Origin of the sequence: Campylobacter sp. 107, from assembly GCF_002383835.1 — a bacterium.
GTDB classification, from domain to species: domain Bacteria; phylum Campylobacterota; class Campylobacteria; order Campylobacterales; family Campylobacteraceae; genus Campylobacter_D; species Campylobacter_D jejuni.
The window spans coordinates 115344-173014 of sequence record NZ_NXBA01000020.1 but is presented as its reverse complement, the minus strand read 5'-3'; the positions used below and the strand labels follow the sequence as shown (position 1 = coordinate 173014).

57 protein-coding genes, 2 tRNA genes and 4 pseudogenes (2 of these 63 cut by a window edge) are annotated in these 57671 nt (G+C 29.8%); 44 read left to right on the top strand and 19 right to left on the bottom strand.

The genetic code is table 11. From position 1 onward, the window contains the following. Window positions 1-679: the 5' portion of a DUF2860 family protein gene (locus BGS40_RS03300; RefSeq protein WP_052797794.1), read on the bottom strand. The gene continues 251 nt to the left of window position 1, outside the view; 679 of the gene's 930 nt are visible here — the first part of the coding sequence; the start codon lies at window positions 677-679; its stop codon lies beyond the left edge, outside the window. Window positions 680-832: 153 nt separating this feature from the next. Between BGS40_RS03300 and BGS40_RS03295 the strand changes: the two genes are divergently transcribed. The 11 genes and pseudogenes from BGS40_RS03295 (at window position 833) to BGS40_RS03245 (ending at window position 8779) form a co-directional block, all read left to right on the top strand. Then, window positions 833-2209, top strand: a complete 1377-nt coding sequence (locus tag BGS40_RS03295; RefSeq protein ID WP_087691800.1) for a replicative DNA helicase — start codon at window positions 833-835, stop codon at window positions 2207-2209. A 62-nt stretch (window positions 2210-2271) separates the two neighbouring features. After that, window positions 2272-2928 (top strand): annotated as a pseudogene (locus BGS40_RS03290) (hypothetical protein). Further along, window positions 2873-3066 (top strand): annotated as a pseudogene (locus BGS40_RS03285) (hypothetical protein). The pseudogenes BGS40_RS03290 and BGS40_RS03285 overlap by 56 nt, the downstream one beginning before the upstream one ends. A gap of 78 nt (window positions 3067-3144) precedes the next feature. Next, window positions 3145-3435, top strand: coding sequence for a DUF3944 domain-containing protein (locus BGS40_RS09975; RefSeq protein WP_096738362.1), 291 nt, complete (start codon window positions 3145-3147; stop codon window positions 3433-3435). Between the two features lie 265 nt (window positions 3436-3700). Beyond that, a complete protein-coding gene (locus BGS40_RS09970; RefSeq protein WP_374220164.1) occupies window positions 3701-3871 on the top strand; it encodes a hypothetical protein in 171 nt (56 codons plus the stop codon). Window positions 3872-3889: 18 nt separating this feature from the next. Continuing rightward, entirely contained in the window at window positions 3890-5356 is a 1467-nt protein-coding gene (locus BGS40_RS09555; protein WP_096738361.1) for a hypothetical protein, read from the top strand. A 10-nt stretch (window positions 5357-5366) separates the two neighbouring features. Beyond that, window positions 5367-5654, top strand: coding sequence for a hypothetical protein (locus tag BGS40_RS09360; protein WP_180753099.1), 288 nt, complete (start codon window positions 5367-5369; stop codon window positions 5652-5654). A 26-nt stretch (window positions 5655-5680) separates the two neighbouring features. Continuing rightward, entirely contained in the window at window positions 5681-6037 is a 357-nt protein-coding gene (locus BGS40_RS09700; protein ID WP_257841695.1) for a hypothetical protein, read from the top strand. Window positions 6038-6048: 11 nt separating this feature from the next. Next, a complete protein-coding gene (locus BGS40_RS09230) occupies window positions 6049-6834 on the top strand; it encodes a hypothetical protein (RefSeq protein ID WP_257841694.1) in 786 nt (261 codons plus the stop codon). An 8-nt stretch (window positions 6835-6842) separates the two neighbouring features. Further along, a pseudogene (locus BGS40_RS09695) lies at window positions 6843-7910 on the top strand (HP0729 family protein). Next, complete coding sequence (locus BGS40_RS03245) at window positions 7907-8779, top strand: helix-turn-helix transcriptional regulator (protein ID WP_096738360.1); 873 nt, start codon at window positions 7907-7909, stop codon at window positions 8777-8779. The pseudogene BGS40_RS09695 and the gene BGS40_RS03245 overlap by 4 nt, the downstream one beginning before the upstream one ends. Window positions 8780-8800: 21 nt before the next feature. Here BGS40_RS03245 and BGS40_RS03240 read toward each other — a convergent pair. Together BGS40_RS03240 and BGS40_RS03235 are read right to left on the bottom strand one after the other, a co-directional pair. Continuing rightward, a tRNA-Met gene (locus BGS40_RS03240) sits at window positions 8801-8876 on the bottom strand. 31 nt (window positions 8877-8907) lie between these two features. Then, window positions 8908-8982 (bottom strand) — tRNA-Gln (locus BGS40_RS03235). Window positions 8983-9074: 92 nt separating this feature from the next. On the opposite strand from BGS40_RS03235, the gene BGS40_RS03230 reads away from it, so the two are divergent. From BGS40_RS03230 to lpxD, 5 genes are read left to right on the top strand one after another with little or no spacing between them, the layout of a single operon-like run. Further along, window positions 9075-10094: a bifunctional 3,4-dihydroxy-2-butanone 4-phosphate synthase/GTP cyclohydrolase II gene (locus BGS40_RS03230; RefSeq protein WP_087691796.1), complete on the top strand. Its 1020-nt coding sequence runs from the start codon at window positions 9075-9077 to the stop codon at window positions 10092-10094. 11 nt (window positions 10095-10105) lie between these two features. After that, window positions 10106-10549, top strand: coding sequence for a GatB/YqeY domain-containing protein (locus BGS40_RS03225; RefSeq protein ID WP_087704382.1), 444 nt, complete (start codon window positions 10106-10108; stop codon window positions 10547-10549). A 17-nt stretch (window positions 10550-10566) separates the two neighbouring features. Next, the gene (locus BGS40_RS03220) at window positions 10567-12267 is read left to right on the top strand and encodes an acetolactate synthase large subunit (protein WP_087704383.1); all 1701 of its coding nucleotides are present in this window, start codon (window positions 10567-10569) and stop codon (window positions 12265-12267) included. Continuing rightward, the gene (ilvN, locus tag BGS40_RS03215) at window positions 12264-12728 is read left to right on the top strand and encodes an acetolactate synthase small subunit (protein WP_002852211.1); all 465 of its coding nucleotides are present in this window, start codon (window positions 12264-12266) and stop codon (window positions 12726-12728) included. The genes BGS40_RS03220 and ilvN overlap by 4 nt, the downstream gene beginning before the upstream one ends. Next, a complete protein-coding gene (lpxD, locus tag BGS40_RS03210; RefSeq protein ID WP_002855215.1) occupies window positions 12725-13690 on the top strand; it encodes a UDP-3-O-(3-hydroxymyristoyl)glucosamine N-acyltransferase in 966 nt (321 codons plus the stop codon). Before ilvN ends, lpxD begins: the two co-directional genes overlap by 4 nt. On the opposite strand, the gene queA is transcribed toward lpxD, so the two are convergent. From queA to hemW, 4 genes are read right to left on the bottom strand one after another with little or no spacing between them, the layout of a single operon-like run. Then, a complete protein-coding gene (queA, locus tag BGS40_RS03205; protein ID WP_052781964.1) occupies window positions 13679-14707 on the bottom strand; it encodes a tRNA preQ1(34) S-adenosylmethionine ribosyltransferase-isomerase QueA in 1029 nt (342 codons plus the stop codon). The genes lpxD and queA overlap by 12 nt on opposite strands. Beyond that, window positions 14700-15437: a twin-arginine translocase subunit TatC gene (gene tatC, locus BGS40_RS03200; protein ID WP_002928491.1), complete on the bottom strand. Its 738-nt coding sequence runs from the start codon at window positions 15435-15437 to the stop codon at window positions 14700-14702. The genes queA and tatC overlap by 8 nt, the downstream gene beginning before the upstream one ends. After that, window positions 15430-15846, bottom strand: a complete 417-nt coding sequence (tatB, locus tag BGS40_RS03195) for a Sec-independent protein translocase protein TatB (protein WP_002852097.1) — start codon at window positions 15844-15846, stop codon at window positions 15430-15432. The genes tatC and tatB overlap by 8 nt, the downstream gene beginning before the upstream one ends. 58 nt (window positions 15847-15904) lie before the next feature. After that, window positions 15905-16972: a radical SAM family heme chaperone HemW gene (gene hemW / locus BGS40_RS03190; RefSeq protein WP_087691794.1), complete on the bottom strand. Its 1068-nt coding sequence runs from the start codon at window positions 16970-16972 to the stop codon at window positions 15905-15907. A 100-nt stretch (window positions 16973-17072) separates the two neighbouring features. On the opposite strand from hemW, the gene BGS40_RS03185 reads away from it, so the two are divergent. From BGS40_RS03185 to cmoA, 10 genes are read left to right on the top strand one after another with little or no spacing between them, the layout of a single operon-like run. Beyond that, complete coding sequence (locus tag BGS40_RS03185; RefSeq protein WP_087691793.1) at window positions 17073-17543, top strand: RNA pyrophosphohydrolase; 471 nt, start codon at window positions 17073-17075, stop codon at window positions 17541-17543. 1 nt (window position 17544) lies between these two features. Next, window positions 17545-18747, top strand: a complete 1203-nt coding sequence (locus tag BGS40_RS03180; RefSeq protein ID WP_002852266.1) for an aspartate kinase — start codon at window positions 17545-17547, stop codon at window positions 18745-18747. Then, window positions 18748-19284, top strand: coding sequence for a HobA family DNA replication regulator (locus BGS40_RS03175; protein WP_002852154.1), 537 nt, complete (start codon window positions 18748-18750; stop codon window positions 19282-19284). Between the two features lie 5 nt (window positions 19285-19289). Next, on the top strand, window positions 19290-19889 hold the full coding sequence (locus BGS40_RS03170) for a DNA polymerase III subunit delta' (RefSeq protein ID WP_044261261.1): 600 nt from the start codon (window positions 19290-19292) through the stop codon (window positions 19887-19889). A 1-nt stretch (window position 19890) separates the two neighbouring features. Further along, entirely contained in the window at window positions 19891-21033 is a 1143-nt protein-coding gene (gene folP, locus BGS40_RS03165; RefSeq protein WP_052823843.1) for a dihydropteroate synthase, read from the top strand. After that, window positions 21034-22977: an NAD-dependent DNA ligase LigA gene (gene ligA / locus BGS40_RS03160; protein WP_096738359.1), complete on the top strand. Its 1944-nt coding sequence runs from the start codon at window positions 21034-21036 to the stop codon at window positions 22975-22977. Further along, window positions 22958-23962, top strand: coding sequence for a hypothetical protein (locus tag BGS40_RS03155; RefSeq protein ID WP_079263945.1), 1005 nt, complete (start codon window positions 22958-22960; stop codon window positions 23960-23962). Before ligA ends, BGS40_RS03155 begins: the two co-directional genes overlap by 20 nt. Then, window positions 23959-24720 carry a 23S rRNA (cytidine-2'-O)-methyltransferase TlyA gene (gene tlyA, locus BGS40_RS03150; protein WP_002872582.1) on the top strand — a complete coding sequence of 254 codons (762 nt, stop codon included), beginning with the start codon at window positions 23959-23961 and terminating at the stop codon, window positions 24718-24720. The genes BGS40_RS03155 and tlyA overlap by 4 nt, the downstream gene beginning before the upstream one ends. Beyond that, on the top strand, window positions 24686-25540 hold the full coding sequence (locus tag BGS40_RS03145) for a bifunctional riboflavin kinase/FAD synthetase (protein ID WP_096738358.1): 855 nt from the start codon (window positions 24686-24688) through the stop codon (window positions 25538-25540). Before tlyA ends, BGS40_RS03145 begins: the two co-directional genes overlap by 35 nt. Further along, complete coding sequence (gene cmoA, locus BGS40_RS03140) at window positions 25527-26237, top strand: carboxy-S-adenosyl-L-methionine synthase CmoA (protein ID WP_079460098.1); 711 nt, start codon at window positions 25527-25529, stop codon at window positions 26235-26237. The genes BGS40_RS03145 and cmoA overlap by 14 nt, the downstream gene beginning before the upstream one ends. On the opposite strand, the gene BGS40_RS03135 is transcribed toward cmoA, so the two are convergent. From BGS40_RS03135 to nth, 5 genes are read right to left on the bottom strand one after another with little or no spacing between them, the layout of a single operon-like run. Next, the gene (locus tag BGS40_RS03135; RefSeq protein ID WP_002859102.1) at window positions 26227-26448 is read right to left on the bottom strand and encodes an EexN family lipoprotein; all 222 of its coding nucleotides are present in this window, start codon (window positions 26446-26448) and stop codon (window positions 26227-26229) included. The genes cmoA and BGS40_RS03135 overlap by 11 nt on opposite strands. Beyond that, a complete protein-coding gene (locus BGS40_RS03130) occupies window positions 26445-26879 on the bottom strand; it encodes an EexN family lipoprotein (RefSeq protein ID WP_052781974.1) in 435 nt (144 codons plus the stop codon). The genes BGS40_RS03135 and BGS40_RS03130 overlap by 4 nt, the downstream gene beginning before the upstream one ends. A 57-nt stretch (window positions 26880-26936) precedes the next feature. Then, window positions 26937-27569 (bottom strand): trimeric intracellular cation channel family protein, encoded by a 633-nt coding sequence (locus tag BGS40_RS03125; RefSeq protein ID WP_002852232.1) that lies wholly within the window; start codon window positions 27567-27569, stop codon window positions 26937-26939. Between the two features lie 10 nt (window positions 27570-27579). Continuing rightward, window positions 27580-28230 (bottom strand): DNA/RNA non-specific endonuclease, encoded by a 651-nt coding sequence (locus BGS40_RS03120; protein WP_052794084.1) that lies wholly within the window; start codon window positions 28228-28230, stop codon window positions 27580-27582. Continuing rightward, window positions 28227-28853: an endonuclease III gene (nth, locus tag BGS40_RS03115; protein WP_002852225.1), complete on the bottom strand. Its 627-nt coding sequence runs from the start codon at window positions 28851-28853 to the stop codon at window positions 28227-28229. The genes BGS40_RS03120 and nth overlap by 4 nt, the downstream gene beginning before the upstream one ends. 80 nt (window positions 28854-28933) lie before the next feature. Between nth and peb4 the strand changes: the two genes are divergently transcribed. The 5 genes from peb4 (at window position 28934) to BGS40_RS03090 (ending at window position 34168) form a co-directional block, all read left to right on the top strand. Beyond that, on the top strand, window positions 28934-29755 hold the full coding sequence (gene peb4 / locus BGS40_RS03110) for a peptidylprolyl isomerase PEB4 (protein WP_002852119.1): 822 nt from the start codon (window positions 28934-28936) through the stop codon (window positions 29753-29755). After that, entirely contained in the window at window positions 29755-30819 is a 1065-nt protein-coding gene (gene fbaA / locus BGS40_RS03105; protein ID WP_096738357.1) for a class II fructose-bisphosphate aldolase, read from the top strand. Before peb4 ends, fbaA begins: the two co-directional genes overlap by 1 nt. A 94-nt stretch (window positions 30820-30913) precedes the next feature. Continuing rightward, complete coding sequence (locus BGS40_RS03100) at window positions 30914-32356, top strand: MotA/TolQ/ExbB proton channel family protein (RefSeq protein ID WP_096738356.1); 1443 nt, start codon at window positions 30914-30916, stop codon at window positions 32354-32356. Continuing rightward, on the top strand, window positions 32353-33306 hold the full coding sequence (locus BGS40_RS03095) for an OmpA family protein (RefSeq protein WP_002852313.1): 954 nt from the start codon (window positions 32353-32355) through the stop codon (window positions 33304-33306). The genes BGS40_RS03100 and BGS40_RS03095 overlap by 4 nt, the downstream gene beginning before the upstream one ends. Then, complete coding sequence (locus tag BGS40_RS03090; protein WP_052794080.1) at window positions 33293-34168, top strand: 1-aminocyclopropane-1-carboxylate deaminase/D-cysteine desulfhydrase; 876 nt, start codon at window positions 33293-33295, stop codon at window positions 34166-34168. The genes BGS40_RS03095 and BGS40_RS03090 overlap by 14 nt, the downstream gene beginning before the upstream one ends. Here BGS40_RS03090 and BGS40_RS03085 read toward each other — a convergent pair. From BGS40_RS03085 to dsbD, 3 genes are read right to left on the bottom strand one after another with little or no spacing between them, the layout of a single operon-like run. Continuing rightward, complete coding sequence (locus BGS40_RS03085) at window positions 34160-35503, bottom strand: sodium-dependent transporter (RefSeq protein WP_052801759.1); 1344 nt, start codon at window positions 35501-35503, stop codon at window positions 34160-34162. The two genes, BGS40_RS03090 and BGS40_RS03085, sit on opposite strands and share 9 nt — an antisense overlap. A 50-nt stretch (window positions 35504-35553) precedes the next feature. Further along, window positions 35554-36222 (bottom strand): MOSC domain-containing protein, encoded by a 669-nt coding sequence (locus BGS40_RS03080; RefSeq protein ID WP_002856871.1) that lies wholly within the window; start codon window positions 36220-36222, stop codon window positions 35554-35556. Further along, on the bottom strand, window positions 36219-37922 hold the full coding sequence (gene dsbD / locus BGS40_RS03075) for a protein-disulfide reductase DsbD (RefSeq protein ID WP_058000791.1): 1704 nt from the start codon (window positions 37920-37922) through the stop codon (window positions 36219-36221). The genes BGS40_RS03080 and dsbD overlap by 4 nt, the downstream gene beginning before the upstream one ends. Before the next feature lie 94 nt (window positions 37923-38016). Here dsbD and ppk2 point away from each other — a divergent pair. The 5 genes and pseudogenes from ppk2 (at window position 38017) to BGS40_RS03050 (ending at window position 44645) form a co-directional block, all read left to right on the top strand. Beyond that, window positions 38017-38898 (top strand): annotated as a pseudogene (ppk2, locus tag BGS40_RS03070) (polyphosphate kinase 2). 8 nt (window positions 38899-38906) lie between these two features. After that, window positions 38907-40097: a M20 metallopeptidase family protein gene (locus BGS40_RS03065; RefSeq protein ID WP_096738355.1), complete on the top strand. Its 1191-nt coding sequence runs from the start codon at window positions 38907-38909 to the stop codon at window positions 40095-40097. 78 nt (window positions 40098-40175) lie between these two features. Further along, window positions 40176-41348: an efflux RND transporter periplasmic adaptor subunit gene (locus BGS40_RS03060; protein WP_002921179.1), complete on the top strand. Its 1173-nt coding sequence runs from the start codon at window positions 40176-40178 to the stop codon at window positions 41346-41348. After that, window positions 41348-43273: an ABC transporter permease gene (locus BGS40_RS03055; RefSeq protein ID WP_002852201.1), complete on the top strand. Its 1926-nt coding sequence runs from the start codon at window positions 41348-41350 to the stop codon at window positions 43271-43273. The genes BGS40_RS03060 and BGS40_RS03055 overlap by 1 nt, the downstream gene beginning before the upstream one ends. A gap of 1 nt (window position 43274) precedes the next feature. Beyond that, a complete protein-coding gene (locus BGS40_RS03050) occupies window positions 43275-44645 on the top strand; it encodes a TolC family protein (RefSeq protein ID WP_087691785.1) in 1371 nt (456 codons plus the stop codon). 2 nt (window positions 44646-44647) lie between these two features. Here the strand turns inward: BGS40_RS03050 and BGS40_RS03045 are convergent, their stop codons facing one another. Genes BGS40_RS03045 through ctf form a run of 4 tightly spaced genes read right to left on the bottom strand, consistent with a single transcriptional unit; the run spans window position 44648 to window position 48746 of the window. Then, window positions 44648-45826 carry an SGNH/GDSL hydrolase family protein gene (locus BGS40_RS03045; protein WP_087704391.1) on the bottom strand — a complete coding sequence of 393 codons (1179 nt, stop codon included), beginning with the start codon at window positions 45824-45826 and terminating at the stop codon, window positions 44648-44650. Beyond that, on the bottom strand, window positions 45813-46823 hold the full coding sequence (locus tag BGS40_RS03040) for an SGNH/GDSL hydrolase family protein (protein WP_002908275.1): 1011 nt from the start codon (window positions 46821-46823) through the stop codon (window positions 45813-45815). The genes BGS40_RS03045 and BGS40_RS03040 overlap by 14 nt, the downstream gene beginning before the upstream one ends. Then, entirely contained in the window at window positions 46824-48200 is a 1377-nt protein-coding gene (locus BGS40_RS03035) for an MBOAT family O-acyltransferase (protein ID WP_004308322.1), read from the bottom strand. A 42-nt stretch (window positions 48201-48242) separates the two neighbouring features. Next, window positions 48243-48746: a non-heme ferritin gene (ctf, locus tag BGS40_RS03030; RefSeq protein ID WP_002825034.1), complete on the bottom strand. Its 504-nt coding sequence runs from the start codon at window positions 48744-48746 to the stop codon at window positions 48243-48245. A gap of 181 nt (window positions 48747-48927) precedes the next feature. On the opposite strand from ctf, the gene BGS40_RS03025 reads away from it, so the two are divergent. The 8 genes from BGS40_RS03025 to BGS40_RS02990 all read left to right on the top strand — a co-directional run. Next, a complete protein-coding gene (locus BGS40_RS03025) occupies window positions 48928-49923 on the top strand; it encodes a substrate-binding domain-containing protein (RefSeq protein ID WP_004308324.1) in 996 nt (331 codons plus the stop codon). A 9-nt stretch (window positions 49924-49932) separates the two neighbouring features. Beyond that, the gene (gene pstC, locus BGS40_RS03020) at window positions 49933-50847 is read left to right on the top strand and encodes a phosphate ABC transporter permease subunit PstC (RefSeq protein ID WP_002776292.1); all 915 of its coding nucleotides are present in this window, start codon (window positions 49933-49935) and stop codon (window positions 50845-50847) included. Continuing rightward, on the top strand, window positions 50844-51932 hold the full coding sequence (pstA, locus tag BGS40_RS03015; RefSeq protein ID WP_087691782.1) for a phosphate ABC transporter permease PstA: 1089 nt from the start codon (window positions 50844-50846) through the stop codon (window positions 51930-51932). The genes pstC and pstA overlap by 4 nt, the downstream gene beginning before the upstream one ends. Then, window positions 51929-52669 carry a phosphate ABC transporter ATP-binding protein PstB gene (gene pstB / locus BGS40_RS03010; RefSeq protein WP_002776307.1) on the top strand — a complete coding sequence of 247 codons (741 nt, stop codon included), beginning with the start codon at window positions 51929-51931 and terminating at the stop codon, window positions 52667-52669. The genes pstA and pstB overlap by 4 nt, the downstream gene beginning before the upstream one ends. Before the next feature lie 71 nt (window positions 52670-52740). Next, a complete protein-coding gene (locus BGS40_RS03005; protein ID WP_096738354.1) occupies window positions 52741-55182 on the top strand; it encodes a hypothetical protein in 2442 nt (813 codons plus the stop codon). Window positions 55183-55184: 2 nt separating this feature from the next. Further along, the gene (locus tag BGS40_RS03000; protein WP_087691780.1) at window positions 55185-56501 is read left to right on the top strand and encodes an MATE family efflux transporter; all 1317 of its coding nucleotides are present in this window, start codon (window positions 55185-55187) and stop codon (window positions 56499-56501) included. After that, entirely contained in the window at window positions 56477-57124 is a 648-nt protein-coding gene (locus tag BGS40_RS02995; RefSeq protein ID WP_052861534.1) for a M48 family metallopeptidase, read from the top strand. Before BGS40_RS03000 ends, BGS40_RS02995 begins: the two co-directional genes overlap by 25 nt. Before the next feature lie 41 nt (window positions 57125-57165). Next, window positions 57166-57671, top strand: partial view of a hypothetical protein gene (locus BGS40_RS02990; RefSeq protein WP_096738353.1) — the start only. 1015 nt of this gene lie beyond the right edge of the window; the window shows 506 of its 1521 coding nt (coding positions 1-506); the start codon lies at window positions 57166-57168; the stop codon falls past the right edge of the window.

The following is a 57671-nucleotide window of genomic DNA, read 5'->3' as shown; positions in this document are numbered from 1 at the left end:
CAAAAGCCAAATTTGTTCCTATACTAAAACCATATCTTGAATAGCTTTGAGCTTTTCCGTCTGCATCATTGTAATCATAATTTAGTCCTAGGTTTAATAAGCTATAATTATAGTTTAATTCAATTTCGTGATAATATCCCTCCCTTTTTAAAGAGCTTTGTGCGATAGTGTCTTTATCATATTTGTTTTTGCTAAATAAATATGAAGTGGTAAATTTCCCAAAATCACTTTCATAAAGTTGAGAGATTTTAAAACCATATCTATCAACATCAGTTTCTTCTCTATTTCCTATTGCATAAGGATTTGCATAAGCTTTTTCTCTTAAAGAGGAAATCACAGAAAAAGAAGTGCTAAAACGCTCTAAATAAGCTCTTTCGTAGCCTAAAGCTATACCGCTGATATCTCTTCCATTGTAGTTTTTAATAAAAATTCTATCATTATCTATAAGATTACCATAGTAAAGTTCTACACCGATAAAAGGAATGAAAGAGGAGTTTGAATTATCAGCATTGTAACTGCTTAGATAATCGCTGTTTGCCAAGGTTGAAATATTACTTTTAATATCCCTTGCACCCACACCTATGCTTAAATTTCCACTAAAACCTTCTTGAAATTCTACAGCCGTAGCTGATTGGGTTAAAATGGAGGCTAAAACACAGGAAAATAAATATTTTTTCAAATGTTCTCCTTGAAATGTTTGTTGTTTGTAATTAAATTACATTTATAATTGTAACTAATATTACTTTAAATATTTATAAAAAAATTAAGTTTTATAATTTAAGTTTTTTTAGATAGAATTTTTAGAATTAATTTATACTTATAAGGAAATTTAGTGCAGCAAGAGTATTATGACTTGGATTTAGAACGAGCTATTTTAAGCAGTTGTATCATGAGTGAAGAAGCTTATGCTAGTATAGCAGGTGATATTAGCCCAAAAGATTTTAGTCTTAAAGCTCACCAAGATATTTTTAAAGCGGTTGTAGCTTGTAGTAATAACAAAGAGCCCATTTCTGTAAGTTTTTTAAGAAAACATAAAAAAATAGATGAGCAAATTTTAGCAGAAATTCTTGCCACTCCTTCTATGATAGATTTGCCTGCTTATGTAAATGAACTTCACGAAAAGTCCGTAAAAAGACAACTCTTGAGTTTTGCACATCTTTTGCCAACTCGTATCAATGAAGATCGTGCTGTAAGTGAAATCGCAGATGAAATTGGTAAAGAAATTTTTAGCATTACAAATCGTGTGAATTCTAGAGATATTAAAGATGTTGATATAGTAATATCAGAACTTTTTGAAGAATTTAAAAAGCAAAAAACTTTAGAAAATAAAGGTATTATAGGGCTTGATACAGGTTTTGAAGGTCTAAATAAAATGACAAAAGGTTTTAAAGGGGGTGAACTTATAATAATCGCCGCGCGTCCAGGTATGGGAAAGACAACTCTTTGTTTAAATTTCATTGATAAGGTTTTAAGACAAAAAAAAGGCGTGGCTTTATTTTCTCTTGAAATGCCTGCAACTCAAATCATGCAAAGAATGCTATCTTCCAAAACTTCTATTCCTTTGCAAAAAATTTTAACTGCAGATTTAAACGATGATGAATGGGAGCGTTTAGGAGATGCTTGCAATGATTATAGTCAAAAGAAATTATATATTTACGATAGTGGTTATGCAACTATTGCTGATGTAAGGGCTATTTTAAGGCGTTTAAAATCCCAAGATGAAAGTATAGGACTTTGTGTGATTGACTATATAGGGCTTATGATGAGTAATTCAAATTTTAATGATAGACATTTGCAAGTTAGTGAAATTTCAAGAGGACTTAAGCTTTTGGCTAGGGAGCTTGATATGCCTATTATCGCACTTTCACAACTTAATCGTGGCTTAGAGCAAAGGGCAAATAAGCGTCCTTTGATGAGTGATTTGCGAGAAAGTGGAGCTATAGAGCAAGATGCGGATGCTATTTTGTTTGTATATCGCGATGAGGTTTATAGAGAACAAGAAGAAAAAGAAAGAGAGAATAAAGCTAAAGCTGAAGGCAAAGCTTATCAAAGGCTTTTTATACCAAATCCTATGCAAGAAAATGCTGAAATTATTGTTGGAAAAAATAGAAATGGGCCTGTTGGAACTATAGAAGTTGTATTTTTAAAAGAAAAATCTTGTTTTGTAGATAAACCTATAGGCTATGAAACTACTGAATTTACAGGCTAGCTTTAATAAAATAAGTTTTTAATATTTTAAAGTTATTTTTTACAACACAACCTGTCGCAAGGGTGTTTTATACTTTCTTTGTTATTTTAAAACAAGGAGAGAAAATGTTAAAACAAATCGCATTTGGTAGTATAGCTCTTACAGCTACAGGATATGGCATAAAAAAATTATATGAAAAATTATCTAAGCCAGAAATAAAATTTGATACACATACTATTGTTCCAAGCTGTAAGGATGTAATCAACACCGAAGAATATAAACTCAAAAGAGAGCTTGAAGTCGAACAAAAGAAAAATCAAATTCAAGAATTTCTTTGTGAATGCATGGAGTGTTATAGCGGCTTTTCAAAATATTTTAATTCTAAGGAATTTTTAGAATTTGAGCAAAATTTTACCTCTAAAAATAATCATAAAACAGAATTTCTTTTGTCGTCTTATAAAGATCAAATGATAAAAGTGATCGACCATGCTAAAAAATTTGAATGCTTAAGTGCTTTTTTGGAAACACAAAGCGAAAAAAATGACTTAGCGGTTGTAAAAATGATAAGCGAAAGCATGGAGAGAAAAACACAGAGATTTTATCTGCAAACAAAATTTTAAACTTTTCCTCGGTATATTTTTCCTTCTGTGTGGAGTTCTCCTATGTGGAATAAACAATGGAATAATGCTTGGAATTTTAAGCCTTATAGCTGGCTTTGTTGCTATAGTGTTGATGTGTAGTTTGTATTTTATAGCGTTTATGGTTTTTGTTGGCATAGCGATACTTATTTTTCTTTCTATGCAACCTTATCCTTATAATATAATTTTGCTATATATTTAATCACAATTTTAGCGCTAGTGTTATGGCGTAAAACTTAAAAATTTCACTTCTCCCTTGACTGGGGCGGGGGATTTGATAAAATACAAAGTTAAAAATTTTAAAAACAAGGAGAAAATATGGCCTACAGATATGATAAAGATTTAGAATTCTTAAAAGAATTAAGCAGTCCAGAACTCGATGAGCTTGTAAAAATTTTAACCCATGATAAAGACGGAAAAGTTCGTTTTACTGAAGAGTTAACCAATAATGATCTTTATAAAAAACATTATTCAGATCATAAAGAATATATTGAACTCATTTTAGAAGAATTTCAAAAATTTGGAGGAAATAGTATTCTTAATATATTTCGAGGTGGTGGAGTTTTATATAATGAAATTCTACGCGATGTTGCAAAAAAATTGATGTAAAATTTGATGAAAATGAAACACAAACTCCATAGAAACATCACTTTTATGCAAATTAATAGAAGAAGAGTTAAAAAATTCTCAAGATCAAAATACATTAAGAGAACTTGTAAATATTTTCGAACTTGGCATTTCTAATATTAATAAACAAACAGTTGTAATGGGATTGTAATCTCTTATTAAAATAGGTGGATTTAAAAGCTATCAAATTGCAGTAATAGTTGCAAATCAAGTTATGAAAGTTTTACTAGGAAGAGGTTTATCTCTTGTGGGAAATGCAACACTTACAAGAGCTTTAAGTCTTTTTTCTGGTCCGGTAGGTTGGATAATTATGACCACATGGACTGCATTGGATTTAGCTAGCCCAGCCTATAGGGTTACTATACCAGCAGTACTTCAAATTATAATTTTAAGACTAAAACACAATACAAAAAACTAAACACAAGGAAATGCATTAATGGAAAATATTTGCCAATTTATCATAGAAAATATTGATAAAAATTCATTAAATACAAAAAAAATAAAACTTGTTTTCAATATGCAAGAGCAAGAAATTACAACAATTTCGAAGATATTTAAGGTATCTTCGGAACACATTATTGCTTTTTATGATACCTCAACATCCTTTAATTATTTTAGCAAAACTACCGGAATATGTTTTACTGGCAAAGAAGTTATCTTTAAAAGAAAAGAAGATGAAGTTTTAATGAAAATCAACTATGAAGATTTCAAAGAGGCAAATAAATCCTTATCTGAAAAAACAACAACTCTTCAAGACATTAAATTTCCCATATCTTTTCATAATCTTGGAACATCTTATCTTTCATTTGATGATTTCAAAAAGAAAAACTACATAGAAGAAAATGATGAGCTTATAATAAATTTTTTACACATCTTAACTTCAAAAAATAACATAGAAAGTTTTAAAAATGAAAGTATGTTTCCACAAGCCTTAGAAAAAACAAACGAAAGTATTAAAGAAAACTATATAAAAGTTATCATTAAAATAATATTAGATCAATACGGTTTTTTAGATGAAAAAAGATCAATCAAAATTTTTGCTCTAATGAATAAAATTAATGTTGCTTCAGAAACAAGGTATAAAATACAAGATTTTTTACATAATAAACATTCTAGTTTTGAAGATTTGCTAAACATCATAAAACAAGAATCTAGATTTATGCAATTCAAATATATTTTAATTTCACTAATAAAAGACTTAATTGATATAGATTTTGAAGATAATAAAATTTATAATTTTTTGTATGAAAACAAAGACATTTTTAAAATCAAAGACCTTAAAGAAATCTATTGGATAAAAGAAATCATTAAAAAAGAATATCAAATAATATTAGACGATAATAAAGAAATTCAGCAAATTTTTAACTTTATATCCGAAACAGCTACAAAAAATAATATATCATTAAACGGTTTGTATCTTTCAGGAATGACAATTGGCATGTCTGTATCAATTATGGAGTTACTAGGATTTGGGGAATTAATAAAATTACCACTAATTGATTCTTCAAAAAAATATCACAATAAAAACAAACAACAATTACGTCTTTTTATTATTCAAGAAATTCTCAAAGAAAATCAAAAAACAATTACCCAAATTATTGATATCATCAATAATTTAATTGAGCAATGTAATACAAATACACAAAATTTACAAGAATTAATAAAATTATTAAAATTGGCTTCAAAAAATAATGAAACTTTTAAAGAAAGGGAAAAACTTTTATATTGCCCAGAAACGCTTTCATTGATAACAATAAATAATCATCTAAAAGAAGATGATATTCAATTTATAGAACAATACCATACCTATAATCAAAATACTCATGAGTATGAGCGCAATGACAATCTTTCTTCGTCAGATTTAGAAAAACTTTCAAATTTTTTTAAATTAAAAAATCTATAAGGATAATTTTATGGATAAAATACAAGAAAACACCAAAATAGAAAAGGCTATATTGGCCGAAAAACAACAAATCTTTTTAATACAAAATAAATTATCCGAAATTGAAAAAAATATCAAAGAACAATATTTAACCGTAGAACAGATTCAAAATAGCATCACAGAAAAAAATCAAAATTTGAGCAATATAGAATATAAGGAAAATCAATCAATCGATTCATTGGAAAATTTTTTTAACACTTATAGTAATTGGGAAACATATTGTCAAGAAATTGAAAAATATTTAAACTTAAAAAAATAAACTCAAATGAAGATTCTTTAAAATTTTTGATCACTTATTCAAATTTATCAGATGTTAAAAAAAGAATTGAAGATGAATTTACCCATAGAAATGCAGAGTGTGATAAGTATGATTATTTAATAGCAATAACATGTGGAGCAATAGCTGGCATTATGGACATTTTTTTAGTTGGAAATCCTAAAGATAGCTATCTAGGAAAAAAGGTAGATAAGACGGTAGAAAAAATGACTCAAAAATTTGCACAATTATGTGGTTGGGATAAGCAAAAAGCATTAGACAAAAACAAAGATTTAACTAAAAGTGCTATAGCGTTTTTGGAAAACAAATTTAAAATTAATTATGATCTACTACAAATGGAAGAAATGGAACAAATGGAAAAGTAGATAATTTAAGTATGAAAAATCATCATTTAAAAAGCATAGGTCACTCTCCAGATATTTTCGGGTTATTTGTATCTATAGTAAATCAATTTACCAATACTTCAACTTTTGTCAGCAACGGAAAAATCATAACCATAGATACAAATACTTTTGAATTACAAGGGGGAAATTTTATTGCTAAAATATTTTGTGGATTTTTTAATTGGTTTGGACATTTAGCATCTGATTGGTGTGGATCTAGTAGAAGAAAGGAAAGAGGTGCAGGCATTCCTATGCCTTTTTATAATTTATTTTTACTTTGTGATTTTGGAAATTTTGGACAACATAGACAAACACTAGCACAAATTGCAACCCAAGTTTTTGAACAAGGATATGATCTTAGGCATGGAGTTACTATGTCTATTCCTGTTATGATTAATGAAATGCTAATTCGTTTTATGTATATAATAAAAGCTAAATTTTACCACAAAAAAGAATGGAAAGAATGTATACCAAAAGATGACATACCTGAATTAAATAAAATGCTTTTAATAGGATCTGGTACTTTTTTATTAATTGATACTGGTGGTGCATGGATAAAAAGTAAAAATCCTATAACAAATCCGGTAGTTTTCCTTTCTGAAATCAATTTAATTAATGTTATAAGATTTAGCACTTTAATTCTTAAAGAAATTTATATATTATATAATAATGGAAAAATAGATAATAAAAAATTAGAAAAATATCTAGATGACACTTGTAAAATTTTATTAATTGAAGCTCATAATAAATCTAAACCTTTTAAAGAAATCCTAAAATAAGGCAAAGCATGAACCACCTTTTAATCCTTTATAATCCCTACTATCAAGAAGATGTCATCAAGCAACATTTAAGCATTTTACAAGAAAAATCCCAAGTTGCCTTTGGCAAAATCAAATCAAAACTCAACGATCAAGAAAAGCAAAATTCCTTAGAAGAAATTTACCAAAGTACAAATGAAGAAAATTTCTTGCAACTCTTTTTAAGCGATTATGCTAATTTATTTGTCGCTAAAGTGGTAAAAATTTCTAAAAATGTTGATGAAAGTTTGATTCCTAGTTATTATAAAGAAAAAAAATTAGAAGTGGAAGACTTTTTTATTATTAGTGATTTAAGAGAATTGGTCAGGGAAGATTTTAGTCTTTTAAGAGATAAATTTTTTAGCCAATTTCATCACACCAAACGATCACACCTATGCTATCTATGGCAATAATTACACCTATCCTTTGCCTGTGAGATTAAAAGAAGAGTGTTCTTATTTTTAGGAGGTGAAAAGCATTATCTAAGTGTGTATAAAAGCAAAGAATACCTAGCCATGCAAGAAAATTTCATACGCTTTGTTTTTGGCAAAAGGATTTTTTATCTCTTGCACCCTGATAGCATAAGCAATATCATTCATGCAGAATTAGAGCTTTTGCAAAGCGAAAACGATCTTTTAAATGATTTTACAAGTATTATAGTCAAATACTCTAAAACCTTAGAATACGAAATTTACGCTTTTACCAAAAAAGTTCTTTTAAAAGCTTATATGAAAGATCCTAGCCTTTATGATTTAGCTTATAATGTCCAAGGCAAATCTTTTATACTTAAAGATTTTTTTACCCAAAAACCCAATCTTGGAAGTATTAAATTTCTACTCAGACATGAAAATATCTAATGTCATTTAGGAAAAAGTTTAACTCAATTTATCAATTATCCTTTTTCAACAAGTCTTACTCTCATTCAAGAAATCCGTAATGAAGCCGTTCATGCAAAAGCCCCAAGTTTAAATGAAGTCAAAAAACTTAGAAATGAAATTTTAGGCATAGAAGGCGTAAGTTTGTTAAAAAGCATTTTAACTCACAAGGAAATTTCATGAAAGAATACGACAAATTAAGCATACGCTTGGTGCAGATTTTATCAAAATTTAACAATGGAGAAAGTCTAAGCGCCCAAGAGCTTGCACAAGAGTTTAATGTCGATACAAGAACCATACAAAGGGATCTTAATGAAAGACTTGCTTTTATGCCTATTAAAAAAGAAAATGGAAGATATGTTTTAGAAAGCTTTGCTTTGGGAAAATTAAGCTTTAAAGATATACAAAATTTCGCCACCTTAAGTGGCATTGCTGAGCTTTATCCAAAACTCGATCAAGGCTTTATAGTTGATCTTTTAAGCCATAGGGTAAATAAAGTTTTGATGGTAAAAAATGAAGGTTTTCAAAAGGTGGATTATGAGCTTTTTAAAGATCTTAGTGTGGCTATACTCAAACACAATGTATTAAATTTTTTCTATAAGGACAAAGAACGCCAAATCAAACCTTACAAACTCGTAAATTACAAGGGAATTTGGTATCTTTTAGGAGATGAAAACGATAAATTAAAACATTTTAATTTAGATAAAATTTCAAAACTTCGCACTAAAAATGAAAATTTTATTCCCAATGAAAAACTTGAGGAACAAATCCAAAGTGATCCTAATATCTGGCTTGGAGAAAGCAAAGAAGTGATTTTAAAACTTGATAAAAATGCTAAGGAATATTTTTTTAGAAAAGAAATACTAAGTAATTATCAAATCATTAATGAAGATGAAACAAGCTATACTTTAAGCACTCAAGTTTCCTATGAAGATGAAATTTTACATTTGGTTAAACAGTGGATCCCCTATATAAAAATTCTAGCTCCTATAGAACTGAAAACACGGCTGGAAGATATTTTAAAAAGTTATTTAAACAATCTATCTAAATAAAATTTATTTTAAATCCATAACTGGTTGCGAAGGGGAGATTTGAACTCCCGACCTTCGGGTTATGAGCCCGACGAGCTAACCACTGCTCTACTTCGCGGCTATAAGATCTTTGAAATATAAAATAAGAGTGGATGGGGTAAAGGGATTCGAACCCCTGAATGACAGGACCAAAACCTGTTGCCTTACCGCTTGGCGATACCCCAATAAATATTTTTTAAAAGTGTGATTATAATGAATTTTAATTTATTTGTCAAGCAATTTAAGTTATAATTTTAAAAATTTTAAGGAAATAAAAATGAAATTTGTTAGCGTAGAACAAGCGATTAAGGATTTACAAGCAGGAAAAATGCTTGTTATGGTAGATGCAGAAGATAGAGAAAATGAAGGCGATTTAATCTTTCCTGCGCAATTTAGTACTCAAGAAAAAGTAAATTTCATGATAAAAGAAGCTCGTGGTGTGGTTTGTGTAGCCTTAGATGAAGCTTTAGCAAAAAAATTTGAACTTCCTTTAATGGTGCCTAAAAATACTTCAAACCACGAAACTGCTTTTACCATAACCGTAGATGCAAAAGATGCTACAACGGGAGTTAGCGCCTATGAAAGAAATATGACTATACAAATTTTTGCCGATGATAATGCTAAAGCGAGTGATTTTGTAAGACCAGGGCATATCAATCCTCTAATCGCAAAAAAAGGTGGGGTTTTAGAACGCACAGGTCATACAGAAGGCACGGTTGATCTTTGTAAATTAGCAGGATTAAAAGGTGCTTGTGTGATTTGTGAAATTGTAAAAGATAATGGAGATATGGCAAGAAGAGAAGATCTAGAAATTTTTTGCCAAAAACATGATTTAAATATGATAGCCGTAAGCGATCTTATAGAATATCGCCTAAAACATGAAAGCCTTATTAAGCTTGAAGAAAAAAGTCAAAGTGTTTTAGCAGGCTTTAAAGCAGACAAATTTATCTTTAGTGATCATAATCAAACCCAACACATAGCTTTTTGCTTTAAAGATATCAAAAAATGTGAAAATGTTAAATTTCATATCAGTGGTAGTGATTTTGAGCTTTTAACTTCAGATAAATTTTCAAAACTTTTAGAGCAAATCAAATTTCTTAGTGAAAATGGTGGCGTTATAGTTTTCATGCAAGGAGAAAAATCCAGTACTACTCAATACAAAAACTATGGTATAGGAGCACAGATTTTAAGATATTTTGGTATAGAAGAAATTAAACTTTTATCTCAAAGTTGTGATAAAGACTATATAGGCTTAGAAGGTTTTGGTTTAAATCTTAAAGCTTGTAATTTTAACTAAAAAGGAAAAAAATGACTTTAAAAGAACAAATTTTAAACGATATCAAAGAGGCAATGAAACAAAAAGATGATTTTAAAAGAGATAGTTTAAGAACTCTCAATGCAGCTTTTAAGCAAATAGAAGTGGATGAAAGAATAGAGTTGGATAATGAAAGAATTTATAAAATCATTGCAAGTGAAATCAAAAAACGCAAAGACGCAATCGAACTTTATCTTAAGGCAAATCGTGAAGATTTAGTACAAAAAGAACAAAATGAAATAAGTCTTTTTGAAATTTATCTGCCTAAACAACTAAGTGATGAGGAGTTAACTTTAGCCTTAAAACAACTTATAGAAGAATTGGGCGTAAGTTCACTAAAAGAACAAGGTTTGGTAATGAAAGAAGCTAAAATAAAATTAGGTGCGAGTGTTGATGGCAAAAGACTTAATTTAGCACTTAAAGAGCTTTTACAATAATTTTTTGGAGTGTTATTATGAAAGAGTTAAGCGGTTCGGCAATGATTTGCGAGGCTTTAAAAGAAGAAAATGTTAAAATTGTTTTTGGTTATCCTGGAGGCGCTGCGCTTAATATTTATGATGAAATTTACAATCAAAAGTATTTTAAACATATTTTAGTGCGTCATGAACAAGCGGCTTTGCATGCTGCTGATGCTTACGCAAGAATGAGCGGAGAAGTGGGCGTAGCTATAGTTACAAGCGGACCAGGTTTTACAAATACTATTACAGGTCTAGCTACGGCTTATAGTGATTCTATCCCTTTGGTGTTGATTTCAGGACAGGTGGCAAATTCTCTTATTGGTACAGATGCTTTTCAAGAAATTGATGCAGTAGGCATTTCAAGACCTTGTGTAAAGCATAATTATTTAGTTACTTGTATAGAAGAGTTTCCACGCATTTTAAAAGAGGCTTTTTATATAGCAAGAAGTGGTAGACCTGGGCCTGTGCATATAGATGTGCCAAAAGATGTAAGTGCAACTTTGGGACTTTGGGAATACTCTAAAGAAATTTCTATGAAAACTTATAAGCCCGTTTATAAGGGTAACTCAAAGCAAATTAAAAAATTTGCAGAGCTTTTAAAAGAAGCAAAAAGACCTTTGTTTTACTTAGGTGGAGGTTGCATCAGTTCTAATGCAAGCGAGCAAATCAGAGAGCTTGTAAAATTTACAAAAATTCCAGCAGTTGAAACCTTGATGGCGCTTGGAACTTTAAGAAGTGATGATGTTTTTAATCTTAAAATGGCAGGCATGCATGGAAGCTATGCTGCTAATATGGCTTTAAGTGAGTGTGATTTGCTTGTGAGTGTAGGAGCGAGATTTGATGATAGGATTACAGGAAAAACAAGTGAATTTGCTAAACATGCGACTATAGTTCATGTTGATATTGATCCTAGTTCTATTTCAAAGATTATCAATGCGCATTATCCTATAGTAGGAGATATTAAAGAAGTTCTTAAAGAGCTTTTAGAAGAGCTTAAAAAGGAAAATTTCAACACAACTTTTAAAGAATGGCACGAAACTTTAAAGCGTTATAATGAACTTTATCCGCTTTCTTATGAAGATAGCAATGAGATTTTAAAACCGCAATGGGTGATTGAAGAATGTGCGAAAATGGCTCCAGATGCAAGGATTATCACCGATGTGGGTCAGCATCAAATGTGGGTGGCACAGTTTTATCCTTTTAATTATCCAAGACAACTTGCAACAAGTGGAGGGCAAGGAACTATGGGATATTCTTTACCTGCTGCTTTGGGTGCAAAGCTTGCCGTGGGTGAAGAAGTGGTGATTAATTTCGTAGGCGATGGATCGGTTTTAATGAATATCCAAGAGCTTATGACTGCTCATGAGTATGGTATAAAAACTATAAATATTATTTTAAATAATGCCTTTTTAGGTATGGTAAGACAATGGCAAAGTATGTTTTATAAAGAGCATTTTTCACACACTGATTTAAGCACTCAGCCTGATTTTGTCAAAATTGCTCAAGGTTTTGGTTGTGAAGGTTATGAAATTTCAAGCAAAGAAGAATTCATTCAAGCTTTTAGCCAAGCTTTAAAAAGTGATAAAACCTCTCTTTTAAATGTAAAAATTGATCGCTTTGAAGATGTTTTACCTATGGTGCCTGCAGGAGGTGCGATTTATAATATGATTTTACCAAAGGCAAAGGATAGACAATGAGAAGGGTTTTATCGGTAATTGTTTTAAATGAGCATGGGGTTTTATCTCGTATAGTAGGACTTTTTTCAGGAAGAGGTTATAATATTGACTCGCTTACAGTAGCACCTTTGGAAAATAAAGAATTTTCTCGTATTAATATAGTCACTTCAGGAAATGAAAGAACTTTTGAGCAGATAGTTAAACAACTTCATAAGCTCATTCCTACTTATAAAGTGATAGAAAGTGAAGAATTTATTGACAAAGAAATGGCTTTGGTGAAAATTCCTTTAAATGAAAATTTAGGTGGACTTGATGCCGTTTTGAAAGCTTATAATGGTACTATTGCAAATAGCAATGAGAATTTTTTGTTTTTAATGGTTGCTGATGATGCAAATCGCATTGATAATTTTTTAAAAACAATTAAAAAATACAATCCTAGTGATATAGTTCGCAGTGGATCTGTTTTGATGGAGATTAAATGAAATTAAGTGAAATAGCAGAATTTTTAAGCTTGGAATATAAAGGTGAGGATATAGAAATCAGTGCTTTAAATTCTTTATTGAAAGCAAATTTTACAGAGCTTACTTATTGTGATGGTGAGAAAAATACCAAAGATATACCTCACACAGGAGCTGCTGCTATTTTAGTATCTAAAGAATATGAAAATTTAGTACCTAAAGATACTAAAGCTTTGATTACTCAAAGTCCACATTTGAGTTTTGCTTTTTTAAGCAAGCTTTTTGCTAAACCTTTGATAAGCACAGCTAAAGAAAAAGTACAAAATATCGCAAAAAGCGCAAGAATCATGCCTAATGTTTATATAGGTGATAATGTAAATATCGGTGAAAATGTAATCATTATGGCAGGAGCTTATATAGGCGATAATGTCAGTATTGGTGATGAGAGTATTATTCATCCTAATGTAGTGATTTATAATGACACTAAAATCGGTAAAAAATGTCATTTGCTTGCCAATTGTGTAATAGGAAGCGATGGATTTGGTTATGCGCACAATAAAAACGGCGAACATTATAAAATTTATCATAATGGTAATGTGATTTTAGAAGATTTTGTAGAAGTGGGGGCTTGTACAACTATAGATAGAGCAGTTTTTGATAGTACTATTATCAAAGCAGGTACTAAGGTAGACAATCTAGTTCAAATCGGACATAATTGCAATATAGGTCAAAATTGTATCATTGTGGCGCAAACCGGAATTTCAGGTTCAAGTGAGTTAGGACGCAATGTTATTATGGGTGGTCAAAGTGCAACGAGTGGACATTTAAAAATAGGCGATTTTAGTACTATAGCTGCAAGAGGCGGCGTGAGTAAAAATTTAGAAGGCGGGCGTGTTTATGGTGGTTTTCCTATTATGCTTCAAAAAGATTGGCTAAAACTTCAAGCTAAAATAGCAATAAATTTTAAAGAAAAATCACAAGATTAACATCGCATCGCCATAAGAGTAAAAGCGATATTTTTCTTTTATGGCGAGTTCATAAAGTTTTAAACACTGTTCTCTACCGATAAAAGCTGAAACTAGCATGATAAGAGTAGATTTTGGTAAATGAAAATTGGTCAAAAGATAATTTTGTCTTATAGGTGGATTTTGCGGGTGTAAAAAAAGATCACAAAAACCACTTTTTGTTTTAGTTCTTGCATAATATTCTATGGTTCTTGTTACTGTTGTTCCTACGCCTAAAATAGCTTGTTTAGAATCTATAATTTCATATGCTTGCTGCGGAATATTAAAAAATTCGCTATGCATTTTATGCTCTTGTATATTTTCGCATTCCACGCTTTTAAAGGTTCCAGCTCCTACATGCAAGGTTAAATGATAAATTTCGTGTTTTTTTCTTAAATTTTCAAGCATAGTCTCACTAAAATGTAAACTTGCAGTCGGAGCAGCCACTGCGCCTAAATTTTTTGCAAAGATACTTTGATAATCTTTCAAATCACTTTTTTCATCCTCCCTTTTAATATAAGGAGGCAAGGGTATATGTCCTATCTTGTCAAGCAGGTTGTAAAGATTTGAGGTGTCTAAGGTTTTATCATTTTGAAAAAATTGAACTTTTCGAAGACCATCATTTAAAAGTTCTACAACGCGCGCTTTTAAATCCTCTTTAAAATATAAGATTTCATCTTTTTTAACGCGCCCTTTAATTTGAGCTAGAAAAAGTGGATTGTGAGAATTTAAAAAAGGTTGATGTAAGAAAAGTTCTATTTTTCCTCCGCTTGCTTTATTACCATAAATTCTTGCTTTAATAACTTTGGTATCATTGAAAAAAATCGCGCAGTTGGGTAAAAAGTCTTGTAAATTTTTAAAAGTAGTGTGAAAAATTTCTTTGTTTTTGCGATCAAAAACCAAAAGCCTAGCATCTTCTTTTGGATTTGTAGGATAGTTGGCTATGAGTTCATTAGCTAGAGTGTAATCATAGCTTGAAAGAAGTAAGTCTTTATTCATTACTTTCTTTATCTTTTGGGACAGGATTTACCTTTTGAACAATTAAAATAGAAAGTCCATAAAGTCCGCAAAGCGGTCCTGCCATTAAAAATTGAGATAAAACATCAGGTGGAGTCATAAAGGCTGAAAAAACAAAAATAACTAAAACAGCTATGCGAAAATGGCGTTTTAAAAAACTATCATCTATAAGTCCGACTTTAGCAAAGAAAAAGGCAATTACAGGCATTTCAAAAGCTAAGCCAAAAGCCACAACAACTTTTGTAAAAAAATCTACATAAGTTCCTATGGTAATTACAGGATTAAAATCTTCATTTAAACCAAAATTAATCAAAAATTTAAAAGCCAAAGGCACTACAACAAAATAGCAAAAACAAGCCCCCAAGGCAAACATAATGCTCGCAAAGCTAACAAAAGGCACTACAAGGCGTTTTTCATTATCATAAAGTCCTGGAGCTACAAATTTCCAAAATTGCCAAAAAATTACAGGTAGAGAAAAGATAAAGGCTGCAAAAAAACTAACCTTCATTGCGGTAAATAAGGCTTCTTGTACTTCAATTACATTTACATGTTTGGCTACTTCGGGTAAAACAGCTATAAGTGGAGCTTTTAGAATATCTAAGATATAGCTTCGTAGAGCAAAACATACAATAAACATAACTACAATGCAAGCAACGCTTATAAAAAGGCGTTTTCTAAGTTCTATTAAATGAGGTCTTAATTCTTCAAACATTTATTTTTCCGTTTTTATCTTGTGTTTCTAATTTGCTAAGATTTGGTTTTTCTTCTGTATTTAAATTTTGTCCGCTAAGGTTATTTTTTACTTTATCATCTCTGCTATCAAAGGTTAAATCTACCTTTGTTTTATCTAAAATATCTCTCTTAAGGTCATCAAATTCTTCAAAGCTGAGTTTTTTGCGTATATTTTCATTAGTGCTTGAAAATTCATCTTTGTATTTCTTAGCTTCTTCTTTTAAGTCATTGATGCGTATTTCTTTTTCTATGCTTGATTTTGCATCATCTATGTTGCGTTTTACAGCCTTTAGAATTTTTGCTATTTGTACTATAGCTTCTGGAAGTTTATCAGGTCCTAAGACTAAAATCGCTACAACTAAAATAACTATAATTTCACCAAAACTCATTAATCATTACTCTTTGATTTGATATTTTAAATAAATATTTTACTTAAAAAACTTAAATTTAAGATGAGAGATATAAAGCAAGTTCATCGCTAATGAGAAAATTAGGATTAAAATATCTTTTATTTTTGTAAAAAAGTTTTTTTTCTTTTAATAATATATTTATTTTGTCTTTTTGCCATTGATTGAGTTTTGTTTCATTAATCCCTACTATACTTCTAAGTCCTAAAAATAGGTGCTCTAAATTCAAGTCTTTGGAACTTAGTTGCTCTATAGATCTAAAAGTGGGATTTTCTATGTAATTTTTTAAATTTTTTGCTGTATAAAAACGTTTATTTTCATAAAATCCTACCGCACTTAATCCACAAGCTAGGTAGTTTTTTCCTTGCCAATAAGCAAGATTATGTTTGCAAATTTGGGCTTTGGTTTTTGAAAAATTACTGATTTCATATTGAAAAAAGTCAAGTTCTAGAAGTTGTTTGATGAAAAATTTCATTAAATTAGGAGCATTTTTTTTGAAATGTTCTTTTTTAGCAAAGGCTGTGTTTGATTCTATGGTTAAATTATAAGCGCTAAGGTGTGTGATTAAATCCTTGATTTGTTTTAAGTGTAAGAGTTCAAATTCAAGCATTTTTTTATTGTCTAATTTCGTATCATAAATAAGATCTAAATTGATATTTTTAAAACCTACTTTATTTGCGTTTTCTAATGCTTTGATAATCATTTCTTGATTGTGAATTCTTCCAAGGAAGTGAAGTTTTTTAGGATGAAAACTTTGAACTCCAAAAGAAATGCGATTAACTCCTAGATTTTTCATATTTTTAAGCCAATTTAATGTTGCAGAGTTGGGATTAGCTTCGCATGAAATTTCTACATTTTTATCTAGTAAGGGATATAAAATTTTAAAAATATCTTCATAATTATACGCATCAACACAACTTGGTGTTCCTCCGCCTATGAATAAGGTTTTAATTTGATTTGATTGAATGTTAAACTGTTTTAATTGAAAAACAATATCTTCTTTTAAAGCCTTAAAATAGGCTTTTTCATAATCATTTTTTTTCAAACTTGTAAAAGCGCAATAATTACATTTGCTTTCACAAAATGGAATATGGATATAAAAATGCATAAAAACCCTAAAATATTTTATTAAATTTTTAATGTATTTTAATAAAAATTTGATTTGATTTAGGTTAAAATTATATCCTTGAGATTTAAGGAAAAATATTGTGGAAAACGAGAAAAATTATAGACCAAATGTTGCAGCTATTGTTTTATCAAGTTCTTATCCTTTTGAGTGTAAGATTTTTATAGCTAGAAGAAGTGATATGGATAATATTTGGCAATTTCCACAAGGAGGTATTGATAAAGGTGAAAGTGTCAAAAACGCTTTATTTAGAGAACTAAAAGAAGAAATAGGCACTGATGAGGTTGAAATCATTGCCGAGTATCCAGAATGGTTGAGTTATGATTTTCCGAGTAAAATTGTTAAAAAAATGTATCCTTATGATGGGCAGATTCAAAAATATTTTTTAGTGCGTTTAAAACACGGTGTTACAATCAATATTAATACCAAGCATCCCGAATTTGACGATTATCAATTTGTGAGTGTTAAACAAATTTTTGAAATGATTAATCATTTCAAAAAAAATATTTATGTTAAAGTGATCAAATATTTTGAAGAGAAAGGTTATATCTAAAATGCTTATAGTTCAAAAATATGGTGGAACAAGCGTTGGAACACTTGAGCGTATCGAAGCAGTAGCCAATAGGGTTATCCAAAGTGCGCAACAGGGTAATCAACTTGTTGTTGTAGTATCTGCAATGAGTGGGGTGACAAATACTCTTATTGAGCAAGCTGAATATTTTAGTAAAACTCCTAATGGTAAAGATATGGATATGCTTTTAAGCAGCGGAGAGCGTGTAACAAGCGCTTTACTTTCTATCGCTTTAAATGAAAAGGGTTGTCCCGCTATATCGTTTTCTGGGAGAAAAGCAGGAATTATTACAGATAGTGTTTTTACAAAGGCAAGAATTCATCATATTGATACAAAAGCGATAAAATCAGAACTTCAAAATGGTAAAATAGTCGTTATAGCAGGTTTTCAAGGTGTAGATGAGGAAGGTAATGTAACTACTTTAGGGCGTGGTGGAAGCGATTTAAGTGCTGTGGCGGTAGCAGGTGCTTTAAATGCGGATTTGTGTGAAATTTATACTGATGTTGATGGGGTTTATACAACAGATCCAAGAATTGAACCAAAGGCAAAGAAATTGGATAAAATTTCTTATGAAGAAATGCTTGAACTTGCAAGTTTAGGTGCAAAAGTTTTGCAAAATCGTTCTGTAGAGCTTGCAAAAAAATTAAATGTTAATTTAGTAACTAGAAGTAGTTTTAACAATAACGAAGGAACAATGATAACAAAGGAAGATGGAATGGAACAAGCTTTAGTAAGTGGTATTGCTTTGGATAAAAATCAAGCAAGAGTGACTTTAAGAAATATAGAAGATAAGCCTGGAATCGCAGCTGAAATTTTTTCTGTTTTAGCAAATGAAAATATTAATGTAGATATGATTATACAAAATGTTGGAGTTGATGGTGCTACAAATTTGGGTTTTACGGTTCCTCAAAATGAACTTGAATTAGCCAAAAATGCTATGCAAAAAATTTTAAGCTCAAAAACAACTATAGAAAGTGATAGTGCTGTAGTAAAAGTTTCTATAGTCGGCGTAGGTATGAAATCACATTCAGGAGTGGCAAGTAAAGCTTTTAAAGCTTTAGCTGATGAGGGGATTAATATCGGTATGATTTCTACTAGTGAAATAAAAATTTCAATGATAGTTCATGAAAAATACGGAGAACTTGCAGTTAGAGCACTACATGAGTGCTACGGACTTGATAAATAAATGAGTGATTTTTTAAGTTTTACTCTTGAAAATATTCGCAATGGCGGAGCTTTTATGGCATGGTTGGAGTCGCGTCGTTTAGAATGGGCTCCTTTGATGGCTGCAAGACTTAAATATCTTTTAGAAGGACGCACTTTTGTATTAATGTGTGATGAACAAAGATCTTGGTATGAAGAGTATTTTTTAAAAAATATAAATTCAAAAGCCACTCGTCCCATGCTCCCTTTTGTGTCGTTAAATTCTTTATGTAAGAAGAAAGTACAAAGTTCAGAAGATATAGCTTTACTTAATGACTTACTTGACATTTCTTTTCCTAATGGTTATGTATATTTTTATATAGGAAGTGCTTCTGATAATAAATCTTTAATCGCTAAATCAAGAGATGATAGTTTATTGTGGCTTTTTGATGAGCAGTTACAAGATAGTTTTTATTTAAATTCTAAAGATAAAGACTTGGATATCAAGCTTATTAGTTTATATCAACTTTTTGATGTAAGTTTGGATGCAATATTATTTTCCAAGGTGCAATTAGGATAAATATTTTGTTTATTAGTAAGATTATTATCAGTGAAGATTTTTTAGGTATTAAGGAAGAAATGATTAATAATTTTGGTATTAAAAAATTAAGATTTTTTATACCACAAAATGAATTTTTACTTGATGATGCAAGAGCGGTTGAAAAAGAAAGCTATATCGCAGAAACTGAAGAAAAAATTATTGTTTTAATGGCGGATTCTTATAGGATAGAAGCGCAAAATTTTTTACTTAAACTTCTTGAAGAACCTCCAAAAAATATTAAATTTCTTATCGTGGTACCTTCTAAAAATTTACTTTTACCTACCATAAAATCGCGTCTTATTTGTGAAAAAAGAAAAGTTGAAAAGGAGGTGAAAAAACTTGATTTAGACCTTAAAAGAATGGATTTAAGAATGCTTTTTGATTTTTTGCAAAAAAATGAAAATTTGGATAAAAATGAACTTATGGATCAAATTGCATTACTTACTAAAGAATGTGTAAAATATAAAGATTTTAATGCTGAAGAATTAGAGTTCTTTTATGAAAGTTATGAGCTTGCAAAATTAAATTCTAAAAGTGGGGTACTTTTGGCTACTCTTTTATTAAATTACTATACAAAGAAATAAAATGAAATTTTTTAAAATCAATCCAAATACCGATTTTAATTTACTTTGTTCTTTCATAAATCCCCATAAAATGGGGCAAAAGATCATGAGTGAAAAAACAAAAACTCATTTTATTTTTATCAAAGATATTTCTACTCCTGCAGCAAATATTTTAAAACAAGATGCTTTAAGAGTAGGAGCTGAACTCATCACCCATAAAGAAGTAATTACTGCCAAAATTACTCATTCAAATGCGCTTTTAATGGCAAGTAAAGAGCAAATTCAAAAGCTTATTGTCAAAGAAAAACTTCAAGATTTTGGACTTAAAAATTTGGCTCTTTTTTTGCAAAAAGATTTTTTAAAACCGAAAAAAGCCGAGCTTATGGCAGTGATTAATGTCAATGAAGACAGTTTTAATGCAAAAAGTCGTGTGAGTGAAGAAGACTTTGAAAAAAGGCTTAATGACTTTCTTGCTTTAAAGCCTGAATATATCGATATAGGTGCGGTAAGTTCAAGACCTGGGAGTGAGTATTGTGGTAAGGAAGAGGAATTTAAAAGACTGAAAAAAGTACTTGACTTAATTTATGAGAAAAATTATTACGAACAAGCGATTTTTAGTTTAGATAGTTTTGATGAATATTGTCTAGAATATGCTTTAAATAAGGGTTTTAAACTCATTAATGATATTACAAGTTTAAGAAATCTTCATCTAGCCAAACTTGCAAGTAAATATGAGGCAAAATATTGCTTAATGCACATGCAAAACAATCCAAATAATATGCAAGATAATCCTTTTTATGAAGATTTGCTTGATGAGATGACTTTATTTTTTAAAGAAAAACTTGAACTTTTAGAAAGTTTTGGAGTAAAAGAAAGTATTTTAGATGTAGGTATTGGTTTTGGAAAGAGTGCGGGGCATAATATGATTTTAATCAAACACTTAGAACATTTTTTGCAATTTAATAAACCTTTACTTATAGGTGCGAGTCGCAAAAGTGTGATTAATGCGTATTTTCAAAGCGAGATTAAAGATCGTTTAGCAGGAACTTTGTATTTGCATTTAAAAGCTTTTGAAAATGGTGCTAGTATTATAAGAGTGCATGATTTATATGAACATAAACAACTTTTTGCTTTAGTGCAGGCAATGGATAATATAGGAGTTTAGATGAAAAAAGAAGAGTATTTAGAAAAAGTTGCTTTAGCAAATTTGTGGATGAGGGCATATTATGAAAAAGATGAACCCTTGGCTAGCGATGAAGAATACGATGCTTTAATCAGAGAATTAAGAGTTTTTGAAGAACAAAACAAAGATGAAATTTCAAAAGACTCTCCAACGCAAAAAATAGCTCCTATCATACAAAGCGAGTTTAAAAAAATAGCTCATTTAAGGCGTATGTGGTCGATGGAAGATGTGTTTGATGAGAGTGAGCTTAGGGCTTGGGCAAAACGCGCAAAATGTGAAAAAAACTTTTTTATAGAGCCTAAATTTGATGGAGCGAGTTTAAATTTACTTTATGAAAATGGTAAATTAGTAAGCGGTGCCACTAGGGGCGATGGCGAAGTGGGTGAGGATATAACGCTTAATGTTTTTGAGATAGAAAATATACCTAAAAATATAGCTTATAAAGAAAGGATAGAAATTCGTGGAGAAGTGGTGATTTTAAAAGATGATTTTGAGAAAATCAACGAAAAAAGAGCCCTTTTAAATCAAAGTTTATTTGCTAATCCACGCAATGCTGCAAGCGGGAGTTTAAGGCAGCTTGATACAAGCATCACTAAAGAAAGAAATTTGAAATTTTATCCTTGGGGAGTAGGGGAAAATACCTTAAATTTCACCAAACACAGCGAGGTGATGCAATTTATCAGAGAGCTTGGTTTTTTAAAGGATGATTTTGTAAGACTTTGCGCTAATTTAGACGAAGTTTTAAAAGCTTATGATGAGCTTTTAGCTCTAAGAGAAAAAAAACCTATGATGATGGATGGAATGGTGGTAAGAGTTGATGATCTTGCACTTTGTGAAGAATTAGGCTATACGGTAAAATTTCCAAAATTTATGGCAGCTTTTAAATTTCCTGCACTTGAAAAAACCACGCGTTTAATAGGGGTAAATTTACAAGTAGGAAGAAGTGGAGTGATCACTCCTGTGGCGGTTTTAGAACCTCTAAATTTAGATGGGGTTGTAGTAAAATCAGCCACCCTTCATAATTTTGATGAAATTGCAAGACTTGATGTTAAAATCAATGATTTTGTAAGCGTGATAAGAAGTGGTGATGTTATTCCTAAGATCACTAAGGTTTTTAAAGAGCGTAGAGAAGGTTTAGAGATGGAAATTTCACGCCCTAAACTTTGTCCTACTTGCCAAAGTGAGCTTTTGGATGAAGGAACTTTAATAAAATGTCAAAATATAGATTGTGAAGATAGACTTGTAAATTCTATCATTCATTTTGTTTCTAAAAAAAGTCTTAATATCGACGGACTTGGAGAAAATATAGTAGAACTTTTATACAAGCACAAAAAAATCACTACACTTGAGAGCATTTTTCATTTAAAATTTAGTGATTTTGAAGGTTTGGAAGGCTTTAAAGAAAAGAAAATCAACAATCTTTTAAATGCTATAGAGCAAGCCAGAGAATGTGAGCTTTTTCGTTTTATCACGGCTTTAGGGATAGAGCATATTGGCGAGGTTGCGGCTAAAAAATTAAGTTTAAGTTTTGGTAAAGAGTGGCACAAGCAAAGCTTTGAAGCTTATGCCAATTTAGAAGGTTTTGGAGAGCAAATGGCTTTAAGTCTTTGCGAATTTACGCGTGTTAATCATATAAGAATTGATGAATTTTACAAGCTTTTAAATTTGAAAATAGAAAAACTTGAAATCAAAAGTGATAGTATGATTTTTGGTAAAACTTTTGTGATTACAGGTACTCTTTCACGTCCAAGAGATGAGTTTAAGGCTTTGATAGAAAAGCTTGGGGGTAAGGTAAGCGGCTCTGTTTCTAAAAAGACTGACTATGTGCTTTTTGGAGAAGAGGCAGGTTCTAAACTTAGCAAGGCTAAAGAGCTTGAAGTAAAATGTATAAATGAAAGTGCTTTTAATGAGCTTGTTAAAGAATAGTTCTTATATTTTAACGCTTTTAAGCCTTTTTGGCTTTTTGCTAACTTGGCAAAGGAGTGCTTTTTCTTTATTTTTTTTAATTCCTATTTTTTTAACACTTTTTTGGGAATTCTTTTTATTTTTAAAGCTTAGAAAAAATATTATAAAAGAAGCTACTTTGATTAAGGGAAGTTTGTTTTATCGTATTAGTATGGGGGATTTTTATCTTTATATTTTTAGCTTTTTTTTGGCGATTTTTGGACTTGTTTCTTTATTTTTAAATTTTTTAAATCTTGAAAAAATTGATTTTGTTTTTATATTTATAATTTTACCTTTATTGATGATATTTTTAAAAAAAGAATTACATTTGCAATTTGTAGATAATGCTTATAATGATTTTAGAATAGTTGTTATCGCTAGTTTTTTTACTGCTTTATTTTATGCATTTTACGGGCTTTTTTTTACTTACAATGAACTTTTAAATTTAGAACTTTTTTCTAGGAAAATCATTGCCTATAAGAGTGCTTCTTTTGTTTATTTTGATTTTTTATCTGAATTTTTACATTTTGTTTCAAATTTAAAATTTTTTATTTTTTCTTATTTTGGATATTTGGGGTTTAGGGCTTTAAATTTTATTTTTGATTTTTTTAATTTTTTTATGTTTTGTTCTCTTTTGGCTTTTGTTTTTAATTTTGTTTTGAAAATAAAGATAAAAATAATTGTTTTATTTTTATGTTTTATCATGGTTTTAGGAAATTATTTTTTAAAAGAGCAAAGAAATAATGCCTTAAAATCCGAACAAGAGCAAATACTTTTATGGATGAATAATTTTAATTTTTTAAAAGATAATAACTTAAGTTTAATTCAAAAAGAAAAAGATCTTTTTGAAAAAGATCTTAAAGATCTTAGAGAAATTTTTAAAAAAAATGCTTTTGAAATAGGTATTTGGTGGTTTTCTAAAGAAAAAGAAGACTTAGAAAAAAGAATAAATGAGAGTTTAAAATGAGATTTGATTTTTTTGTTTCAAAGCGTTTAAATATCAGTAGAAATAAAGCCTTAGAGCTTATAGAAAATGAAGAGATTTTACTTAATGGTAAAAGTTTTAAAGCTTCTTTTGATGTGAAAAATTTTTTAGAAAATTTAAAAAAAACGCAAGATTTAAATCCTGAAGATATACTTTTAGCCAATGAGTTAAAATTGGATCTTTTAAGTGAAATTTATGTTTCAAGAGCAGCTTTGAAATTAAAAAAATTTTTAGAAGAAAATGATATTGAAATAAAACATAAAAATTGTCTTGATATAGGATCTAGTACGGGCGGTTTTGTTCAAATTTTACTTGAAAATCAGGCTTTAAAAATCACTGCTCTTGATGTGGGTAGTAATCAACTCCATCCAAGTTTAAGAGCAAATGAAAAAATTATCTTGCATGAAAATACAGATCTTAGAGCCTTTAAAAGTAAAGAAAAATTTGAACTTGTTACTTGTGATGTGAGTTTTATTTCTCTTATTAATTTGCTTTATTATGTCGATAATTTAGCTTTAAAGGAAATTATTTTACTTTTTAAACCTCAGTTTGAAGTGGGAAAAAATATCAAAAGAGATAAAAAGGGTGTTTTAAAAGATGACAAGGCAATCTTAAAAGCAAGAATGGATTTTGAAAAAGAATGTGCTAAGTTAGGTTGGCTTTTAAAAAATACGCAAAAATCAAGCATTAAAGGAAAGGAAGGTAATGTCGAATATTTTTACTACTATATCAAAAATTAATATTACTTCTTTAGCCATAGGTTGTTTTGATGGTATGCATTTAGGACATCTAAAACTTGTAAAATATTTAGATAAGAATGGGGCTTTGCTAGTTATTAATAAATTTAAAGGTCAATTTCTTTGTTCAAATCATCAAAAAGAAGAAATTTCAGGAAAAAAAGTTATAGAAGTGGATTTTGAAAGTATAAAATCTTTAGATGGTAAAGATTTTTTAAGCTTTTTGAAAAAAGAATTTACCAGTTTAAAATTTATAGTCGTGGGTTATGATTTTTCTTTTGGGAAAAATAGGGCTTATAGTGCTAAAGATATTGAGTTTTTAAGTGGGATAAAAACTATAATAGTTGATGAATTTAGCATAGGTGGAATAGGTGTTCATGCAAGTTTAATTAAGGATTTTTTATCAAGAGCAAATTTGCAAAAAGCAAAAGAATTTTTAGGGAGAAATTATAGCATCAAAGGAAAGGTAATTAAAGGACAAGGCTTAGGTTCTAAAGAACTTTTTGCAACTATAAATTTAGATTGCGAAGGTTATTTTTTGCCTCAAAATGGTGTTTACGCTACTTTGTTAAAAAGTCAAAGAAAAACTTATAAAAGTGTGAGTTTTTTAGGTGTAAGATCAAGCGATGAAAATTTTGCTATAGAAAGTCATATTTTAGAAGAATTGGGTGAAAATTTCACGCAAGGAGAGTTTTTTGAACTCGAGTTTATATCTTTTCTAAGAGAGAATCAAAAATTTCAAGATCTAAAAAAACTTAAAAATCAAATTACTAAAGATATAGAACAGGCTAGAGAATTATTAAGGAAAAATGATGAAAGATGAACTTTTTAAACAAAGCCCTAAAAAACAATTTGAATTTGATAAAAGCGTGGCTAGTGTTTTTGATGATATGATCAATCGTTCTGTACCATTTTATAGAGAAAATTTAGAACTTTGTGGCAATTTATTGGCTAAAATTTTACCTACAAATGCAAGTGTTTGCGATTTGGGCTGCTCAAGTGCTAATTTTTTGATTTTTTTGGCAAATCTAAGAAAGGATTTTAAACTTTTTGGCGTGGATAATTCTACTTCCATGCTTGAAGTTGCAAAATCAAAAGCTAAAGCTTATGGGCTTGATATAAGTTTTTTTGAAGCTAATTTATGCGAATTTGATTTTTTTACTTGCGATGTTTTTGTGGCAAATTATACCATGCAGTTTATTCGTCCTCCTAAAAGACAAGAATTGCTTGATCAAATTTATAAAAATTTAAACTCTAAAGGCATTTTGATTATGAGTGAAAAAATCCTTTATGAAGATGCTTTTTTGTCTAAAAATATCATAGAACTTTATGCTGATTATAAAGAAAAACAAGGCTATTCTAAGTTTGAAATCGCAGCTAAAAGAGAAGCTTTGGAAAATGTTTTAATTCCTTATAGTCAAAAAGAAAATTTAAATATGCTAGAAAAGGCAGGTTTTAAGAAAATAGAAAGTATTTTTAAATGGGCAAATTTTGAAACTTTCATAGCTTTTAAGGATTAGAAATATTTTCATCTTCCCATTCATCTTTTGGAAAACCTATCTTATATGCATTAACACAATCTTGACTAATGATAGCTTTGTGTCTGCATTCTAAACTTCTTTTTTTTGCTTCCTCGGGGTGATTTTGATAATATTCTACACTTTTGGTTTGTTCGCATGCTGCAAAAAATATACCAATAAGGCTTAAAAAAAGAGTTATTTTCATGGTCATTTTTCCTGTGTTATATTAACATCATCGCTAAAGATAGAACTTTGATTGTTTTCTGTTGTTTTGGAAGGATAAATTTCAGAAGGTGTTTCTGCTATAGGTGGTATTATAATACTTTCATTATTTTCTGAACTTTGGTTAATATCTTTTGTGGTTTTTTCTTTTTTTAAATCATTTTGTTTTAAAGCTTCTAATATTTGATTATCAGATTTTTTTGGTGTGTTTGGACTGTATTTACCCTCTTCATTTGTTGGTTTAACACCAACTTTTAATGCATTAATACAATCTTCGCTAAGAGTTCCGCTTTCTTTACATTCTTTCGCTTTTTCTTTTGCTTCGCTAGGATGATTTTTGTAATAATTTTCTGTTTTACTATCACAAGCTGTTATATTAATAACTATTAAAATTGCAAGTAAAATACTTAGTCTTCGCATTTATCAATCTCCTAAAATTTTTAATATCTTAGCAAACTTGTATAAAGCAACGATAAATTATTTTTCTTCATTGTAAGAAAAAATAGGTAAAGACCATTGATATTTGATAGCTAAAAGCCTTGCAAAAACTCCTATAAAAAGAGTTAAAAGTGTGCAAACTAGGGCATTAAGCTCAAGCCAAATTATTAGAGAATAATAGATTGCTCCTGCAATTATGGCAATTCCTGCATAAATTTCTTTTTGAAACACCAAGGGGATTCTCATACATAAAATATCTCTTAAAATTCCACCAAAAACACCGGTAATTACAGCGGCAGCAACGGCTATGATAAAGCCATGGTTTTGATCTATAGCTATTTGAGCTCCAAGTATGCTAAAAACAACAAGTCCTATAGCATCAAGAGTTAGAAATAAAGTTTCAAGTTTGGTTACTACGCGCGGAATTTTTGTGGCTACAAGGGCGCAAAAACAGATTAAAATAATATATTCAGGATGTTTAACCCAAGTTAAAGGATAATGTCCTAAAAGCACATCTCGTATGCTTCCGCCTCCAATTGCTGTTACGAGAGCAATAAAAATAACTCCAAAAAGATCCATTTTGTGGCGTCCTGCAGCTAAAGCTCCTGTCATTCCTTCTGCGGAAATACCTATGATATAAAGAGTGGTTATCGTAAGAGCATTTATCTCCATAATTTATACCTTAAAATTTATCACAATTTATTTGATACTGTTTAATATTTTCATCATTTACTTCGTGGTTTGGTGCTTGATAGCATTCTTTAAATTTAGGAGTTTTAATAATTTTCACATAAAAACTTGGTATAGCAATACGGTTTTTAATGTATTGTGGTTCTTTATCGTAAAGTACCAAATTTAAAACTTCGATACTTTGAAATTCTAAAGCTAAATTTCTTTCTCTTTGTTCGATTTCATTCCAAATTTTATTATTTATTTGTGCATTTTGTGGGGTAATATTACTCATTAAAAATACTGAATTTTGAGCAGCTTTACTAAAGCTAAAAGAAGCATTGGGTGCAGTGTGTCCTCGTGTGTAACCACTGTTTTTATAATCACTCCAAGTAGCGCGGTATTTTTTAGGAATATTTGTATCATCTTCAAAGCGAGGGCGTTTTTTGATTTGTCTATCTTTCAAATTTGAAGCTTCTACCTTATAAGCAACAGCTTTTGTGCCTTTGAGTTTATAATCATAGCAATTTAGATAAAAAAACTTATCCAAGATTTGCGAGCAATTTATATTGTTAAAATAAGAAGAAAAATCAGCACTAGGCTTGTAAGGTTCTAAGGCAAAAATATTAAGAGATATAGCGAGTAAAAAGATGAAAATTTTCATTTAAGTTCCTTATCTTTACTTTTGCAAAGATGATTTAAAAAACATTCTTTACATAAAGGTTTTTTAGCTTTACAGGTGTAACGTCCAAAAAGAACCATGGCCTGATGAAGATAGTTAAGATTATCTTTAAATGTGCGTGTTAAATCTTCTTCTGTAGCTTCTGGAGTTTTTGCTTTGCTAAGTCCTAAGCGGTGAGAAACTCTAAAAACATGAGTATCTACAGCCATGAAATTTGCTCCGCACCATTCTATTAAAACCACATGAGCGGTTTTTTGTCCTACGCCTGCTAAGGATTTTAAATTTTGTTCATCAAGGGGAATTTCTCCGTCAAAATTTTCACAAACTGCTTTTGCCATTTTTATAAGATTTTGTGCTTTATTATTAAAAAATGAACAAGTTTGTATATAGGTTTTAAGACTTGATAAATTTGCATTTGCAAGGGATTTGATATCAGGATAAGCTTTAAAAAGATCAGGAGTGATGAGATTAACTCTTTTATCAGTGCATTGGGCTGAAAGCATTACGCAGACTAAAAGCTCATATAAATTTGAAAATTTAAGCTCTGTTACAGGCTTGTCAAAATGTTTTAAAAAAAGTTCTTTGATTTCTAAATTTCTTTTCATTTTTTAATTTTAGTTAATTAGCTTTAAACCAAGTTTAGATATAATTGATTTTATATACATTTTATTAAAAAGGAAACCTAATGAAAAAATTTTCTTTAGTCGCAGCAACTTTGATTGCAGGTGTAGTTTTAAATGTAAATGCAGCTACAGTAGCTACTGTTAATGGCAAGAGCATTAGCGATACAGAAGTAAGTGAATTTTTTGCCCCTATGCTTAGAGGACAGGATTTTAAAACTTTGCCAGATAATCAAAAAAAAGCTCTTATTCAGCAATATATTATGCAAGATTTAATTTTGCAAGATGCTAAAAAACAAAATTTAGAAAAAGACCCTTTATACACAAAAGAACTTGATCGTGCAAAAGATGCAATACTTGTTAATGTTTATCAAGAGAAAATTTTAAATACTATTAAAATTGATGCGGCTAAAGTTAAAGCTTTTTATGATCAAAATAAAGACAAATATGTAAAACCTGCAAGAGTGCAAGCAAAACATATCTTAGTAGCGACAGAAAAAGAAGCTAAGGATATTATTAACGAACTTAAAGGTTTAAAAGGTAAAGAACTAGATGCTAAATTTAGCGAGCTTGCTAAAGAGAAATCAATTGATCCAGGTTCAAAAAACCAAGGTGGTGAGCTTGGTTGGTTTGATCAATCAACTATGGTAAAGCCTTTTACAGATGCTGCTTTCGCGCTTAAAAATGGTACTATTACTACAACTCCGGTAAAAACGAATTTTGGTTATCATGTAATCTTAAAAGAAAATTCGCAAGCTAAAGGTCAAATCAAATTTGATGAAGTAAAACAAGGTATTGAAAACGGACTTAAATTTGAAGAATTTAAAAAAGTTATCAATCAAAAAGGCCAAGATCTTTTAAATAGTGCTAAAGTGGAATATAAATAATGGGTGTTTTAGACATTGTAAAAGCAGGGGTGATTAGCGGAGATGAGCTTAATAAAATTTATGACTATGCTAAAGCAGAGGGTTTTGCTATCCCTGCTGTTAATGTTGTAGGAACTGATTCTATTAATGCAGTTTTAGAAGCTGCAAAAAAAGTTAACTCTCCAGTTATTATCCAGTTTTCAAATGGTGGGGCAAAATTTTATGCAGGGAAAAATTGTCCTAATGGAGAAGTTTTAGGTGCAATTAGTGGGGCTAAACATGTACATTTACTTGCTAAAGCTTATGGTATACCTGTGATTTTACACACTGATCATGCCGCAAGAAAACTTTTGCCTTGGATTGATGGGCTTATTGAGGCAAATGCACAATATAAAAAAACCCATGGACAAGCTTTATTTAGTTCTCATATGCTTGATCTTAGCGAAGAAAGTTTAGAAGAAAATCTTAGCACTTGTGAAGTTTATCTTCAAAAACTTAATGCTTTAGGTATCGCGCTTGAAATAGAATTAGGTTGTACAGGTGGCGAAGAAGATGGAGTGGATAATACAGGTATTGATAATTCCAAGCTTTATACCCAACCAGAAGATGTAGCTCTTGCATATGAAAGACTTGGAAAAATTAGTGATAAATTTTCAATCGCAGCAAGCTTTGGAAATGTACATGGAGTTTACAAGCCAGGAAATGTTAGCTTACAACCTGAAATTTTAAAAAATTCGCAAAAATTTGTAAAAGATAAATTTGCTTTAAATAGCGATAAGCCTATAAATTTTGTATTTCATGGCGGTAGCGGTAGTGAGCTAAAAGATATTAAAAATGCAGTAAGCTATGGCGTAATTAAGATGAATATTGACACAGATACTCAATGGGCTTTTTGGGATGGGGTGCGTGAATATGAACTTAAAAATAGGGCTTATTTGCAAGGACAAATTGGAAATCCAGAAGGTGATGACAAGCCAAATAAAAAATACTATGATCCGCGTGTTTGGTTAAGAAGCGGTGAAGAAAGCATGATAAAACGTCTTGAAATCGCTTTTGAAGATTTAAACTGTATAAACAAAAACTAAGCATTTTAAAGGCTTAGTTTTATTTTGTTTTAAAAATTTTTATCAAATTAAGTAGCAATCTTTAAAATAAAATTTTTAATGAGGTATTGGTTTCATGGATATTAAATCAGATGAAATTTCAGAACTTGTTTTGCCTGAAGGCAAAGATGCAAGAGGTTCTTTGGTTTATTTTAAAATTATTTTTATTCCAGCTTTTCTTTATATTTTGATTTTATTGGGTTATTTTAATGTAATTGACTTTAAGGTCGAATTACATACGGTTATTATGACAGGTGTGATTTTTTTTACAGCATTGATTTTTTCTAGACATAGTGCTGAGTATGCGTATAGTATTTTTGAACAACAAAAAGATGAATTTAAACAGGCTTTAAAAAGACATATTATGAGGCATTTTCTTGCCATAGGGAAAGACACGAAATCAAATGCCAATTTTGATGACTTTGCTTATACATATATTAAGGGTGCAAGAAATGAGAATTTTGCTAGTATAGGTTCGGCAATTTTTCCAATGATGGGAATTTTAGGAACTTTTATCAGTATAGCTTTTTCAATGCCAAATTTTAGTTCTAGTGATACAGCCGCTTTAGAACAAGAAATTGCAGATTTGTTAAGTGGAGTGGGAACTGCTTTTTATGTTTCAATTTATGGAATTTTTCTTGCATTATGGTGGATGTTTTTTGAAAAATATGGTAAAAGCAAAATAGATCGTTTGCTAAATCGTCAAAAAAACGCTACAAGTGGATTTTTTTGGACAAAAGAAGAGCTTGATCAAAGATATTTAACTGAGAGTTTGCAACATTTTGAAAAAATTGGAGCAATTTTTAAACAAGTTAGTAATGATGATTTTTTTGCAGAGCTTGATCATGCTATTGATAGAAAATTTGGTATTTTCCAAGATATGCTAAATGTAGAAGAAAAGGCTATTAGATTAAGTAGTGAACATATCAAACAAACCATGGGTGAGCTTAGTAAAGCACAAAGAGATCAACGCGATCTTGGAAAGCTTTATAGTGAAATGTTAAATGGTATAGGTTTGCTCAATCAAAATTTAAAAGAAATCAATACAAGAATGTCAGAACAATATAATCGCTTGCTTGATATCAGTAGTGATAAAATTCATCATCTTGATAAGACGCTAAGTGCATTCGATGAAAAAATAGAGCGTTTTGGTAAAAATTTTGAACTTTATGAAAAAGCAATGTTGGAAAGTCAAGAAAAGGTTTTTGAGGGATTTAAAGCAAGCTTGTTTGAAGGTATGCATAAATTTAAAGAAGTATATGAAGAAGAAAAAAGTATTGATGCTAAAATCAAAATGATGGATGAGCTTAAAAAAGAAATGAAAGCACTTGATGAAGAAACAAGTCAAATGATGAGCAAGCTTTCTGGGGATGAAAATCAGAATAAAGAAAATGAAACCAAACAAATAGAAGATTTTTCAGAGTCTAAGACTGAAGAAAATCAAGATGAAATTCAAGCAGAAATATCTAAGCAAGAAAGCAATGATGAGCTAAAAAATGAAGATAAAGAAAATAAATGAAAAATGAGTCAAAAGAAGATAGCAATTTTTGGATAGCTTATGCTGATTTAATGGCAGGATTGCTGTTTGTTTTTATTTTGCTAATAGGTGCTATTGTTGTAAAATATGTTTTAACTCAAAGTGATTTAAAAGAAATCAAAGATAATCTCAATAAACAAGAGGCACGCTTAGAGGAGAGTAAAGAAGAGCTTAGAAATAAAGAAGCCATAGTGTTTAAACTAAGTTCTGATTTAAACAATGCTTCTAGTGCTTTAAATCTTGCTAATTCTCAAAAAGCAGAATTAGAGGCTAATATTACAAATTACAAGCAGTTAAGCAAAGATTTAAACTCAACTTTAGATAATAAAGATAAGCAAATTTTGATTTTGCTAGGTCAACTAGAGAAAAAAGATGAAGAGCTTAAAAATTTACAAGAAGATTTTCAAAAAGCTAAAGAAAAGGTGCAAAATCTTGGTTTGATTCGTGAAAATTTAAGCAAGGAATTACAAAGCAAACTTGATAATAATATCACTATAGATGAAAAGACAGGATCTATTTCTTTGCCTGCTGAAGTACTTTTTGATAAGGATTCTTATGTGTTAAAAAATGAGGCAAAGGCAAGTTTGAGAAAAATCTTAAGCGAATATTTTGATGCTATTCTTGAAGATCCAAAAATTTTTTCTAACATTGAAAATATCATTATTGAAGGACATACTGATAGTGATGGATCTTATATTTATAATTTAGATTTGTCGCAAAAAAGAGCTTATGAGGTGATGAATTTTATCTATACTTTTTATAAGAGTGATAAGCTTCAAAAGCTTTTAATGGCAAGTGGACGTTCTTTTTCAGATCCCGTGTTTGTCAACGGAGTTGAAGATAAGGATAAGAGTCGTCGCATAGAAATAAAATTTAGCATTAAAAATGATAATGCTTTAAAAGATGTAGAAAAATTCTTTGAATTTCATTAAAACAATTAGTCCTATACAAAAAATCAATTTTAACGGATTTGAATTTTATATTAAAAGAGATGATTTATTAGGAGAAATTAATGGAAATAAAGCTAGGAAACTTGCTTTTTATATCCATCAAAGATATCCTAAAAATCAATCTTTTGTAAGTTATGGAGGAAGCCAAAGTAATGCTTTGGCGGCATTAAGTATTTTTGCTAAACAAAGATCATATAAGCTTGTTTTTGCTTGTGAAAAAATTTCTACTTTTCTTAAGAATAATCCTTGTGGAAACTATGCTTTAGCTTTAGAAAATGGTGTTGATTTTGTAGAAAATATTCATTCTTTATCCTTAAAGCAATTTGCTTTGTCTTTGTGTAAAAAAGATGATATTTTTATAGAACAAGGCATAGCTAATTTAGAAGCTCAATATGGCTATATGGAACTTGCTCAAGAAATTCAAATGCAAAGTCAAAGTTTAAAGCTTGATTTTGATATTTTTTTACCTTCAGGTACAGGCACTTCGGCAGCTTTTTTGGCAAAGTATTCTAAATTTAAAGTATTTACTTGCGCTTGTGTAGGTGATATTAAATATCTTAAAAAGCAAATTTTAACATTAGATCCAAGCTATGATTTTTCAAATTTAGAATTTTTAACAAGTGATAAAAAATATCACTTTGCTAAGCCGTATAAAGAATTTTATGAGCTTTATATGAATTTAAAGTTAAAGTGCAATATAGAATTTGACTTGTTGTATGATATTTTAGGATTAAGTATAGCATTAAAACAAGAGTGGAAAAAACCATTGCTTTATATACATCAAGGTGGAATTTTGGGAAATTCCACTATGTTAGAGAGATATAAATTTAAAAAATTAGTTTAAAATTCCATAGATAAAAATGATTAAAATAATCAAAGGTACTATATATTTTACATAATAAAACCAAATTCCAAACCATGAACTTTTAAGTGTATTGTTATTGCTAAGTTCTTTTAGACTTTCTTGTTTGCCTAAAATCCAACCTACATAAATGCAGCAAAAAAATGCAGTTAAAACAAACAAAATATTTCCACTAACGAAATCAAAACTATCAAAAATGTTTTTTCCTTTGATGATAACAATATCACGCCAAGGCCCATAAGTTAGAATACAAGGAAGATTGCCAAGTATGAAGATAAACCCTAGAGTTAGGTTAATAGAAAGATTTTTAGAATATTTAAATTTTTCTTCTAATACGCTAATAATAACTTGATAAATTGGCAAGCTTGTGGTTAAAGCTGCAATCAAGAGTAAGACAAAAAATAAAATACACACAATGGTGCCAAAATGGATATGAGAAAATGCTATAGGTAAAGTTTCAAAAACCAAAGAAGGCCCGCTATCTGGAGCAAGTCCCGCTGAGAAAAGTGCTGGAAAAATCATAAAACCAGCCAAAACAGCTATGATGGTATTTAAAACCCCTGTATAAATAGCGGTTTTTGCCATATTTTCATTTTTATTAAGATGAGATGAAAGTGTTATCATTACCCCAAAACCTAGGGATAAAGCAAAAAAGACTTGTCCTAAAACATCGATTAAAAGTTTTGGTGATAAAATTTTACTAAAATCAGGTTCAAGATAAAATTTAACTCCAGCCATAGCTCCATCAAGGGTTAAATTGCGTCCTACAACAATAATAAGACAGATAAATAACAAAGGCATTAAAAATTTTACGGATTTTTCTATACCATCTATAATGCCTCTTTTTAAAATAATATAATTAATAATTACAAAAACAGTGGTAAAAATACCAACTCCTAAAGGATTGAAGGCTATTTTGTCGTTAAAAAACTGATGAGTAAATTCTTTGCTTACTACATTAGCAAGACTAAAATTCCCTAGGGTTAATTCCCAAATATAAACTAAAACCCATCCTCCAAGTACCATGTAGTAAGCCATTATGCCAAAGCTTCCTAAAAGTCCCATATATCCAATACTTTGCCATTTTTGTTTGAAAGCATCTACGCTATTTGTCATCGCTTTTCTGCCTATGACATTTTCAACTAAAATAACAGGAATGCCTATGATAATCATAGCTATACAAAAAACTAATACATAAGCACCGCCACCATTTTCTCCTACAAGATAGGGAAAACGCCAAGTTGCTCCAAATCCTATGGTTGCTCCAGCAACTGTTAGAATATAAGTTAGTGTGCTACTCCATGTTTGTCTTTGCATGATTATCCTTTCGAAAAAGAATTATTTTACCTAAAAATAACTTTAAAAACTTATAAGCTATCCATATAGCTTATATCGTAAGTATTTTTTAAGCGTTTGTGTATCGTTTCGTGCCAATTTTGAGATATGAGAGAGTTTAATTTTTCTAATTTATCTAATAAAATCGGATTTTGTCTAAGAGCTTGATGTGGGGAGTAAAAAAGTTGATTGAGTTCAAATACACTAAGTGAAGTAGAATTTTTTTCTAAAATTTTAATATTTTCATACTTTCGTATTTGTCCAACTTGTAAAACTTTATAATACCATCCACTCAAGCCCGTTTTAAAAATTTCATGTGTAAAATTTGAATTATTGTGAATTTTAGAAATTTTTACACAAGGTTTTCTAGGTTCGCTTACTTGCAGTATTGCATTTGAAATTTGATGTATATCACCTATGCAAACATTTTGTTCACAAAGCCCGTCGATGCTCAAATTTTCACCCATTGAGCCAAAATTTAGCTTTTTATTAAGAAATCTTTCCCATATAGGATAGTTTTGACAAGAGTTGGCAAAAATAGCCTTATGGTAGCCTCCATGATGAATTTTATCAGCTATTTGATCATCTAAAATACCTAGAAAATCAATTTGTGTTTCTTCTAGGTAAGTATCTTTAATAAATGCGCTTTGGAAATTTTTATAGTTTTTAATTTTCCCTATTTGCAAACTTTGAATTTTCATGGTTCTAGTTTTTTTAATAAATCATCAGCACTGATAAAACCCGTGATTTTTAATTTTTCTTTTCCATTTTCAAAGAAAATTAAAACAGGTGGGCCAAAAACATTAAATTCTTTCATGGTTTTAATTTGTTCATTATTATTTTCGCTTACATCAACTTTGATAAGTTTGTAATTTTGCATTTTTTGTATGATTCTTTCATCGCTAAAGGTTAATTCATCTAAAAGTTTGCAATTTTCACACCAAGATGCAGTAAAATCAAGCATTATGGGCTTTGTATTTGTTTGTATTTCTTGCTTTAATTGTTCAAAATTGTTGATATAATCATAGCTTAAAGCAGGTTTTGAGGCAGATATAGTATTGAAATTTAAAGGATTTAAGAAATTTTTAGCCCCAAAAAGTCCTCCTAGGAAAATACTTAGAGAATAAGCTAAAATAAGAATTAAAATACTTTTTTTAATTTTAGAAATTATTGTAAAACTTTTTTCAAAAATTCCCATAAAAACACTAAAAAATACACCTAAAATTCCATAGGCAATTAAAATGTAATTTTCTTCAATAATTCTAGAAAGTATCCAAATAGCCATAGCCAACATAACAAAACCAAAGAAAATTTTTACTTTTTCCATCCAAAAACCAGGTTTAATAAAACCTAATCCTAAGCCTATGAAAAGCAAAGGTATACCCATGCCAAAACTCATGATAAAAAGTGCACTACCACCTAATAAAGCATTGCCTGTATTGGCTATATAAATTAAAGCACCTGCTAAAGGAGCTGCTACGCAAGGACCTACTATTAAAGCAGATAAAAATCCCATGATGGCTATACCTACAACTCCCTTCCCTTTTTCGCTTTTTTTATGTATAAAGGTTTGAAATCTTAATGGCAATTCAAAACGAAAAGCTCCAAACATAGCAAAAGCAAAAGCTATGAAAATTAGAGCAAAAAGAATTAAAATAATAGGTTTTTGTAAAATTCCTTGAATACTTGCTCCTAGAAAACTTGCTATAACTCCAGCAATAGCATAGGCTAAAGACATGAAAAAAACATAGATAAAAGAGAGAAAAAAACTATATTTTTTTGAAAATTTAGCATTACTTTTTGCTATGATGAGAGAAGATAAAATCGGAATCATAGGTAAAATACAAGGTGTTAAGGAGAGTAAAAGTCCATAGCCAAAAAAACTTAGCAAAATCCAAAAAAAGTTATCTGTTGCTAAAAAATTTGCTATAGAACTTTCTTCAGATTCAATTTTAATTTTTTTATCTGTTTTTTGAGCTTTGTAAGGTTTTGAAATTTCAAAAGCATCTTTTTTAGAAATGAGATCAAAGTACCAAGTTTGAGGATTATAACACAAGCCTTGTTCAGAACAGCCTTGAAATTCGAGTTTGATTAAATTTGTGGTATTTTTTGCAAAGCGCTCTAGTAATAAATTTGGTAAAGCTAAATTTAATTTTTGATAATAAACAATTTCATTACCTCTTGTAGAACTTTGAGGTAGATTAATCAAAGAACTTATATCTTTTTCATTTATATATAATTTAAGTTTATTAGAATAAAGATAAATATCTTTTCCAAGTTCAATATCAATTGAGATAGAGTTATTATAAGAGTTCGATTTTACATTAAAAGCTTCGTTTAAAGACAATATAGAAGCAAAACATAAACAAAAACTTAATAAAATAATACCAAAAATACGCATAAATTTCCTAAAAACTTATTTTTTCTTTTGTTTTTAGCTTCAATTATAATTTATTATGGTAAATTTGCTTTAAATACTTTATAAAGGTTTGAAAATGCAAGAAAATAATTCTCCAAAAGCACAAGCGACTGTTAAAAAGAATGAAATTTATGTTTCTGTTAAAAGAAAGAAAAGTACAATAGAAGCATGAAAAAGATTTAAAGAATTTGCAAATTGAGCTTTTGAAATTTCAAAATCATGTTAAAGCCAAAGGTTTAAAGGTTCTTATACTTATAGAAGGGCGTGATGCAGCTGGAAAAGGTGGAGCGATTAAACGTTTGATTGAGCATTTAAACCCGCGTGGTTGCCGCATTGTGGTTCTTGAAAAATCTAGTGATGTGGAAAAAACACAGTGGTATTTTCAGTGTTATATAGCACATTTTCCCTCAGCCGGTGAGATTGTGATTTTTGACAGATCTTGGTATAATCGCGCAGGAGTAGAACCGGTTATGGGTTTTTGTACACCGCAACAATATAAAGATTTTTTAAGAGAAGTGCCTTTGTTTGAAAATATGATTTCAAATAGTGATATTATTTTTTTTAAATTTTATTTTTCAGTATCAAAAGATGAGCAAAAAAATGTTTTGAAAAACGCCGAAGTGATCCACTTAAACAATATAAATTATCTCCTGTGGATCAAAAATCACAAGAATTATGGGATAAATATACTTTAGCTAAATACTCTATGTTTTTAGCATCTAATACTCCAACTTGTCCTTGGACTATTATTTCTTCTGATGATAAGAAAAAAGCAAGATTAAATTTATTGCGTTTTATACTTTCTAAGGTAGAATATCCAAATAAAAAAACTGGAGATTTTTCCAAAATTGATGCAAAATTAGTGTGTAGTGGAGAAGAAGAAATACGAAAAATGGAGGCGAATTTGGAAAAACTTGACAGTAAAAAAGCAGATGAGAAAATAAAAGATTTAGATTAAGGAAAAGAATGCAAAAGCTGGTTGAAAATTTAGCACTAAGGTACTATGATAAAGTAGTTGATTTAAGACATCAAATTCATATGCATCCTGAGCTTGAATTTGAAGAAGAAAATACAGCCCATTTAGTGTGTAAAATTTTAGATGAGTTTGGCATTAAATATCAAAAAAATATTGCAAAAACAGGAATTTTAGCTATTATAGAAGGAAAAAAGAAGAGTCAGAAAAAACCAAAATGTGTTCTTTTAAGAGCGGATATGGATGCTTTGCCTGTGCAAGAAAAAACTAATCTAAGCTATGCTTCAAAAATTGATGGTAAGATGCATGCATGTGGACATGATGGACATACAGCAGGGCTTTTGGGAGCTGCTTTGATATTAAATGAGCTTAAAGATGAATTTTGTGGCACGATTAAATTTATGTTTCAGCCCGCAGAAGAGGGAAGCGGTGGAGCTAAACCTATGATAGAATCAGGTGTATTGGAAAATCCTTATGTTGATGCAGTTTTTGGTTGTCATTTATGGGGGCCTTTGCTTGAAAATACTGCTCAAATTGTAAGTGGTGAAATGATGGCTGGAACGGATATTTTTGATTTGGAATTTATTGGCAGAGGAGGGCATGGAGCTCATCCGCACACTTGTATAGATCCTATAATTATGACAACGCAATTTGTAAATAATATACAAAGTGTTATTTCTAGACGTTTAGCCCCTTATGAAGCAGGGGTGATTACCGTAGGTCAAATTTGTGCAGGAACTACTTATAATGTTATTCCTACAAATGCTTATTTAAAAGGAACTGTGCGCTTTTTAAATGATAAAACGCAAGATATTTTAAAAAGTTCTCTAGAAGAAGTGGCTGCTGCTACAGCAAAATCTAATGGTGGAGATTATAAGCTTAAATATACTAAAGAATTTCCTCCATTGATTAATGATGAAAAAGCTGCTTTAATAGCAAAAAAAGCTTTTGCAAAGGTCTTAGGAGAAGAAAATATCATTGTTTCTTCTAAACCTGACATGGGGGCTGAAGATTTTGCTTTTTTAACACGAGAAAGAATGGGAGCTTATGTATTTGTTGGAATTTCAAAGGATTTAAATCATCCAGCTTTGCACCATAGTTCTACTTTTTGTTGGGATGATGAAAATTTAAAAGTTTTAATGCAGGGTGATGTGATGATGGCTTTAGAATTTTTAAATTTATAAAATAGAATTAAAAATTCACAAAAAATTCACAAAAAATGAGTAAAATTTAATCTTGATTTTTCTTTAGGATTTGTTATTATGAAAAAGAAGATTGTTTTAATCATTTTAATTGCAATACTTGGAAGTGTTGGGGCTTATTTTATTTTTTTTAATAATGATGAAAAAATCAGCTATTTAACTCAAAAAATACAAAAAAAAGATATATCTCAAACCATAGAGGCAGTAGGAAAGGTATATGCCAAAGATCAAGTCGATGTGGGTGCTCAAGTTAGCGGACAAATTATAAAACTTTATGTGGATGTGGGAACTCATGTAAAGCAAGGTGATTTGATCGCTCAAATTGACAAAGATAAACAACAAAACGATTTAGATATTACAAAAGCTCAGCTTGAAAGCGCTAAGGCTAATTTAGAGAGTAAAAAAGTTGCTCTTGAGATTGCGAGTAAGCAGTATCAAAGAGAGCAAAAACTTTATGCAGCTAAAGCAAGTTCTCTTGAAAATTTAGAAACTCAAAAAAATAATTATTATACTTTAAAAGCTAATGTTGCAGAGCTTAATGCTCAAGTAGTTCAGCTTGAAATCACTCTTAAAAATGCACAAAAAGATTTAGGTTATACAACCATTACTGCCCCTATGGATGGTGTTGTGATTAATGTAGCTGTAGATGAAGGACAAACGGTTAATGCTAATCAAAACACTCCTACTATAGTCCGTATAGCTAATTTAGATGAAATGGAAGTAAGAATGGAAATAGCAGAGGCTGATGTGAGTAAGATAAAAGTAGGAACAGAGCTTGATTTTTCTTTGCTTAATGATCCTCAAAAAACTTATCATGCTAAGATTGCAAGTATAGATCCAGCTGATACTGAAGTGAGTGATTCTAGTACAAGCTCAAGCTCATCAAGTTCGAGTTCTTCAAGCTCAAGCTCATCAAATGCTATTTATTATTACGCAAAATTTTATGTAGCCAATAAAGATGATTTTTTGCGTATTGGTATGAGTATACAAAATGAAATTGTCGTAGCGAGTGCAAAGGCTGTTTTAGCAGTGCCAACTTATGCAATTAAAAGCGATCCAAAAGGTTATTATGTTGAAATTTTAGAAAATCAAAAAGCTGTTAAAAAATATGTCAAACTTGGCATTAAAGATTCTATCAATACTCAAATCTTAGAAGGCGTAAATGAAAATGAAGAATTGATAGTAAGCTCAAGTGCTGATGGCTTAGCCACTAAAATGAAGTTGAGATTTTAATGATTTTTCTTAAAAATATTTGCAAGAATATAGGCGAAAATGCCATTTTAAAAAATGTAAGTTTAAGTATAGAAAAAGGTGAATTTGTTGCTATTATAGGACAAAGTGGAAGTGGTAAAACTTCACTTTTAAATATCATAGGAACATTAGATACGCCAAGTAGCGGAACTTATGTTTTTGATGAGTATGAAGTCACTAAACTTAATAACGATGAAAAAGCAAGATTAAGGCGTGAAAAAATAGGCTTTATATTTCAAAGATATAATCTTTTAAGCTTGCTTAGTGCTAAAGAAAATGTTTCTTTACCTGCAGTTTATGCGGGAAAAAATTTACAAGAAAGAAGTCAAAATGCTAAAAAACTCTTAAATGATTTAGAATTAGCTCACAAGTTAGATTCTAAGCCAAACGAATTAAGCGGAGGGCAGCAACAACGCGTTTCTATAGCAAGAGCTTTAATCAATGGCGGAGAGCTTATTTTGGCTGATGAGCCAACGGGAGCTTTGGATAGTAAAAGCGGTATTATGGTGCTTGAAATTTTACAAAAACTTAACGAGCAAGGTCATACTATAGTCTTAGTAACTCACGATCCAAAAATTGCAGCACAAGCTAAAAGGGTTATAGAGATTAAAGATGGAGAAATTTTAAGCGATACTAAAAAGGAAAAAGCTCAAGAAAAACTTATTTTAAAAACAATGCCCAAAGAGAAAAAAACACTTACTTTGCTTAAAAATCAAGCCTTTGAATGTTTTAAGATAGCTTATTCTTCCATACTTGCACACAAACTTCGTTCTATTTTAACTATGCTTGGAATCATCATAGGTATTGCTTCTGTAGTTTGTGTTGTAGCTTTAGGATTAGGCTCTCAAGCTAAAGTGCTTGAGTCTATTGCAAGACTTGGGACAAATACTATTGAAATTCGCCCTGGAAAAGGATTTGGGGATTTGCGTTCGGGTAAAACAAGACTTAATTTTAGTGATTTAGAAACATTAAGATCTTTAGAATATTTAGAAGCAGTTGATGCTCATTCAAATACTTCAGGAGTGGCAACTTATACCAATATTTCTTTAAGCGCAAGAGCTGAAGGAGTAGGGGTAAATAATTTTGCTATAGAAGGTTTAAGGATAGATGCGGGAAGAATTTTAAATAATGATGATGTAAAAAATAGTACTAATGTTGCTGTATTGGATTTTAATGCTAAAAAAAATCTTTTTCCTGATGAAAAAAGTGAAAATATTTTAGGTCGTGTGGTGCTTTTTAATTCTCAACCTTTTAAGATTATAGGAGTTTTGCAAAAAGATACAGACAAGCCTATAGAAGATAATGTAGTACGTCTTTATATACCCTATACAACACTGATGAATAAGCTTACAGGAGATAGAAATTTGCGTGAAATCATAGTTAAGGTTAAAGATGATGTGAGTTCAACTTTGGCTGAAAATGCTATTATAAGAATTTTAGAAATTAAACGCGGACAAAAGGATTTTTTTACTTTTAATTCTGACACTTTTAAGCAAGCTATTACAGCAAATAAACGCACTACAACCATACTTACCGCTTGTGTGGCTGTGATTGCTTTGATTGTTGGGGGTATAGGAGTGATGAATATCATGCTTGTTTCTGTAAGTGAAAGAACAAGAGAAATAGGCATACGCATGGCTATAGGGGCTAGAAGAGAAGATATTATGATGCAGTTTTTAATCGAAGCGGTTATGATTTGTACTATAGGGGCGATTTTAGGTGTAATTTTATCGATTTTTGTTATTTTTGCTTTTAATACTTTAAGTACGGATTTTCCTATGATTTTAAATGCCTATTCTGTGCTTTTGGGACTTTTAAGTTCTATGTTTATCGGTGTGGTTTTTGGTTTTTTCCCTGCAAGAAATGCAGCAAATTTAAATCCTATTAGTGCATTATCAAAGGAATAAAATGAAAATAATACTTAGCATTTTTTTAGCATTTTTCTTGAGCGCTTGTGGTGCAAAACTTAGCTTGCCTAAAGAAGTTGATTTAACTCAAGAACAAATGAAAGATTTAAATCTTACTTATGATTGGTATAGATCTTATGATAATGCAAAATTAAATGAATTTCTAAATTTTGTTTTATTGAATAATAGTGATATTAATATTGCTAGAAAAACTTTGCTTTCGGCTTTGGCTAGAGCTGATTTGATTGATTATGATTTATATCCGACTTTAAGTGGAAATTTGGGTTTTGGTGGAGATAAAGATTTAAATTCAGGCAAACAAAGTAAAAATTTCAATAATTCTTTAAATTTAAGCTATGAGCTTGATATTTATGGCAAATTAAGAGATAGTGCAAGTGCGAGTGAATTTAGCGCAAAAGCAAGTGCTTATGATCTTGAAAATTTAAAAATAAGTATGATCAATACAGCTTTAAATGATGTGTTTGAGCTGGCTTATTTTAACGATGTAGATAAATTGCTTCGAGCTTATCTTTCAAATTTAGAACAAATGAAAGAGCTTTATAATTATAAATACAAGCTTGGAAAAATAGAAGAATTAGATCTTTTAAACATAGAACAAAGCTTATTAAGAGCTAAACAAAATTTATTAAGCAATGATCAAAATCGTAATTTACTCATAAAAAATTTACAAGATTTATTGGCAAAGCAAGAAGGTTTTGCTTATATAGAGTATTTTAAAACTTTATCTTTAAATGATTTTAAAACCTTAAGTCCTGATTTTAATATACCTTTAAAAGCTTTAGCGTACCGTGCAGATGTGAGATCTAAACTCAATAGCTTAAAATCAGCCTTTAAGGATTATTCTTCCATGCAAAAATCTATTTTGCCTAGTATTTCTTTAGGTGGAGCATTAAGTGGGAGTGATAAAAAAATTGATGATAGTTTTAAATTTGAAATTTTAAGTGGTAATGTTAAGATTTCTTTACCTTTCTTAGATTATGGTAGGGTAAAGCAAAATATCAAAATTTCACAATTTGCTTATGAGCAACTTTTAATTGCTTATGAGCAAACTTTGCAAAGCGCGATGAATGAATTTGCATTGAATTATAAAGATTATCAAAGCGATACCTTGCTCTTGCAAAATTTGCAAAATATTAACATTAAACAAGAGCTTATCACTAAGGCGTATTATGAAAAATATATTTTAGGAAAAAGCGAATTAAAAGATTATTTGGATGCAAGTAATACTTTAAATTCTACCCAGCAAGAATTTTTAAGAGCTAGATTTAATCTTTTAAAAACCATTAATTCTTACTATCAAATCACAGCTTTAAGTTTTAATGATAAAAACTTAGAATTTCCTAAGTATTAAATTTAATAATCGATGATATTTTTTAAATCCTCGAGTAACTTTTTAGCCATTAGCTCATAGCCTTTTATAGTAAGATGTACATCATTGAGCGAAAGCTTTTGTTCTATCCATTTGTTTTTTCCCCCACTATCTTGCATAAACTGATGCATATCAAAGATAAGAGTTTTTTCTTCTTTAGCAACTTCATATAATGCTTTGCGTATGGTAAAAAAATCAGGAGCAAGCTTGTAGTTTTTACCTTGTTTTTGAACTACGGTTGGTGGAGAGATTAATATGATAACAGCGTTTTTATTGTAAGTTTTTAAAATACTAATCCATTTTTTTAAATTGTTTTTAAATTTTTGTTTTTCAAACCCTTTAAAGAGTGCATCATTAGAACCATAGGCAAGAATAATTAAATCATTGTGTAAAAGTTCTAGTTCTTTTTTTACAACTTCTTGATTCCAAGAGAGCCATAAATCACTTTTGGCACCATTGATTGCAATGGTATCTAAGAAAACATTATTATTTTTATTTGTGATGAAATATCCTCCTAGTTCAGCATCCTTTTGTAAGGCTGAAATTTGCAAAGGAAGATCAAGTTCTAGTTCTTTATAAGACCATTTGTTAATTTGTGTAGTTCTTAACTCATAGCTTTGATTTTTTGCATCTTTGATGCTAAAAGCATTGGTATTTTGCTTGGCTTTAAATAAAAATCCTATTTTGAAATTTTTTTTATCTAGGGTTGTATCAAGGTTGATTTTTGCGCCTTTAGTTTTTGCTTTGGCTATTATCCCACCTAGTGGAAAATTATGTCCAGCATTAGCAGGATTTCTTGAGTTTAAAATTTCAAAGTTTTTATAAGAATAAACAAGATTAAGATTTTGTTGATATTTAGGTTGTAAAGGATAGGCAAAACCTATAGAGTTAGAACGGATTAAATATCCTCTTATGACACGCGGAAAGAAATCAGCCGCCATATGAGAATCCCCATAAATTCTAATTCCTATATTTTGATTTTTTTCTAATTTTTTTTCTAGATTTTTAAGATCTTTTTTTGATACATAACTTGTTAAAGCAGAGTGATTTTTGTTTTGATTGAGTATGGAATCTATTGTGTCATTTGTATTTAAATTTTGTGCATAAGAGCTAGTAAAAATAATAAAAAACAATAAGATAATTTTAAATTTATTTACTAGCATTTTCTTCCTTAAGTTTTATGTGTTCTAATAAAAGTTTAGACATTTCTCTTGCGCCACTTGGAGTAAAATGAACCCCATCATCTGTTCTTACTTTTATACTTCTATTGTTTTCATCTTTTATATAAGCTGAGTATTGATCATTGACGCTAAAAAATAGCTTAGTGTTGATAAAAATTTCTTTATTTTTAAGAATTTCATCGCTGTAAATTTTGTTAAGTATTTGTATTTTTTTGTTTAGTTCCTCTCTTTTTACAGGAGGGATTTCAAACCAAAAAACTTTGGCTTTATGTTTTTTAGCGATCTTAATGATTTCATCTACACGACTTGTGTAAATATCTATCCAAGAAGGGGAGCCAAAACGATGATAACTTCCTCCTTTTTTAATATCCCAAGGATCATTAGCACCAAGAAGAACAACAAGATATTTAATATTTGAGTTTTTAACAAAAGCTTCATTGGTTGCTTTTGACCAATCAAAATAGGATTTATAAGAAAGGCCTGTATTTTGTTTGCTAAGATCGGTTACCTTAAGATTTAAATTTCTTAAATCTCTATTTAAGGCTATTGCAACACCTTGCATTAAAGAATCTCCGATAAATAAAAACTCATCTCCATTTTGTAGTTCTAATTTGGTATTGTCGATAAAACTAATATTTGCATCTTGGATTAAGGTTGGATTTGTTTCTTTATGAGAAGTGTTTTCATCATTTTCTAAAGTGTTTAGAACTTTATCTATTTTACTTAAGTTTTCATCTATTGATTTATTTTCTTGATTTGTAGTTTCTTCATTAGTTTGAGGCAAGGGTTCGTTGCTTAAAATTGCACGAATTTGTTCTAATTTAATTTTGAAGCCATTGGCTTCTTTTAAAAGATCATTATGAGGATAGAATGCAAAGTGATATTTTTGTTCTATATAAGAGCTAATACTCTGATTCATAACTACAACAACCAAGCCAAGCACTATAATCAAAATAAAGAAAAATCTAACCACACTCATCTAAAAACTCGAATAAATAAAATCAGGAATTCCATCTGGCATAAAAGCAAAAACCAAAAGTAAAATAAAAGCTATGATAAAAGGTTTTAGTAAAAATGGAGTAAGATTTAAAATCTTAATGCAATATTCTTTAAAATTAATAAATAAAGGATAGATCATAAAAAGAACCCCAAAAGCAACCAACATATAAATATCATTATAGGATGGAATTTGGAAGAAATTATAATAACAAGCTTTAAAATATTCTATTGCATCTTCTAGATTTTTGCTATAATAAAAGAAAATCCAAGTAAAACATACAAATTGAAAGGTTAAAAATCTTCCTAAAGCTGGAATTTTTTGTAAACTAAATTTGCTTAAAGTTAGCAAATGTATAAAAACTATGCCAATACCATGCAATAAACCCCAAACAATAAAAGCAAGTGTATTGCCATGCCACATACCTGAAAGTATAAAAGCGATGAGTATATTAGCTACAGTGCGTGGTATTCCTTTTCTATTGCCCCCTAAAGGTATATAGATATAATCTCTTATAAAGGTTGAAAGACTGATATGCCATCTAGCCCAAAAATCTTTTAGGTTTTTTGCAAGATAAGGCATGTTAAAGTTAGGCGGAAGGGTAAAACCTAACATTAAAGCAAAAGCACAAACTAAATCAACATATCCGCTAAAATCGCAGTATATTTGAATTGCATAGGCGTAAATTGCGCTTAAAAGTTGTATGAAATTATAAGATTGTGGAAAGTCTAAAATACTTTTAGCATAAATTCCAAGGTAATTGGCTATTAAAACTTTTTTAACTATACCAAAAACAAGCAAGATGATGATTAAATTTGCATGTTTAAATTCGCGTTTTTGATAGGCCTGTTCAAAGAAAAAAGAACTTCGCATAATAGGCCCTGAAAGTAGTGTTGGAAAAAATGATAAGAAGGTTGCTAAATTTAAAAAACTTTCTAAACGGCGTTTTTGATAAACTTCCACAAGATAAGTGATAGAAGTAAAGGTATAAAAACTAATTCCTATTGGTAATACTAAATCAATATTTAAAAATTCTAAACCGAAAAAATTTAATATCTCATCAACACTTCCTTTGATGCTAGGAAAGTATTTAAAAAAACATAAATTTAAAATAATAAAAGCTATACAAGTAGCGAAAATATAACGCTTGCGACGCACAAAAATTAGCAAGGCGAAATAGTGTATAAAAAAGGTATATATAAATAAAACTAAGGCGAAATAAGGATTGATTAAAATATAAATAATATAAGAGAAAATTAAAATTAAAATATTTTGTATTTTATAATCATTTTTAAAAGTCCAATAAATAGCAAAAAAAGCTATCATTAAAATACTAAATTCTAGAGAAAAATAAGTCATACCTTCAATCCAAAGCGAGATTTGCCCATAATAGGGCAAAGATTATTTTTTTCTACTTAATGCAATATTTTTGATGTATTGATCAGCTAAATAAAGTCCATTTCCATGTTCTCCGATTAATTTAATCTTATCAACTATACCGCGGAAAAGTGCTTCTTCTTCGTGTTGTTCGCTTACATACCATTGTAAGAAATTAAAAGTAGAATAGTCTTTATGTGTTAGCATGTGTTCAACTAAAGTATTGATTGACTTTGTGATAAATTGCTCATGTTCATAGGTTTTTTCAAAAACATCAAGTAAAGATTTGAAATTTTGTTCAGGCTGTTTTACTTCTTGAAGCTCTACATGAGAATCTGTTTCATTAAGATAAGTGATAAGCTTTTTAGCATGATCGCTTTCTTCGCTTGCATGTGCAAACAAGAAGGCTCCAGCTCCATCAAGACTGTTTTCATAACACCAAGAACTCATACTAAGATATAAGTTTGCTGCATACATTTCTTTGTTTATTTGTTCATTGAGTAATTTTATAACTTCTTTAGAAAGCATTCTTATCTCCTTATTAAAATTTAATAATGTTTTGTAATGATATATTATTTTTTTAAAAACAAGCTAAATTTTTTGATAGTTACAAATTATATTTAAGAAAAATACAAAATAAAAAATGTTTCCAAAATGTTTCCAAGTTTTTTTAAACTTCCATTACTTTTTTTAAAGTTAAGGAGAAAAAATGAAAAAAATTCTATCTTTAAGTGTGGCGAGTCTTGCACTTTGTGGTGCTTTAAGTGCAGCAGATTTAAAAATCGCAGGTTCATCGACTGTGTATCCTTTTACTTCTTTTGTAGCTGAAGAATATGCTTCGATCAAAAATACAAAAACTCCTATAGTAGAGAGCTTGGGAACAGGGGGTGGATTTAAGGTATTTTGCGAAGGAACTACTGATATTTCCAATGCTTCAAGACCTATGAAATTAAGTGAATTTGAAACTTGCAAAAAAGCAGGGGTAACTGATATAGTAGGGATGATGATAGGTTATGATGGTATAGTTTTAGCTCAAAATAAAACCAATGCTCCATTAAATATCACAAAAAAAGAACTTTTCTTAGCATTAGCAAAAGAAATTCCACAAAATGGAAAACTTATACCAAATCCTTATACAAATTGGAATCAAATCAATAAAAATTTACCAAATCGTAAAATTAGTGTTTATGGTCCACCATCAAGTTCAGGAACAAGAGATACTATAGAAGAGCTTGTAATGAGTGATGTGTCTAAAAAAATTCCTGAGTATAAAGGCGAGTATAAAACCATACGCCAAGATGGTGCTTATATCCCAAGTGGTGAAAATGATAATCTAATCGTTTCAAAACTTACTATTGATAAGGATGCTTTTGGAATTTTTGGTTATAGCTTTTTAGTGAGCAATTCAGACAAAATCAATGCTGCTAATATCGATGGTGTTACGCCAAGCGAAGAAAGCATCGCAGATGAAAAATACGAACTTGCAAGAAGTTTGTTTATTTATATCAATGCTAAGAAAAATCCAAAAGAAGCCTTTGATTTTGCAAAAATTTATATGAGTGATGATTTGGCAAAAAGTGGTGGAGAGCTTGAAAAAATAGGACTTGTTCCTTTGAGTGATGATAAATTAAAAGCTTCTCAAAAACACGTAGAAGATAGAAAAATTTTAAATGATGAGCTTGTAAAAGCTGGAAAAGTTTTTTAAGGAAAAACTTTGTTAAAAGAAAAAATAATCAAATTTGCACTTTTTTTATGTGCTTTTGTAAGCGTGATAGTAAGTTTTGCTATCATGCTTACAATTTTAATTGAAGCTTTAAAATTCTTTCAAAAAGAAAGCGTTGTTACCTTTTTATTCTCAAGTCAGTGGGCAGCTGATGCAGCTTTTATGAATGCAGATGGCACGAGTAAACAAGGTGTTTTTGGGGCGCTATCGCTTTTTTGGGGAACTTTTTATATTTCATTGATTGCTATGCTAACGGCTTTACCTTTAGGGGTTATGTGTGCTATATATTTAGGTGTTTTTGCTGGCAAAAAATCTAAAAATTACTTAAAACCTATTTTAGAAATCATTGCAGGGATTCCTACTGTTGTTTTTGGATTTTTTGCGGCTATAGTTGTAGCACCTTTTATAGTGTGGTTTTTTTCTTTATTTGGCATACAAGCAAGCTTTCAAAGTGCTTTAGGCGCAGGTTTTATCATGGGGATCATGATAGTACCTATAGTGGCTTCTTTATCTCAAGATTGCATTGAAGCAGTAAGCGAGAAAAGGATTAATGGCGCTTATGCTTTAGGTATGACAAAAAAAGAAGTGGTTTTTGCCGTGATTTTACCTGAGGCTATTCCTGGTATAGTTGCAGCTTGTCTTTTAGGACTTTCAAGAGCCTTAGGCGAAACTATGATAGTGGTGATGGCAGCTTCTTTGCGTCCAAATTTAACTTTAAATTTTTTAGAAGATATGACAACGGTAACGGTAAAAATCGTAGAAGCTTTAAGTGGAGATCAAGCTTTTGATAGTTCTTTGGCTTTAAGTGCTTTTTCTTTAGGTTTGGTGCTTTTTGTCATCACTTTAATCATCAATATGTTTAGCGTTTATCTTATCAATCGCTTTCACAAAAGGAAAAATTTATGAAAAAACTTTTTAAAAAAAGACAAAAAGCTTCAAAGTCTTTTAAAAGACTTTGTAAAATGGGGCTTTATATTAATTTAATTTTTCTTTGTATCTTTTTAGGAAGTGTGGCTTATCTTGGATTTCCTGCTTTTAAGCAAACTTATATTTTTGTAGAGGCTAATAGAAATTCTCCTGCTTATGATCTTTTATCTCGCGCAGAACAAAGAAAAATAAGAACAGGACAAATCACTGAAAAATCTTGGCTTTTGGCAAATTCAGAAGTAGATCAATATATGAAGCAAAAATATAATCGCCTTAGTGAAAAACAAAGAACTTTAGTCGATGATCTTGTGCAAAAAGGCGAGATAGAGCTTAAATTTAATAGCAATTTCTTTTTAAATGGGGACTCAAAATCTCCTGAAAATTCAGGAATTTTATCTTCAGTTGTAGGGACTTTGCTTGTTATGCTTGTTTGTATGGTTATGAGTGTTCCTATAGGCGTTGCAGCGGCAATTTACTTAGAAGAATTTGCACCACAAAATATCCTTACACATTTTATAGAAGTGTGTATTAACAACCTTGCAAGTATTCCTAGTATCTTGTTTGGACTTTTAGGACTTGGAGTGTTTATCAATCTTTTTGGAATGCCTCGTTCAAGTGCTTTAGTGGGTGGGCTTACTTTGGCGATCATGAGTTTGCCTATTATCATTGTTTCAACCAAAGCGGCCTTAAAAAGTGTGGATATCAATATGAAAAATGCTGCTTATGCCTTAGGTATGACAAAGGTTCAAATGGTAAAAGGTATTATGTTACCTTTGGCTATGCCTATGATTTTAACAGGTTCTATTTTAACTTTAGCTCAAGCTATAGGCGAGACTGCACCTTTGATGATTATCGGTATGATAGCATTTATCCCTGATGTAGCTAGTTCGATTTTTGATCCAACTAGCGTTTTACCTGCTCAAATTTACTCATGGTCGGCTATGCCAGAGCGTGCATTTTTAGAAAGAACAGCAGCGGGTATTATTGTGCTTTTAGGACTTTTAGTCGTGTTAAATCTTAGTGCAATATTATTAAGAAAATATTTTCAAGGAAAATTAAAGTGATAGCAAAAACAACAAATTTAAATTTATTTTATGGAAAAAAACAAGCTTTATTTGATATCAATATGCAAATAGAGCAAAACAAAATTACTGCACTCATCGGTGCTTCAGGATGTGGTAAATCCACTTTTTTGCGTTGTTTTAATAGAATGAATGATAAAATTGCAAAAATCGATGGTTTAGTGGAAATTGAAGGAAAAGATGTTAAAAATCAAGATGTAGTAGCCTTGCGTAAAAATGTAGGCATGGTTTTTCAACAACCTAATGTTTTTGTAAAAAGCATTTATGAAAACATCTCTTATGCACCAAAACTTCATGGTATGATTAAAAACAAAGATGAAGAAGAAGCTTTGGTGGTGGATTGCTTGCAAAAAGTGGGGCTTTTTGAAGAGGTTAAAGATAAATTAAAGCAAAATGCCCTAGCTCTTTCAGGCGGACAACAACAACGCCTTTGTATCGCAAGAGCTTTAGCGATCAAACCTAAACTTTTGCTTTTAGATGAGCCAACTTCTGCACTTGATCCTATAAGTTCAGGCGTGATTGAAGAGCTTTTAAAAGAATTAAGCCATAATCTTTCTATGATCATGGTTACGCATAATATGCAACAAGGCAAACGCGTAGCTGATTATACAGCATTTTTTCATCTTGGAGAGCTTATAGAATTTGGTGAAAGTAAAGAATTTTTTGAAAATCCAAAACAAGAAAAAACCAAGGCTTATTTAAGCGGTGCTTTTGGGTGAGATTTATACAAAAACAAGTATCTTTGTATTAAAATTATATCCTTAAAAAAGAAATTTATAAGGATATAATTTTGTTTGAAACACTTTTAAAACTAAGCGAAGAACCTTTAAAAAGCAAGATTAAGGATTTGTATTTTTCTAAATTTAATTATGTAGGTGCTAAGATTGATTTTTGTATCACTCAAAATTTAGGACTTTTGGGTGAAATTAATTTGCTTTGGGCTGAAGCCAAACAAGGAAAAAGTGAGCTTAAAAAATCTTTTGTACAGCTTGTGCTTACCATAGGAAAATATAAATTTTATACAGAGCAAACTCCAAATTTACTTTGTGCTTTTGATGGAGAAAAGATAGCTTTTTTACCCTTTGCTTGTTTGCAAGAAATTTTTTATCAAAGCGATATAAACTTTAGTGTAACGCCTAGCAATCATACAAGTGAGCAGTTTTTAAAGCTTCTAAAAGAATTAGATAGTATTTTAAATACAGCACAAATTTTTTATTATGAAAAAAATGATGAAGAATTAAAAACTTTCATAAAAGAAAATCTTACAAGTGAAAATATAAGTAAAATTAAAATCGATAAAAACAATTTTGTAAGCATTTATCATAAATGGAATAAAATGGTTAAAGATACTATCAGTATTGATTGGAATTTGGCTAAAAAAAGCGGGATCATAGATGCTGATTTTTATTTGGCTGATTTGCTTTCAAGTGAAAATGAAACCATCAGTCAAAATTTATTTGCCATTCTTAAAAAAGATTATTATGAGTTTAATAAAACAAAAAGTGATTTAGGCTCTATCATTAACGAACGCACTTCTTTTAAAGATAATCAAAAAGCTCATCATGAATTTTGGGCGATTTATGAGCGTCCTCCAAGGGAAGAATTTTGGGATTATATTATAAAACGCAGAGATTTGCTCGTAGATCAAGATGTAAGAGAGCGAAAAGGAGCATTTTTTACCCCAAGAATTTGGGTGGATAAGGCTTGCGAGTATCTTTCTAAAACTTTTGGGGAGGATTATGAAGAGGGGTATTATATATGGGATTTAGCGGGTGGAACAGGAAATTTACTAGCAAATTTTACAAATAAAAAAAATATCTTTTGCTCTACTCTTGATAAAGCCGATATAGATGTGATACATGAGCGTATAAAAAATGGTGCGAATTTGTTTGAAAATCATGTTTTTCAATTTGATTTTTTAAATGATGAATTCTTTGATGAAGTGGATGATAAGGGTAAAATTATCCAAAAATCAAAATTACCTTTAATTTTGCAAGAGATTTTAAAGGATGAAAATAAACGCAAAAAATTAATAATCTTTATAAATCCACCTTATGCAGAAGCTGGAAATAGCTCTACTATGTCTGGAACTGGAAAACATAAAACTGGTGTTAGTCTTGATAATTATGTTTATAAGAAATATAAAGTTATTTTAAGTAGTGCTAGAAATGAACTTTTTGCGCAATTTTTTATAAGAATTTATAATGAAATCGAAGGAGCTATACTAGCTAGTTTTTCCACTTTAAAATATGTAAATTCTACAAATTTTATAAAATTTAGACAAGCTTTTAAGGCTAAGTTTTTAAAAGGTTTTATAGTGCCTGCTTATACTTTTGATAATGTAAAAGGAAATTTCCCCATAGGATTTTTGATATGGAATACAAATAAAAAAGAAGATCTTAAAAAAATAAAACTTGATGTATTTAATGAAAATGGAAATTTTTTAGGTAAGAAAAATTTTTATTGTAATAATAATTTACATATTGGTAAATGGATATCTAAGTTTAAAAACAAAAATATATTATTGAATTTAGGAATGATGAATACTGGTAGAATGGATTTTCAGCACCAAAATCTTGTTTATATTATGCACGATACAAGAGATGCTGGACATTCTATATTTTTAAATTATGACAATTTATTAGCTTGTTCTATATTCTTCTCAGTGCGTCATGCTATAAGTGCTACTTGGGTAAATGATAGGGATCAGTTTTTATATCCTAATGATTTATATGAAAATGATGATGAGTTTAAAAGTGATTGTTTAGTTTTTATGCTTTTTCATGGACAAAATCGCATAAGTGCAAAAGAAGGGATAAATCATTTCATACCTTTTAGTGAAAAAGAACTAGGTATCACAAAAGAAGCTTTTGAGAGTGATTTTATGTATAAATTTATAAAGGGCAAGATAAAAGATGAAAATTCGCTTTTTGGTGATGAGTTAGTAAAGATAGAATTCAGTCTTGAAGCTCAAGAGCTCTTAAAAGCAGGAAAAGAACTTTTTAAGTATTATCACACACATAGCGAGGATAAAGGCTATCTTGTCAATGCTTCGTTTTATGATATCAAAGAATTTTTTCAAGGTAGGGATGAAAAAGGTAAGATGAATAATCCTGCTAAAGCAAAAGATGAATATTATAAAGCTTTACTGAGTGATTTAAATGCAAATTTAAAAATTTTAGCCAAAAAAATAGAGCCAAAAATTTATGAATACGGCTTTTTAAAAGAATAATCATGGCAAAAAAACAACTTTCCCTAACAAAACTCAGTGTTCCTATTTTTTGGGATTTGCTTTCAAAATACCTTACTATCATCATCAATACCGCTATGGTGTCGCATTATTCTAATTTTCTTGTTGGTGCTATGGGCGCTGGAAATCAAATTTTAGATCTTTTTATCACTATTTTTTCATTTTTAAGTGTGGGTTGTAGTGTGGTGATCGCACAAGCAATTGGTGCAAAAGATCATGTTTTAGCAAGAAAAGTGATTCATCAAAGTTTGTTCTTAAATGCACTTTTAGGCTTTGTATGCGGTGTGCTTATTTTATGGCATGGGGAGTATTTGCTTTATCTTTTAAAAATTCCACAAGAATTGCTCAAAGATAGCGAAATTTACTTACATATGCTTGCAATTTGTTTGTTTTTTGATGCCATAGGTATTGTTTTAGCTGCTATTGTAAGGGTTTATAATATGGCTTATTGGGTCATGTTTATAGGTTTTTTGATGGATATAGTGGTGATTTGTGGAAATTATTATGTTTTGCATTATACAAAGTCAGAACTTTTTGGAATAGGGCTTAGTAATATTTTTGCTCGCATTGTTGCTATAGTTGCTTTGTTTGCGATACTTTTTTATAAACTTAAAATTCATCTTAAAATCAAAGAAATGATAAAACTTGAAAAAGAAGTTTTAAAAAAGGTTTTAAATATAGGAGGATTTTCAGCAGGGGAAAATCTTTTGTGGATAGTCCAATACACTATAGCTTTTGCTTTTGTAGCAAGCTTAGGTGAGGCGAGTTTGAGTGTGCAAACGATTTATTTTCAAATTTCAATGCTTATCATGCTTATAGGACAAGCTATAAGCATAGCTAATGAAATCATAGTAGGTAAATTAGTCGGTGCTAGATATGAAAATATCGCTTATAAACATGCTTGGCGTGCTTTATATTTTAGTGTAATAGCGAGTGCTTTAGTGGCGTTTTTAAACTATCTTTGTCAAGATTTTACTATGCAAATTTTAGGGCTTAAAGAAGAGCTAAAAAATTTAATGATACCTTTATTTGCTCTTTCAATCTTTCTTGAAATTTCACGAACTTTTAATATAGTTATGGTTAATTCCTTGCGCGCAAGTGGCGATGCTAAGTTTCCATTTTTTAGCGGACTTGTTTTTATGATGGGGGTATCTTTGCCTGTGGGTTATGTGCTTTGTTTTCATTTTAATCTTGGAATTTTAGGGGTTTGGATAGGATTTTGTGCAGATGAGTTTTTGCGTGGAATGGTAAATTCATACAGATGGAAAAGTAAAAAATGGCAAGGCAAAGCTCTAGTTTAAAATCATTTATTTATAAAGATGAGTGCTATTTTTATTCTAAAAAATGCATAAAAACTTTAAGATTAAGGCTAAATGAAAAGGGTGAATTTGTTCTTAGTATTCCTTATTTTTGCACCTTTAAAAGTGTTTATGAGTTTTTAGATAAATCAAGTTCTTGGATGAATGAGGCAAAAATAAGATTTGAAAAAAAAGCCTTAAAAGATGATGAGTTAATCTTTTTAGCTAAAAAATATAAAATTATTTTTGATGAAAATGCCAAAAAAATTTATTTTGATAAAGATAAAATAATTTGTCAAAATAAAGCAAAATTAGATTTATTTTTAAGACAAAATGCTAAAAAGATTTTTACTTTTTATCTTAAAAAATGGAGTAAAAAAACAGGCTTATTTTACACGCATTTAAGCATTAAAAATATGAAAACGCGTTGGGGTTCTTGCAATCACAATAAAGCTTATATTAATTTAAATTTAAAACTCATTCAAAAGAGTTTAAGAGCTATTGAATATGTGATTTTGCATGAAATTAGCCATTTAAAATTTCCCAATCATAGCAAAGAATTTTATACTTTTATAGAGCATTTTATGAGTGATTTTAGGCAAAGAGAGAAAGAATTTTTAAGTTAAAAATGTTATATTTATAGTTTATTTTTCAAAAAAGGCATAATATGACTTTGGATTTTGATTTTATTTATAATGCAGATAATGATATTTTTGAATATTTATTGCGTTTTTATGCGAAAAATTACAATTATATCCTTAGTAAAGAAGAAAATACTTATCATTTTTCTATCGATGCAGATGAAGAAAATTTAAAGACTTTTTGCGATTCTTTGAATTTCATGAGTCATAGCGTTTTTTTGAAAAAATTTGATGTAAAAGCGGGGCATGGTTTTAACCCTTGTATGCCAGAGGATAAAGAATTTTCAAGATTTTCTTATATTACTCATTTAAATTCTAATGCGTATCAAGAAAAAAAACTTTTAAACAAAAACGAATGGGGCGTGTTTTGTGAGTGTGAATTTTCAAGCAATTTATCAGAATTTGAAAAAATCAATGAAGAAAATTTCAATACTTTTTTAAATCTTGCTTTTGATTTGTTAAGTCAAGAAAAAAAGATTTATTTAAAAGATAAAAATGGTATTTATGAATTTTCTTTGTTTAAGAACGAATT

Coding starts and splice junctions, on each gene's coding strand:
- BGS40_RS09975 (WP_096738362.1), top strand. CDS start 3,145: ATGGCCTACAGATATGATAAAGATTTAGAATTCTTAAAAGAATTAAGC.
- BGS40_RS09555 (WP_096738361.1), top strand. CDS start 3,890: ATGGAAAATATTTGCCAATTTATCATAGAAAATATTGATAAAAATTCA.
- BGS40_RS09360 (WP_180753099.1), top strand. CDS start 5,367: ATGGATAAAATACAAGAAAACACCAAAATAGAAAAGGCTATATTGGCC.
- BGS40_RS09230 (WP_257841694.1), top strand. CDS start 6,049: ATGAAAAATCATCATTTAAAAAGCATAGGTCACTCTCCAGATATTTTC.
- BGS40_RS03245 (WP_096738360.1), top strand. CDS start 7,907: ATGAAAGAATACGACAAATTAAGCATACGCTTGGTGCAGATTTTATCA.
- BGS40_RS03230 (WP_087691796.1), top strand. CDS start 9,075: ATGAAATTTGTTAGCGTAGAACAAGCGATTAAGGATTTACAAGCAGGA.
- BGS40_RS03225 (WP_087704382.1), top strand. CDS start 10,106: ATGACTTTAAAAGAACAAATTTTAAACGATATCAAAGAGGCAATGAAA.
- BGS40_RS03220 (WP_087704383.1), top strand. CDS start 10,567: ATGAAAGAGTTAAGCGGTTCGGCAATGATTTGCGAGGCTTTAAAAGAA.
- ilvN (WP_002852211.1), top strand. CDS start 12,264: ATGAGAAGGGTTTTATCGGTAATTGTTTTAAATGAGCATGGGGTTTTA.
- lpxD (WP_002855215.1), top strand. CDS start 12,725: ATGAAATTAAGTGAAATAGCAGAATTTTTAAGCTTGGAATATAAAGGT.
- queA (WP_052781964.1), bottom strand. CDS start 14,707: ATGAATAAAGACTTACTTCTTTCAAGCTATGATTACACTCTAGCTAAT.
- tatC (WP_002928491.1), bottom strand. CDS start 15,437: ATGTTTGAAGAATTAAGACCTCATTTAATAGAACTTAGAAAACGCCTT.
- tatB (WP_002852097.1), bottom strand. CDS start 15,846: ATGAGTTTTGGTGAAATTATAGTTATTTTAGTTGTAGCGATTTTAGTC.
- hemW (WP_087691794.1), bottom strand. CDS start 16,972: ATGCATTTTTATATCCATATTCCATTTTGTGAAAGCAAATGTAATTAT.
- BGS40_RS03180 (WP_002852266.1), top strand. CDS start 17,545: ATGCTTATAGTTCAAAAATATGGTGGAACAAGCGTTGGAACACTTGAG.
- BGS40_RS03175 (WP_002852154.1), top strand. CDS start 18,748: ATGAGTGATTTTTTAAGTTTTACTCTTGAAAATATTCGCAATGGCGGA.
- folP (WP_052823843.1), top strand. CDS start 19,891: ATGAAATTTTTTAAAATCAATCCAAATACCGATTTTAATTTACTTTGT.
- ligA (WP_096738359.1), top strand. CDS start 21,034: ATGAAAAAAGAAGAGTATTTAGAAAAAGTTGCTTTAGCAAATTTGTGG.
- BGS40_RS03155 (WP_079263945.1), top strand. CDS start 22,958: ATGAGCTTGTTAAAGAATAGTTCTTATATTTTAACGCTTTTAAGCCTT.
- tlyA (WP_002872582.1), top strand. CDS start 23,959: ATGAGATTTGATTTTTTTGTTTCAAAGCGTTTAAATATCAGTAGAAAT.
- BGS40_RS03145 (WP_096738358.1), top strand. CDS start 24,686: ATGTCGAATATTTTTACTACTATATCAAAAATTAATATTACTTCTTTA.
- cmoA (WP_079460098.1), top strand. CDS start 25,527: ATGATGAAAGATGAACTTTTTAAACAAAGCCCTAAAAAACAATTTGAA.
- BGS40_RS03135 (WP_002859102.1), bottom strand. CDS start 26,448: ATGACCATGAAAATAACTCTTTTTTTAAGCCTTATTGGTATATTTTTT.
- BGS40_RS03130 (WP_052781974.1), bottom strand. CDS start 26,879: ATGCGAAGACTAAGTATTTTACTTGCAATTTTAATAGTTATTAATATA.
- BGS40_RS03125 (WP_002852232.1), bottom strand. CDS start 27,569: ATGGAGATAAATGCTCTTACGATAACCACTCTTTATATCATAGGTATT.
- BGS40_RS03120 (WP_052794084.1), bottom strand. CDS start 28,230: ATGAAAATTTTCATCTTTTTACTCGCTATATCTCTTAATATTTTTGCC.
- nth (WP_002852225.1), bottom strand. CDS start 28,853: ATGAAAAGAAATTTAGAAATCAAAGAACTTTTTTTAAAACATTTTGAC.
- peb4 (WP_002852119.1), top strand. CDS start 28,934: ATGAAAAAATTTTCTTTAGTCGCAGCAACTTTGATTGCAGGTGTAGTT.
- fbaA (WP_096738357.1), top strand. CDS start 29,755: ATGGGTGTTTTAGACATTGTAAAAGCAGGGGTGATTAGCGGAGATGAG.
- BGS40_RS03100 (WP_096738356.1), top strand. CDS start 30,914: ATGGATATTAAATCAGATGAAATTTCAGAACTTGTTTTGCCTGAAGGC.
- BGS40_RS03095 (WP_002852313.1), top strand. CDS start 32,353: ATGAAAAATGAGTCAAAAGAAGATAGCAATTTTTGGATAGCTTATGCT.
- BGS40_RS03085 (WP_052801759.1), bottom strand. CDS start 35,503: ATGCAAAGACAAACATGGAGTAGCACACTAACTTATATTCTAACAGTT.
- BGS40_RS03080 (WP_002856871.1), bottom strand. CDS start 36,222: ATGAAAATTCAAAGTTTGCAAATAGGGAAAATTAAAAACTATAAAAAT.
- dsbD (WP_058000791.1), bottom strand. CDS start 37,922: ATGCGTATTTTTGGTATTATTTTATTAAGTTTTTGTTTATGTTTTGCT.
- BGS40_RS03065 (WP_096738355.1), top strand. CDS start 38,907: ATGCAAAAGCTGGTTGAAAATTTAGCACTAAGGTACTATGATAAAGTA.
- BGS40_RS03060 (WP_002921179.1), top strand. CDS start 40,176: ATGAAAAAGAAGATTGTTTTAATCATTTTAATTGCAATACTTGGAAGT.
- BGS40_RS03055 (WP_002852201.1), top strand. CDS start 41,348: ATGATTTTTCTTAAAAATATTTGCAAGAATATAGGCGAAAATGCCATT.
- BGS40_RS03050 (WP_087691785.1), top strand. CDS start 43,275: ATGAAAATAATACTTAGCATTTTTTTAGCATTTTTCTTGAGCGCTTGT.
- BGS40_RS03045 (WP_087704391.1), bottom strand. CDS start 45,826: ATGCTAGTAAATAAATTTAAAATTATCTTATTGTTTTTTATTATTTTT.
- BGS40_RS03040 (WP_002908275.1), bottom strand. CDS start 46,823: ATGAGTGTGGTTAGATTTTTCTTTATTTTGATTATAGTGCTTGGCTTG.
- BGS40_RS03035 (WP_004308322.1), bottom strand. CDS start 48,200: ATGACTTATTTTTCTCTAGAATTTAGTATTTTAATGATAGCTTTTTTT.
- ctf (WP_002825034.1), bottom strand. CDS start 48,746: ATGCTTTCTAAAGAAGTTATAAAATTACTCAATGAACAAATAAACAAA.
- BGS40_RS03025 (WP_004308324.1), top strand. CDS start 48,928: ATGAAAAAAATTCTATCTTTAAGTGTGGCGAGTCTTGCACTTTGTGGT.
- pstA (WP_087691782.1), top strand. CDS start 50,844: ATGAAAAAACTTTTTAAAAAAAGACAAAAAGCTTCAAAGTCTTTTAAA.
- BGS40_RS03000 (WP_087691780.1), top strand. CDS start 55,185: ATGGCAAAAAAACAACTTTCCCTAACAAAACTCAGTGTTCCTATTTTT.
- BGS40_RS02995 (WP_052861534.1), top strand. CDS start 56,477: ATGGCAAGGCAAAGCTCTAGTTTAAAATCATTTATTTATAAAGATGAG.